Raw genomic sequence first — 52,670 nt, 5'->3', positions numbered from 1 at the left:
GTCTCTGACCACGGCACCGAGTTCACCTCGAACGCGATCCTCGCCTGGTCGAAGGATCATCAGGTGGAATGGCACTTCATCGCGCCGGGCAAGCCGATGCAGAACGGCTTCTGCGAAAGCTTCAACGGGCGGATGCGGGACGAGTTGCTGAACGAAACCGTGTTCCTCGGCCTCGACCATGCCCGAACAACCATCGCCGAATGGGCAGACGACTACAACCGATCGCGCCCACATTCGGCGCTCGGATACCTCACGCCTGCGGCCTATGCCGCCAATCTCACCGCAACGGACGATCGGCTGCGCAACCCGACCAGTTCCGCCGATCACCCGTTGCTCAACCCGCGCCATACGGCGTAAAACCCGCCGAGGCTCTAACTGCAGGCGGATGAAAATTCAGTGGCAGGTCAGAAGCAACCCCGACCAAGAGTTCGCTCGGCGGACCGGGAACAAAGAAAAGCCGAAAGCAGCCAAGGGTAGAAGAAAAGGTCGGCGCCACGTTAACCACGTTATCGCCTTACATCGAACCTAGAGGTGGCTTTCTCGTTAGTCGTCTATGGAAGACGATCAATCTAGATTCCGTTGTCACCCCGAGCCGTCCGGCACGTGGATGGTGTGGGATGAGGTCGACAATGCCCCGGCAAGCTTAGGAGGCTGCTCACTTGTCGGTCGGACATGGCAGCGCGCCAAAGTGGCCTGCGATTTGCTGAAGCGCATTTATGACAACCGGCTGGAGGCTCGATCGCATGCGAGAAAGCCGGTGGCCGAGCCGGTGGACCGAGTCGACGACCTCATATCATCCATCCGCAAGAGCCGCAGTTTTGCAAGTTTGTCTCAAGGCGGGCGGGGAGTTCCATTGAATTCCGGGCAGTCGATCTCGCGACCCGGGTTGGGTCAAAGGGAAACATAACCGAAGACTGCCCCGGATTGCGCGGCAACTTTGCCGAGGGCGTACACCTGTCTCAGGGGCGAGGAGGACCTTTGGCACGCCTCGCTGCAGGATTTTCGGGAAGAAGGAACTTAATCCCATTCGCCAGCTTATGGCTGGATGAGCACACGCGGCATCAACTTCTTCGACAAATGGATGGCAGAGCATCTGCCTAACGCAAGGTCAAACGATCCGTTCGCCATTAGGGATCTTGCCGACCAGGCTCTCAAAGCGGCTGAGGAGAGCGGCATCAAGGCACATGAGATCGAAGAGGAGGTCGGGAACGTTTTCGACGTCATTTTCGACGCCATGCTGCATCGTGAAGGCGGCATGGTGGAAATGATCTGAAGCGACTAGCATCCGGCCGACAGACCGGACAGTGAAATTCGGTGCGGCGACACCTTCAACAGATCGCCATGCATGCCTCAGAAAACACTTGCCGACACTCTGGCCGCCCGCGAGACGGCCTATGTCAATTGCGGCCATCCGATGTGCTGCAAATCGACGAGGCTCGATATCCGGCGCTGAGTGACAGGCTCGGCCGTGACCACGGCTCAATGCATAACGACCTAGTCGGGCTTTTGTTTGCTCAGATTGCAGGGCTGCCGGCCGTGACCGCCGGCCGGTGTTCTTCACATGCATTCCTGACTACGAAGGCCAGCAGCGTGCGCGCAATCGCGGCTGGAAGCCAACTTTTGAACGAGGGGGCTGAAAGTGGCCGGCGCCAAAGCCTACGCGCTGCCGTCGCGGCACAGGAGCGGTGCCTCATGTTTGCTGCGAGAGCAAAGGCCCGTTTCCATACTAGTCCACCATGTCCCGCAGGGGCTTCTTGCGCTTGGGTGCATCTGTTCTCATCCAGGACGCCAGGCGACCAAAGCCGACTGAATCGGCGGCGCTCCTGCGACGCGCAAGCCCCCGACCTGGGCGCGTTGAGCCTGCTCCGAGTCAGCGCGCGCGCCGGTAATGCATGGCGACCGCGCCGCTGCGGAGCGGCTTGGCCGAGATCAGCTCGAGCCGTCGCGTGCTGGGCAGCCCGCTTTGGTAGAGGGTCGGGCCGTGGCCCGCGATTCTCGGGTGCACGAGGAGCTTGTACTCGTCGATTAGATCCAGCCGGTCCAGCTCGGTCGCGAGCTTGCCGCTACCGAGGAGCACGCCGGCCGGGGTCGCGTCCTTGAGCCTCTGCACGCCCTTGCGCAGTTCGCCGCCGATGTGGTGGCTGTTGGTCCACGGGAAGGCCTTTCGCGTCGATGACACTACGTACTTCGGCTTGGCCTCCAGCTTGACCGCCCACTCGCGTATCGCCGGCGGCGCCTCCTCGTCGCCGCGGGCGACTGCCGGCCAGTAGCTCTCCATCATCTCGTAGGTGACGCGACCCCACAGCATTGCTCCGCCCTCATCCATAAGGCGGGTGAAGAAGGCGTGCGTCTCGTCGTCGGCAATTCCCTCCTGGTGGTCGACGCAGCCGTCCAGGGTGACGTTGATGCTGAAAGTCAATAGTCCCATGCGGCGAGTCTAAGCCATACAATGGAGAACATGAAGGCCGATTGCTCGCGGTTGATGTTCAACTTGCGCCCCCCGTGCCCCCTTCGTTTCCTTCACGTCCTGCTGCTCGGGTCGCCTTCCGTCCCATAATCATAGCTCCGCGCGTATACGTAGGGGGTGCCAGTGGCGGTGGCGGGCATTTCGTGGGATTGATGCACTGAATCTGGGCCGCGCCGGCCCGGGGGGAAAGACCGTGAAAACCGCCATCACAGTACTCATTGTTCTGCAAGTCGCCAATTTGGTGGCGACGCTTGGGGCCGATTACTTTGGTCGTCGCCGCGCCACGCTATTCGCTGCCTGATCTATGCCACGCACGCCATGGGCGAGCCAAAGGCTTGCAAGGAGGCATTTCCACGCCGAGCTGCCATAGGACGCGCGTGCCTAGGCGCGACCCATCCCGAGGGAAACAGGCCACAAATGAGCCCGCGCGCATGGTTTCCCCTCAGTGGGACGATAGTCACCAGAGCGCGTTCATGCCAGCCGGCATAACCGCACGGGCAGCCCTTCGGCGGCTGCCACTATATCCACCCGCACTCCCTTGACCGTGTACCTAATTCTCAGGGGAGAGGTACATTTTGGCCTCCTTAGCGGCAGCCTCAAATGCCTTTCGTATCACGTGAGGGTCAATCGGATCGCCCTCCACAGCCGACAGGCAGAGGGTCACAGCCTTGTGCCAGCGAGGTCCTCGCCGGGTCCACGTCTTGAGCTGCTCAAGGGCTGCCCTCGCATTGTTGCAGCTACGCCGATCACCGGCTTCAGTCCTTACGAACACCGGAGGGACGAACCAATGGGTTGGCATGATGGGAATGTAGGGCGGGACGAGCCTGCCGACCACCCAGTGGTAGTCCGCGATAATGGAACAACGCAGGTCCTCGGTAGTTTAGAAATCGCAGCGGTCAATTCTTCGTGGATGCAGCCGCTGTTGGGTCCGCCGGCTTTCTCACGAGTGGCGGGCCCGCCTTATGGAGGGACTAATATCCCCTGCTCCTTGGCGGCAGCCAGGAATGCCTTGCGGGCCTCCTCAGGCTCCATCTCGTCGGCAAGCACAGCGACGCAGACGTGCACCGCGAGATTCCACTGAGGGCCACGTTTGGTCCACTTCAGGAGTTCCTTAGCCGCTGCATCGGCGTTGTTGACGTGGTTCGTCATACTTGGAGACTCAGTCCCGACAGGGACCGGAGGGGAGAACCAGTGATTTGGCATAAGGGTCACTCCTTGCCGCCCTTGCCGCCTCTTAAGCCCCCTAAGCAACTTTTGCTCATCCGTCAGCGTTCGTTTTAATGATAGACTAAGCAGCTTTCGAAGGTAGCTGCAGGCCGCATCTGACCTCTGCTTTGTTCTCTCGACGATTTCGTCTGGAATGGTAGACCAGAATGCTTGATAGAAATTTCTGAGCGGGTGATCGGACAAGTGGCTCGAGTGACCAAGGTGAAGACGATCAGGTTCCCATCGATTCATTGTCTGATGCGGACTATGCGGTTCAGTTCGAATTTGACCACGATCTGGGCTAGCTGGTTGCCTGCTTCATCGCCGACTTGAATGCCAGCCTCGTGATAGGTGCCATCGGGCAGCTTTTCTCTTGCGATTTCAAGCAGCGTTTTTGCTGCCTCGTCCTCCGCAGATTCCAGGTTCGGAAGCTCTGAACCTTCAGGGTCTGGGAGGGTCTCTCCATTGCTGGACAAGTCGAAGAAATAGCGCGGCATCAATCCTAACCAGGATTGCCGGAAAATGTTCAATGTCTCTTTTTTACATACAAAGAGCTAATCCTGCATGGCCCGCAGGGGCTTTTTGCGCTTCGGCGCCCTGTACTTCTCGACCAGCCTGACCTGGTCGATATCAATCGTCATAAGCGTTCCAAGGTCGATTGTCACCTTGCCGCCTTCCTCGGCCATGCGCGTGAGCCGTTCCTTAGTTTCTTCAACAAAGGCTTTCACACGAGATGCCGTCACTGGCACGAGTTGCTGGCCACAGCGATCCGGGATGACCGATCCGTCGGTGGCCGAATTTCGTTCCAACCGTCGGTTGGTGGACGCATTGCAGCTGATGCGCCTAAAGTCCCTGACGGTCCGCGTGCACCGGGCAGGCCCATCCCGCATCCCCAGCGTGGTGCAAGCCACTTGATCGGATCCCGCCGTCCTGGCATGTGCGCCGGGACTTTTTATCCAATTCGCGGAAAACCGAGTCGGCTTCGACCTCCGTCACCTATCCATCGCGAACGGCTCATGCTCGGGAAGGTGATGATGCAGCACTTCGACAAGGTTTCGCTTGTCGAATGTCTGGCCGCAAATTGGGCAGAACTCCAAACCATAGGTGGTCGCCCCTTTTGGCTCGAAGCAAACAATCGCAGATGAAGCCGCGCATAACCGCTTGGCGCCTAAAGTCGGACATTTAAGCGCAATTAGGGACTGCCAGAAAGCAGACGTTGCGCACGAATCCGGCTATCAAATTGCGTAACAATGGAAAGAGCGTCCACAACGCCGAGCGCGAAGGCGCTGTTCAGCCTTGCAGCAAGGAGTGCGATCCATCGCGTTTCGGCAGCATTGTCCAGTGCGGGAAGCCGATCAGTCCTGAGAGCCTTAGCCGTGTGATCATGGCCATCATTGACAAGCCGTCCCTGAACAGCCGAGACCTGTCCAGTCATGGCGCGAGTCGCGGCGTGTTACCTCGCAGCGGGCACAGTGTATTTACCTGCGAAGACCTCTTCTCCGAGATACACCCCGCCGAAAGGGACCGGTCCGGTCTGCCTTTACGGAGACGACGTGGGCGGCAGGCCCAGCCCGGCACAGAGAATGCGATCCGCTAGCGGCACCGCCCGGCCCAGCAAGCTAAGAACCGCTGGCGGGTCTGAGTGGGGCGATCAATCGTCTTCAGCAAAGTCCGTCAATTTCCAGCTGGCTCCATCTTTGCCAAAGACATAGATAAGCGAGCCGCAGAAAGCGGAATACGTGACATTACCTTCATTGGTGTCTTTGACGGGCTTCTCCTTGGCAAGACAATTCCGCTGCGCTATTGTGAAAGCACCCTTCCAGATCAAAGGGAAGTCATCTACTTGCCGTTGGTCATTGTAATAGATGGGATATTTGATCATCTGCGATACGGCTTTTTGGTCGCTCTTGCTGACGGCAGCCTTGAATTTTGTCCAGAAGGCTGCGAATCCGTCATCGCTCTTCGCCGCCAGCGCTGATCCCGCCGATATGAACAGACCAGCCAAAAACAGTCCCTTTGCGATCGCCGACCCGATCGAATTCATGATTGCCCCCAATGAATAATTTTATTGCCTGTCGTTTGTAAGTTAGCCGACCTTACGAGCATGCTCAATCGGTTATGACTGCCTGTTGTCAGAACGGTCGATATCCGGGAGGCGGACTCACAGTCGCCGTCACGCACCCCTTCGTCGATCAATTTAAGTGCCAACGCGACGGCAGTCGGCTGCGCTGTCATTATGCTATCCGTCGAGCGCGACTGAAACCCGACAGTAAGCAATCGGCCCATTACTCGCCCCTGAGTTGCCGCTATTAAGCGCAGAATGGGTGGCTCGCGGCAAGCTGGCAACCTCCATGTTACGGCGGCGGGTGTAACTCGCGCGCGTCACCTGACGGTGTACCAAACGTGACGGTGGCGGTTGACCGTGACGAAGTCACAGAACATGCCTGCAATTCGGTCGTGCGTCGTAGCCCGATGCCCAACTAAGAAATGGACAGGATCTCGAGTTCGCGCTGCCCTAGCTGGACAACGTCGCCAACGGTTTTGCCAATCAATGCGATGGCAACCGATGAACCGTGCGATATGGAAGCTTGAGACGGGTTGGCCTCATCCTCACCGACGATGCGGAAGGTCTGAGTGCGGCCATCATCACGCTCGAAGGTAACGGTGTGGCCGAAGGCGATCACTTCATTAGACGTCGGCACCGACATAAGCTGAGCCGTACGGACGCGTTCGGCATAATAGCGCATATCTCGAACCGGAACCGCCGACTGCCGTCGCCTCTCGTTGACATCTTCCAGCGCGTTAGCGGCCTCGAGGGCCTGCTGAGCGCGAGCCAATTCATCCTGCAGCATCTTGAGGCCCGCGTCCGTGACGAGGTTGATCCGACCGGAGATAGGGCGAGCCGGCAGGATGGTTTCCGATGCTGTCTCGGCGCTTTCCTCCTTGGCAAATGCTACGCTCAATTGGTCGGGACTCCGTGTCGAACACCGTCGCCGGGGTGGATTCCGGCTCGTCCGCTTTTGATCAAAGACGGCAGAAATCTGTCGTCGGTGGCGGAACGCGACATGACCATGAGCAGACGCATCTTGTAGCTACAACAGTCAACCCGCGCAAAGGTTTCCCTGTCGGTGGAGCCGAGTGCAGAAGCGGGCTGACTGGATGTCAGCCGAAGTAGTCGGATGAGGGTTTTTGGACATAGGTCGTATTTCGGCGGTGTGTATGACACTCTATACGATCCACATTGGGTCGGCAGCGTAATGGCTGCTTCTGACAAGCCAGTACCAAAAGCAGACCGTCAACTTCCGGCCCCATTCCTGACATAGTCGCTACTGCTCAGAAAATCACTTGCTCAGCCGGCTTCCACCGTAGGAATACTCACTTGAGCGTTTGACCCTGAGTTCTTCGTTCGCTACGGGAGCCTCGCGCGGCGTCACAACCATACGCGTCATCGCCGCGCTCATAACACGGATGGGCAAGCGCGTGACTGATCGCCGTCCCCGCGTTCACTCCTGTCTGTTCATCCTAAGCCCAAGGCGTCCTCGAATGGATTGGGTCTGACCGAAGACCGTCTTCGCTTCGCTCAGGCTCGATCGTCTTCCCGCAACGGCGGCGCTCTCGTTTTCTTCCCCTGGCCGTACCACCCCACCACGCACGCATGGCGGGGACCCCGGTTTGCGTCCATTCCTCGCGGCCCAAGAAAGCCTCGCGCCGCCGTCTTCCACTTCGTTTCAGCCACTTTGGGGTGCGGCCGGATCGTCCCCGGTCTCACGACCACCATCGAGGCCGCGATAGGCGCGGCCCGAGATAACAGAAGGAACGACCACAATGGCTACGATCGGCACTTTCTCCCGCACCGCGAACGGCTTCTCCGGCTCGGTCAAGACCCTGAACCTCAACGTCAAGACGGTGACCTTGACACCGGCCGAAGGCGACAACGAAAAAGGTCCGGATTTCCGCATCTTTGCCGGAGCCACCGAATTCGGAGCGGCATGGAAGAAGACCTCGCGTGAGGGCCGCGACCACCACTCCGTCAAGCTCGACGATCCAAGTTTTCCCGCTCCGATCTATGCAAGCCTGGTTGAGACCGACACCGGGGGCGAGTTCTCGCTGATCTGGTCTCGCCGCGCCGCAGAATGATCCGAGCTAACACGAAGCCCCGCCGCTCGGCGGGGCTTCGCCAAGTTCGGGTCCGCCACTCGTTGGCACTCCTGTTAGGTGCAGCACGCTACGCTTTGACGAGTGCCTTGCGCGCCTTCCTAGTCGGCGACTTGATTGCCGTTGCGGTTGCTGTCGCTGCTGCCGCACGGGCAGCCCGTTTTGGTTTTTCCGCCGCGGCAGGAGTGGGCGCCACCGCCTTGCGTCCGAGGCCGATTGATTTTGCCAGAGCCGAGCGGGTAGCTGCGTAGTTCGGCGCCACCATCGGGTAATCCGAGGGCAGGCTCCATTTCTGCCGGTATTGGTCAGGGCTCAGATTGTAATGCGTCCCGATATGTCGCTTCAAGGATTTGAATTTCTTTCCATCTTCCAGGCAGATGATGAAATCAGGTGTCACTGATTTCTTGATCGACACCGCCGGCTCCAGCTTGACTGCGGCCGGAGCCACAGGTGTGCCGATCCCTTGCAAAGCGACATAGGTATCCCCAATCAGCTTCGACACCTCGCCGACCGGCAGCGGATTGTTCGACACGTAGGCGGAAACGATGTCGGCGGTAATTGCTACGAGATCATCGTTGTAGTTTCGGTCTGCAGGAACGGTCATCGAGTTTTCCTCTTGTCTAATGGCGCGCGTTGAAACGGATGAGCTGTTTATTGCCAATCAGGCAAACAATTCGTTATTTCCGCCAACAAACCTCATTCGTTGCAAATATCAAGCGGGCATGCTTCGCTTCCATCGTTCGGCCCGGCTGCAGTCAATGTTACTGATCGCGTCGGAGAAGCGAATCTTTCCGCTCGCCTTCTGCGCGGGAGGGGGCCCACACCCTATGGCTCCAGCAAGCGGCGAGAACGATATCTCCCTTGCTGGTGAGTTGCTCGAAGCCGGCATAGCCATCGACGTGCAGCACGCCCTTGAAGTGCTCGAGATGCGAGGCCGGGCGTTCGGCCTTGCGGTCTGGTTCAAACAGATAGATTGCCGCGGCGGCTCCGGTCCGCCCCAGGGGTGTTGCTCGCGGGCTTACACCCACAGCGGTCCCGTCTTGGTGCGGCCACGGCCTGGATCGAGCACCGGAACCGGTGTGTCATAGGCAAAAAGATGATCGGAGGCGAAGACGTTTTTCGCCAGTCGCTCGTGCGGGGCTTCCAGCCACCAGCAGGAGCCGCCAACCCAGCCGGCGAGCGTCGAACGTGGAAGATCAACACCGTTCCTGCGAAGATCTGCGACTGCCAATAGAGCGGCGTGTGATCGGAATATTTGCTGACCAGAACCTGCGCGAGCAACGCCGGCGTCGCCAACCCGCCGCTCCGCAGCCGGCGCCTGCACCACCTTCTCGCAGGTCCGGCAGGCGTATTTGGGGCGCGTGGTGCGGATCACGCGCAGCTGCGCTGGCACCCAGTCCAGCATCTCGCTCACGCTTTCGCGGATAAGATTCAGCGCGCCACCGCAGCCGGCGCAGACGGTCCCGTCGACATCGACCAGGACCTCCTCGCGCGGCAGATGATGGGGCAGCGGCTTGCGGCGGGACGGCTGTTCGATCTGCTGTCTCGCGACACGCGGACGGCGCTCCTCTTCGCGGGCGAGATCACCGTCGGGCTCTTCCAGTCCGAGCGCCAGTTGATCAGGATCGAGCCGCTCGAACGGCGGCCGAACTGCGCGCGCTGCAGCTGCTTTATGATGGATTTAAGGCGCTCGATCTCACCCTCGCGGTGCTCGACAACCGTCGCTATGTCACGCACAAGATGCTGCAGAAGAGCCGGTTCGCTGGGCAGATTGTCGAGGTCGACCAGCATGTCCGAATCTACCCGAATCGGCTGATTCGAAGAAGCAACTTCGCTCGATTTGGTGCGATTTTGCTACGCTTTTCAGCCGGCCAAAAGCGTCGCCAGAAGCGTTCCGGCGTGCGTCTATTCCTTCGATGAGCATCGCGAGTTGTGCTGGCGACAGCATCACCGACCCACCTGGCTCGGCCAGACGCCGCCACCAAAAGTTGCCGCGGTCGATGCACTTAGTGAACAGACAAAGCCCGTTCCGTCCCAGAACAGGATCTTCAGGAGCGACGCATTCCTGCCGCGGAACACGAACAGATGTCCCGAGAACGGGTCCTTCTTCGGATGTTCCTGGATCAGCGTGGCGAGGCCATCGAGCCCCTTTCGCATGTCGGTGTGACCGAGCGCCAGGTGCACTTTCACGCCGGCCGGAACGACGATCATGACGCCTTCTCCTTCCCAGTGAGCTGCCGCTTTACCGCAGCCGGAGTACTGCCGGCCGGTGCAAACACGCGCCGTCCATCAGCCAGCTCAATCGCCACCATGCCGTCGGGCGGCTGCACCAGATCGCGCAAGGCGCCGAGCGCGGGCAGCTCTTTTGCTGCGCCATCGGCAAGCACCACCGTTGCCAGTTGCGGCGCCTTGCGAGCGGTCAGGCCGAACTCGACCCGCCAGCGGAACACCATGCTGGTGGCGACGCCATGGCGGCGACAGACCTGCGCCACGGCGACGCCGGGCTTCTCCGTCTCCTGCACGATCGCCCGCTTCTGGTTGTCGCTGAAGCGGCGCCGGTTCGATCGCCCGTCGACCGCGTCCGGCGTCAAGCGGTATTTGCGTCGCGCGCAATTAGCAGCGCTGCTTGATTGGGCTCGGGCACTCGGGTGAAGCAGGGATCGCCACTCGGTTTCGTCGCCGGATTCTTCCAGGCGATTGCGCCAGATCCGCAACGCATGCGGCGACAGACCAAGTGCAGCGGCATACTCCGCGTGCCCCATGCCGCTCCAGTTCATCGCCTTGACATGCATGCTCCAGAATGCCCGCAGAGCGATCGGGCCGCTGTCCGTACGCCTGCCGTAGCGATAGCGCGGAGGCCTTTTGGGCCGCTTCGGCGGCACCTCCTTGCGCGAACGTGCTGCCTTCTTCCGGTGCAAGTTCTGCAGCCTTTCCGCACGCTTGCGCAGATCATCCGCGCTCACCAGATGGCGCATCCACAGCTCGAATGTGGTGATCGAGAGATCGCGTCGGCGACAGTATTCCAGTGCATCCTGGTTGCCGCGATACCAGCTCGCAACATGCGACGACCAGTAAGGACTGTTGGCCTTGGCCCAGGAGCGGCGAGCCGCCATCGGAGATCCTCCATATGACGAAGGAACCCCACATGAAGCTCAATTGCACTAGCCGAATAGGTGCAGGGACCGGACGCTTACCGAGGGTGGATTAGGACAGCGAGGGTGGATTAGGACGGCCGCCCGTAATCGGGGCGGGCGCGTGGCGGGACGGCAAAGCTGTGCGTCGGCCGCGGCGCGACTGGTGGTGGCTGGCGACTCGGCGGCAAGATCTGCGCCTGTGAAGCAACGCAGGAGGCGAACAATGGAATTCTTTTGTGGACTGGATGTTGCGATGGATGAGACGGCGGTGTGCGTCGTCGACGATCGCGGCGCGGTGCATCTGCAGGCGACGGCTCTGACCGATCCCGACGCGCTGCTGGCCGCGTTGAAGCCTTTCCTGCCGCGGCTGAGAAGGGTCCGTCACGAGGCCGGTTCGCTGTCGCCCTGGCTGCATCCGGAACTGCTGAAGCTCGGGTTTCCGGCGGTCTGTCTGGAGACGCAGCACGTGCGCGCGGCGATGTCGGCGCAACGCAACAAGACCGACGCGGCCGATGCGCTGGGCATTGCCCACATCATGCGCACCGGCTGGTTCCGGCACGCGCACGTCAAGTCGCAAGCCTGTTATCGGATGCGGTTGCTGCTGACGCACAGGCGCAATCTGAAGCGCAAGTTCCTCGATCTGGACGCCATCCGCCATTCGCTCAAGAGCTTCGGCATTCGCCTGAGCAAGGCCGGGCGGAAGGCTTTCGATCAGGCTGTGCGCGATGTGACGACTGGCGATGCGCTGACGTCAGAGCTGATGGACGCCATGCTGACGGCACGCGCCGCGCTGTGGAAGCAGTACTGCCGGCTGCACGAGCTGGTCGTGAGGTTCGTCGCCCGCGAGACCTATGCCGCCGCTTCATGGCGATCCCCGGCGTCGGCCCGGTGACCGCTGAGCTTCATGACGGCGGTCGAGGACCCGTCCCGCTTCCGCCGCTCGCGCGACGTGGCAGCCTATTTTGGCCTGACGTCGCGGCGTTGGCAGTCGGGCACCTCGATCGACTCGCAGGGACGTATATCGAAGGCCGGCGACGCGGACGTGCGGCGCGCCCTCTATGAGGCGGCGTCGGCGCTGATGACGCGCTTCCGCGGCAAGGACAAGCTCAGGAGCTGGGGAACGATGCTCGCGAAGCGGGGCAATCACCGCAAGGCGACGGTGGCGGTGGCGCGCAAGCTGGCGGTGATCATGCATGCCATGTGGACGGACGGGACGTGCTATGTCGGCGACCCGGCGGCGCGCGAAACCGACCTTGTTGCGCGCGCCCGGGTCAAGGCCTGGAAAACGCTTGGCGCAGCCCGATGAACGGCGCGACGACGCTTGACGTGCGACGACTGCGCAGCATGACAGACGCAAACTGAACACACGAGCTCCGCTGTGAACCGGATGAGGACCGGTGCAGACCAGGAACGACGGGACGCACGCTATCTTGCTTGCGGCCGACCGATCGAAAGACGGCCGGACCGGGTTGGACTGCCTGTGATGATGCCCCGTGAATCCGATGGAAAGTTGCACCCCGACGGCAAAAGCGCTGCCAGCATGCAGCCCGAAAACGCCCTCGGCGAGTGCGGAGGACTGCACGGCGCACCGGATCTCCGCCGCTTGGCGGACAAGCATGTTGCGGAAAGCCGCAAAGTGTTTTTGAGTAGAAAAGAGGAGAGACGACGATGGTGAAAAGAGTACCGGAAGCACAACCGATTAGGACTGCACGGCGCACCGGATCTCCGCTTCGCGGATAAGCATGTTGCGGAAAGCCGAAAAGTGTTTTTGAGTAGAAAAGAGGAGAGACGACGATGGTGAAAAGAGTACCGGAAGCACAACCGATTAGGACAGCAAGATAAAGCGAGCTGGCGCTCGCCCTCGCTTCGCTCTAAGTGCTTGTCTGCACATTGTTTTTTGTGCTCGTGCCGACCCATCGCAAAATGACGCGAGGTGCGGGGCTGACGGTCTATGGCTATATTGTTGATCTCAAAAGCAAAACTGTCGTGCCCTAGCGATGTGCAATCCGCCGGTCTACGCCCCAGCAAGTCTTTGCGCGCCGTAGCACGCTCTGCGCGCCGGCCATCTTGAAGCGCGGAATCTGAGTCTCGATGCTGTCCGTCATGGCAGATCGTGACAGCAACAGGTTCCAGGTTCGCACCGGCCGGATGCGGAGCAGCAGCACGCCGGTCAATTCGCGCACGCTGCCTTTCGTGCGCCAGGTCGAGATCGCCATCCGCAAGCAGGGCGGCAACCCCAATCGCCTCGGCGCAAGCAGGAACGCCGGGAAGGGGAGCGGCCGCTTCAATGCCCGCGGCCGCGGCGGCAAGGTGGTGTCAGCGTTGCCAAAGGACGGCGGCGGTTGGAAGCAGGATGGCAATCGCGTGCGCTTTCGTTCCCGCCGCGTCGTGGTGAAGGCGCGTGTCGTCAAGCTGCCGGGACGAGGCAAGGAGACCGCTGGGCGCGCCCAAAAATTCGTGACGACGAGCAAGGCCGTCGATGCGCATCTGCGCTATCTCCAGCGCGATGGCGTCACCAGGGACGGCGAGAAGGGCAGGGTGTACTCGGCCGTCGAGGACGAGGCCGACGGCAAGGCCTTCGTCGAGCGTGGCCGCGGCGACCGGCATCAGTTCCGCTTCATCGTCGCGCCCGAGGATGCCGCCGAGATGGAAGACCTGCGCTCCTTCACCCGCGATCTCATGCGGCAGATGGAGACCGACCTCAACACGCGCCTCGACTGGATTGCTGTCGACCACCACAACACCGGTCATCCGCACACCCACATCCTGGTGCGCGGCGTTACCGATGACGGCAAGATCCTGAACATCGCCGGCGACTACATCGCCCACGGCATCCGCCACCGGGCAGGCGAGCTGGTGGAACGGGAACTCGGGCTGCAAAGCGAGATCGAGGTCGCCCGCAAGCTGGCCAACGAGGTGGACGCCGAACGGCTGACCCGGCTCGACCGCATGCTGATCGCCGAACAGCAGGCGCACGATCTGGTCGACCTCCGTCCCAATGCCAGCGACAGCTACACCATTTCCAGCAACCGCTATCTGCTGATCGATCGGGCAAAGAGACTGCAGCACTTCGGCCTGGCGAGCGAGATCGAGCCCGGCCGATGGGTCATCTCCGACAGAGCCGAAAGCACGCTACGGGCACTTGGCGAGCGCAACGACATCATCAAGACCATGCACAGGGCGCTGGAGGAACACGGGCTCGCCCACGAGCGGGGGGCCGCGCAATATGTCATGCATCGGCGAACCATCACCGAACCGATCCTCGGCCGTGTGCTCGCCAAGGGCCTTGCCGGCGACGAGATGAGCGACCGGCTGTCGCTCGTCATCGACGGCGTCGACGGGCGCACCCACTATGTCGAGACTGCCGATGCGGCAAAATTAGACGACGTTCAGCGCGGCCATATCGTGGCGCTCGATCCGATCCTGCCGAAGCAGGAGCCGCGTGCGGCCGACCGCAACATCAGCGTCGTAGCCGGCGAGGGTGGCATCTATCGCCCGAGCCAGCACCTGGAGGCGATCCGCGAGACATTTTTGGGGCAGGGCAAGGACCCGGATGCCTTCGTCCGTTTCCATGTCCGCCGTCTCGAAGCGCTGCGCCGGGCAGGCCATGTCGAACGCCTCGACGAAGACCACTGGCGCATTCCAAAAGACCTGTCCGAGCGCGGCATCGCCTATGATGGCCGCAACGCCGGGAAGGACTTCTCCCTGCGTGTGCTCTCGACGTTCGATCTTGACGCGCAGGTCGGCAGCGATGGCGCCACCTGGCTCGATCGGGAGCTCACGGCCAAAAACCCCGTGCCGCTGGTCCAGTCAGGCTTTGGTCTCGACGTTGACAACGCGCTCGACAGACGCGCTGCCCAGCTCGTCACGATGGGCCATGCCGAACGCGACTTGACGAGGGGGACCATCACCTTCTCGCGCGATCTTGTTGCTACGCTGGAGGGCCAGGAAGTCGCGCGCGTCGGCAAGCAAATGGCCGCTGCGCGCGGCCTCATCTTCGCGCCCGTCCAGCCCGGCAACCATGTCGGCGGCACGCTGCTTGGCTCAGTCCGCCTTGCCAGCGGGCGCTTCGCCATGCTGGACGATGGTCTCGGGTTTCAACTGGTGCCGTGGCAGCCAATGCTCGACAAGCGCATCGGCCAGCACATCAGCGGGGTCGTGCAAAGCAGCGGCGGTATCGACTGGAGCTTCGGCAGAAGGCGGGGACTGGGGCTGTGAGCGCTCATCGGCGCGGCAGTTTTGGCTCGTAACTATCGCCGGCATATTGCTGCGCCTTTCTGGCTAACGAGTACGGATCGCCGGGCTGAACTGATAGCTTTGCCGACCACAACAGGTTGCATTAATCAGGGCGCTCCGTTCTGCCTTGCACCTGGGATCCACTGCTGCTCGGGCGTCAGCAGTAAAGATCGTAAGTCCCACTAGCATCGCAAGTAAAGAACGCTTCATTGTAGCCCCTAAGGAGCGACAGAAGCCGAAATTTCTCTACCTTTCAAGCTTGGCATTTCGGGGGCTAAATGCAGCAAGCCCATACGGCCCTGCTGCTGCTCAGGGGTTTCGACCGACGGGCGGCCTCGTTCCGCTGCTCGCGGTGCGTCGAAGCTCAAGTTGGCATGAGGAACATTCGATAGCGCCAGGGATTCCTTACCGCTCTACCGCTGGCGAGAACTATCACGAGAGTGTCGGCCCTTGATCGTTCCACAAAACACGCATGTGGGCACTTAGCCTGCAGGAATAAACGTTTTCGACAGCGCCACACGCCGTCGTTGCGAAACTAGACAAACATCATAACGAGGATCGCGCCGAGGACTATCAGGACAAGCCCACCGATAAGCATTGGCATCAGACTGTTGTCAGGGTCGATACCAGAATCAATCTCCTTCGTTAGCGGCTTGTCGTTCTTCTTTGATTCGGCCATGACTCATCTCCATCCGAGTAAAGCAGCAAGCCTCTAAACCACGTAATATTACGCCCCGTTGCGTGCCACCCCTGTGCGCACCGATAGTATTGGGCTGCCAATGAAGTCTTTCGGCATCAGCGTGATGTCGGCCAGCGTATAGCGGTCAAGAGTGTTCTGGAAGGATGCTATCGCTTCGCCAAACATGCTTGAAAGCTTGCAAGAGCCGGTCAATACGCACTGGTTTGCGGTGGAGAAACACTCAACCAGTGCGAAATCCGGCTCGGTCAATCGCACGACATCGCCGATCCGGATCAACTCGGGCCGGCGCCCCAGAACGAGACCACCGGAACGGCCACGGATCGCCTTCAGATAACCGCTGCGGGTCAGCGTGTTGGCGACCTTGTTGAGATGCGTCTTCGACACGGTAAAGCTACGCGCAGCTTCCTCGATCGTTATGACCCGGCCACCGGCAGAGGCCGTGTACATCAGCAGCCGCAATGCATAGTCCGAGAAAGCTGTAAGCCGCATGGATATCTCCTTGATCGCTGCGCGTTTGTGGAAACCCTCACAAACCAATCATCACAGGTCCTTCTCAACGATGGGTTCGATGCCGATCGTGGTCTCGCCGCGATTGAAGGCGATCGCGAGACGGAAACTGTGAGCGATGCGCAGCGCGCGCTCCATAAAAAGCGCTGCCACCTCGGGCGGGCAGATGCGGCGCACCGTTGTGCGAAACAACTGCAGCCAGCGACGGAAATGCGCTGAGCCGAGGCCGGCTATGGCCAGATGTGGTGGCAGTGGCCGGCCTTCATATCGGGACGTTCGAAGTAACGTCGCAGACCAGAAGTCGCACATCTTCGCAAGATGTTGTGGCCATCGGTCCGGCTCGATCTGATCGTGGAAAATGGGGCCGAGAAGGTCATCGCGACGAATTTCATCATAAAAACCATGCACCACGCCGCGGATCATTGTCTCGTCGAGCAGGTCCGGCAGCGGAACGCCATCGACTACGATCGTTCTCGTGCTTCGACCATCCTCGCTCATCTGCAGCTCCTGCTTTTTCTCCCATGCAAGCCGGTTCAAGCCGTTGGGTTCGCTCCTTGAGGCATCCTCTATAAAAGATAGATTGTCAATCTATGTTATTCTCCGACGGAGGGTTCGGACCAAAGGTAGGCCTGTCCGACCTGGGCATTGCTGAACTGCGTGGACATCATCACGCTAGCCCCGACCCGGGCAGTAGGCAAATTGGCGGAAATTCTCCGATGTGACCCATTTTCGAGAAAGGCCAACGCCTCATCGGATGAGCGTGCCGATCGGAGTCGCTCCCGAACCTGAGATGCCTGGAGGAGACGACAAATTTGCGAAAGGGCAGGGAGGAAGGCGGAAGTGGCAGAGCGCGGCCAGAGTACCGTGTAAATGAGATCAACAGGATCGTCGTCGGGGCCGTCGAAATCGATGGGCTTGGCCAGACGTGTCAAAGACGCGGCAGGCGAAGAGATTGTGCCAAGTAGAGCGTGAGGGATCGCGACCCCACGACCTAAGCCCGTCGAGCCGCGATACTCGCGGTCGAAAAGGCCACGAAGAACCATCTGCTCGTCCAGCCCGGTCCTTCGCGCAATCCTGATCGCAATTTTTGACAGGGCTGATTGCTTTCCCTTTGTCACAAGATCAAGGGAAATGTCTTCTTCTGACAAGATGGGGCAGATCATCGGGGTCAACCTCAATGTCGATCCCAACCGGAATCGCAAAATGGGAGTGCAGCCGCACTGCTTAGGCAGGCAGAATGCACCGTGGGATAAGTGGAAATCCTGGCTACCCCCGGACGCGAAGCCAGGGCCTTCTCGCGTCCGGGCTAAAGGCCCGTTTTTAAGCGCTTCGGCTCCCGCCGGAAATCGAGGCTGAAAATATTCATGGCAATTCAGAGGTAGTGAAGGTTTTTTTGAAATCAAGCAAACAGTGCGCACCCGAGCAGCAGAAATAATGCATTGAAATGCCAGTTAATTTCGTTTGACGAGCGAAACAGTCTGCTGCTTGCTGGGCGGACGCGAACAGGTCGTGTCGAAAATGGAAATCGCTTTGTCAAACAGCCTTCCAGATCTTCGGCCAGCGCGGCTTTATTTCAACAAGGAGATCCGTGATGAAGAAACTCGTCCTCGCAGTTGCCCTGACGACGGGGAGTTCGCTTTGCGCCATGGCGGCGGGTGAGGTTACCAAATCTCCGCCAGCCGCGCCTTACCAGCAGGTCAGCAAGCTTGTGAAGCTGCCCGACTTTCTGCCGGGCATGGGCCAACTCTTCGTCGATCCGACGACATTGCCGGCCGGACCATTCCTTGCCTATGACCACGACGGCAAGCTTGTCAGCACGATTTATATGCTGCCGACCAAGGACCTCAATCCAGACAAGCGTTTTGACGATCTCGCTTCACCCGGAGGCAATGTCGACCATGTCGACGTCTACTACAATGCCGGCCATCCGGGAGTCGAAGAGCCGCATGTCCACGTCGTGCTGTGGCATGTCTCGGCCGCTGACGAGGCCCAGGTCGCCAAATGACACTCACGCGTCGTGAGATACTAAGCGCGGGGGGGGGCCCTGGCGCCCCCCGCTCGCTCTCTTGTGTGGCAGTATGGGCCGGCGAGGCGATCCAAATCGGGATGCAAGGGCGCGACGACGGTTCGCAAGTCTGGTTCGACCCGATCGGCATTCTGATCAAGCCAGGGCAGACGGTCCGATGGACCAACCTCAATCCTGGCAATTCGCACACGACGACGGCTTACAATCCGGCAAACTTCGGGCGACCGCTTCGCATGCCCAAGACGGCAAAATCGTGGGATTCCGACTACCTCCTGCCCAAGGAAAGCTTTTCGGTTACCTTCACCGAGCGGGGGGTCTACGACTATTACTGTATCCCGCATGAGCATGCTGGAATGGTCGGCCGTGTTATCGTCGGCGAACCAGAGGCACATGGCTGGGCTGAAATGGTCGGAGCAAATGGCGACCTACCGGAGGAGGCCCTAAAGGCATTCCCGACTGTCGAAGACATCATGACGAAAAGGGTCGTCCGGCGCGTTTAGATCATGCGCATGAAAGGCGCGGCCCTCCGCAACAAAAGCGACCGAAGATGCCAAACGGGGCGAGAGCTCCTTTGGTGTCGTGAGTGAGGGGACTTTCATGACAGGCTGCGTGTTTCCGTGTGAAACTCAACCATCATCTCAGGCCGGACGCGACGCGCGCACCCAAGTGCCGGACGCGCCTCTCGATGCCCGAACTGCTGCCGAGCAACGCGGGCGTGCAACGCACCGGCTTGCCGCCTTGGGCGAGATGACTGGCGGTATTGCCCATGACTTCAGAAACCTCTTGGCAGTAATAGAATCCGGGCTCGGGCTCGCTGAGCGAAGAGCCGACGAGCCCGAAAGGGTTCGTGCCTACATTGCGGCAGCGCGGGAAGGAATCGATCGAGGGATCGAGCTAACGTCACAGCTATTGACCTTCGCGAAGCATCAAGAACTCGATATCCACGCTGGCAATTTGAATGAGTTCCTCACGTCTTTCGAGCCTTTCCTGAGGTATGGCGCGGGAGCCGATGTCCGCGTCAGGCTGGAGCTTGGTTCCGGTGTCCCAGACTGTTTGATCGATCACGCACTTTTCGACAGCACAGTGCTTAATCTCGTCATGAACGCACGAGATGCGATGCCAAGTGGCGGGGAGATCCGCGTCATCACCGAGCGATTGGTGCAGACAACCGCGACACCTGACCCGCCCGGTCCTGGAACCTACGCATGCGTTCGCGTCAAAGACCACGGTTGCGGTATGGCTCCTGAAGTCTTGCGGAAGGTGTTTGATCCATTCTTCACGACGAAGGGTGAGAAGGGTACCGGGATAGGGATGCCACAGGTGCAGGCACTGACCCAGATGGTTGGTGGTCGGATCCGGATAAAGAGTGAACCAGGCATTGGAACGACGGTCGACCTTCTGTTCCCGTCAGTCCCGTCGGACATTTAGACGCCCAACTAGAACTCTCACAATTTGATGTCGCCGCTTGCGACGGAATGCAATCCCGTCAGCGCTGGACCAACTACGCTCTCGTCCGCACTTGCGGATTGCACCGCATAGACCGGATAGGAGAACTGCGGCATCTCAGGCACAAGATGCAGCCGGCCGGCTTCTATGTGAGGCTGCACAGAACTCATCCTGAAATATCCGGAACCGCCGGTTGCTAGAACATAGTTCAGTGCGAGCGGACCGAGATCGAAAGAAAGATCCGGCGCAGCGCTTGGGAAATTCATCCCGTGGTGAAGCCCAAAATCCGGCCCCCAATCCATGTAAACATAGTCGGATTCGTCCAGGAGGCGTGCTTCGGAATTCGTAGTCACGAGAACAAGTTTTTCTTCCAGAAGCAGATCGATCTTCAAACCCGGTCTGTGCGGGGGCGCGTACATGATGGCTAAGTCGACCATTCCCGACGCGACCTGATTGATCAAATCCTGCGGCACATCAACGTGCACTCGAAGCGCAATATCCTGAAGCGAGCCGCGCATCCATCGGACCCAATCAAGCAGCAGAGGTTGCGCAAGGCTGACTTCGCTGCCCACCGTCAGAACAGCCCGGCGTCCCGGCGGCACGGCAACCTGGTGAAGTGTACGTTGCCATAGTTGGACGAACATGGGGGCGTGGCGCAGAAATTGCTCGCCGGCCGGGGTCAGCGAAGCTCCGCCTTTGTGGCGGACAAAAAGGGCCCGGCCCAGTTGCTGCTCGAGGTTGCGGATTCGTGCGCTTACCGTCGTCTGCGCAACATTCAAGCGCTCGGAGGCCCGAATGAAACTGCCGGTCGATACGATCTCGATAAAGGTGCGGGCGAGTTCGATGTCCATCACGGATATAGCATAAAATTTGCGTTTAAATGTCAATCAATTTCGTTTGCCACATAGTTAGTGTGAGTATTACGCTCGAAGAGTTCCACCAAGCCTAGCGCTGGATGCTGCCCAGCGCCGGTTGGAGCGGGCGCAAGCTCTCTCCATCCTCACCCATCGTTTTGCCAGCAGCGTCACAGGAGAAATCATGTCGACGAAAGACAAGAACCAAGAAGACGTGGGGCGTCGCGACTTTCTGAAGCTCTTCGGTGCGGCAGGAGCGGCGGCGAGTACCCTGCCGCTGGGTGGGTCCGCATCGGCGACCGAAATGATGGCCGCGGCGACCGGACAGCCGCATCATCACACAAGCGACGCCTCGAAATCCGATGCAGGCGGCTCGGCTTATGAATTCTTCAATGTCGACGAGTCCGCCTTCATCGAGGCCGCGGTCGACACACTGATTCCGAGCGATTCAACCGGCCCCGGCGCCAAGGAACTCGGCGTTGCGATCTACATCGATAGACAGATGGCCGGCGGGTACGGCAAGGGCGACCGGCTGTATCTGGAAGGGCCATTTGGGGAAGGTACGCGCGAGCAAGGTTATCAATTGCCGATGACGCCATCGGAACTGATCCGGGCCGGCATCGCCGACGTCAGCGCCTACGTGCAGAAAAACCACAAGAGCGCTTTCGAGATCCTTTCGGCAAAAGATCGAGTCGCGGTGATGAGCCAACTCGAGGGCAAGAACGTCGAGCTTCCAACAGTGCCAACCGAAACCTTCTTCGGGCTTCTGCTCCAGCTCACGATCGAGGGTTACTTCGCTGACCCGATGTATGGGGGAAACAAGGACAGGGCGGCCTGGAAGATGATCGGTTTCCCAGGCGCCGACGCCATGTACATGGACAAGATAGAACCATTTCGGAACAAGGGCTATGCGGCTGAACCTAAGGGAATTCAGGATCTCGTTTAATCGACGAAAGAAGACGAAGGAGACTGTAGCATGGCTACCAAACTCAACGCAGTCGATGTCCTGATTGTCGGTCTTGGCTGGACGGGCGGCATCATTGCCAAGGAGCTTGCATCGACCAAGCTGAAAATCGTCTCTCTAGAAAGGGGAGGCCCGCGTGACACCAATCCGGACTTCATCGACCCGCAGATCCATGACGAACTGCGCTACGCCGCTCGACACGACCTCATGCAGAACGTGCGGCGGGAAACCATCACCTTCCGCAACAGTGAAGCGCAAACGGCGCTGCCGATGCGCCAGCTCGGCTCGTTCCTGCCCGGCCAGGGCGTTGGCGGCGCCGGCGTGCACTGGAACGGCGTCACCTGGCGCTGGCTCGAATGGGATCATCAGGCGCGCGCCCGCACGATCGAAAAATACGGCGAAAAGATCATCTCTTCAGATATGCAGCTGCAGGACTGGCCGATCACCTATGACGATCTCGAGCCCTATTACGACAAGTTCGAAAAGACCTGCGGCACCTCCGGCAAGGCCGGCAATATCAACGGCCGGAAGATCGACGGGGGCAACATCTTCGAGGGATCGCGCAAGCACGAGTACCCCAATCCGCCTATGATTGCGGCGCAAAGCATGGTGATGTTCGAGAAAGCGGCCCGCAATCTTGGCTATCACCCTTTCCCCAATCCTTCCTCAAACGCGTCGCGGGACTATGTCAATCCCGATGGCGTGGCCTTCGGCCAGTGTCACTATTGTGGCTTCTGCGAGCGCTTCGGCTGCGAGGCGAATGCCAAGGCGAGCCCGCATTTCACCGTCATTCCACTGGCGCTGGAGAACCCCAATTTCGAGTTGCGCACCAACTCGATCGTGCTGAAGGTCAATCTCGACTCGACCCGCAAGAAGGCAGTCAGCGTCACCTATCTCGACGCACGAGGGCGGGAGTTCGAACAGCCTGCCGACCTCATCATCCTGTCGGCCTATGCGCTCGGCAACGTCAACCTGCTGCTGCAATCGGGCATTGGCGTGCCTTATGATCCGGCAACGGGCAAGGGCGTGGTCGGCCGCAACTATGCCTATCAGTGCGGTGGCGGGGCTACCGCCTTCTTCGACAAAAAAACCATCCTGAATCGCTTCATGGGGGCCGGCGCGCTCGGCACCTGCATGGATGATTTCAACGGCGACAACTACGATTTCGAGAAGGCCGGCTACATCGGTGGCGGCGGCATCAGCTGCAGCAACTCGGGCGCCAGGCCGATCCAGTCGCATCCCACGCCGCGGGGCACGCCGCGCTGGGGCTCCGACTGGAAGGAGGCAGTGGTCGACAATTATGACCACGCGGCCAGCATTGGCAACCAAGGCGCGGTAATGGCGTACCGGCAGAACTATTTGAGCCTCGATCCGACCTACACCGACGTTTTCGGACGTCCGCTGATGAGGATGACGTTCGATTTCCAGGACAACGAGGTAAAGCAGATGAACGCTCAGGCCGACATCTGCGTGACGATCGCCAAGGAGATGGGTGCGACCAAGGTCGATCGGAGCATTCCCCCGGTGCCTTATTCGATCGTGCCTTACCAGAGCACACACAACACAGGCGGGGCAGTCTTCGGAGCCGACCCGAGCACCAGTGTTCTGAACAAATACCTTCAGGTCTGGGATGTCCCGAACGTGTTCGTCACCGGCGCTTGCGTGTTTCCCCAGAACGCGGGGAAGAACCCGACCGGACCCGTAGGCGCTCTTGCCTACTGGGCGGTGGATGCGATCAAGAACCAGTATCTGAAGAGTCCCGGCCCACTTGTTCCCTCCTGAGGCGACATCAATCGGATGCGGATCCGGCGGTTTGGGTCCGGATCCGGGACTCCAGGGATGTTTCGTACCATATTGCCCCGGCCAGTTCGGCCAGAACCAACCCGTGCTCGTTGAAAGCAGCAAACATGAAATGGACCATGCCTGGATTGGCAACCGCGATTCTCACTGCAGTCGGCTCGGCCCATGCGCAGGACACATCTTCCGGCAATGCCGAAGCCGGCGCCGTCGTCTTCAAGAGATGCATGGCCTGCCACAAGGTCGGCCTTGAGGCAAAGAACGGAGTGGGCCCGGTCTTGAATGGCGTCGTCGGCCGAACGGCCGGTGAGTATCCCGATTACAGCTATTCCTCGGCGAACAAGAATTCGGGTCTGACCTGGGATGAACCGACGCTAACGACCTATCTCAGGGCGCCGCGCAAACTGGTGCCCGGCACAAAGATGGCGTTTGCCGGTCTCAGCAAGGACCAGGAGATCGCCGACGTCATCGCCTATCTGAAACAGTTCAACGCTCGGGGCCAGAAGGTCGGCCCCTGACCAGACGGGAAGCTGTCCCTGGGCAAAGTGCAACCTTGATGAAATTTCTCCTGCACAAGGGTCTGGGGGATTCCACGATCCAACAGATCGGCAGCTACCTGCGTAGCCGCGGCGCCGGCCATCACTGGATCGAGCGATATCGCGGCGACATCTTCGTATTCGTGTCGGATGCGGTCGACGAAGAAATCCTGAGGAGCAAATTCGCCAGCCTTCTCGATGCCGTCAACGACACAGACATGGACGGGACAGGATCTCGATGAGCGAAGAAATCTTCAACGAGAGAGTAAGATTGAAGAGGGCATATGAGAGGCCTGCTGCCGGCGATGGCAAGCGCGTATTGATTGACCGGCTTTGGCCGCGTGGGGTCAAGAAGACCGAAGCGGCCATCGACCATTGGGTGAAGGACCTCGCGCCAAGCACCGAGCTTCGGAAATGGTTCGGACACGATCCAGCCCGCTGGTCGGAATTCCGCCGGCGGTATGCGGCGGAAATCCAGGAGCATCGCGGTGAGCTTGACCGGCTGCGCGAGATGATACGGGAGGGCACCGTCACACTCGTCTACTCGGCTCATGACGAGACCCACAACGATGCCGTCGTCCTTAGAGAGCTTTTGCTGAGACAGCGATGAAGACGCCGCATCGCTCCTCCGTTGCCAAAGACGTAGGCGTGCGGTCTCGACAGCGACAACAAACCCGTCTCCCGGAACCAAACCAAGGAAAATTCATCCAATCATCGATGGGCGGGCTCAGTTGAGGAGAAAGACAATGAAATTCTTTGTCGATACCGCCGATATATCTGAAATTCGAGAGCTTGCTGCCGCTGGAATTCTCGACGGGGTAACCACAAACCCGTCCCTTATCGCAAAGACTGGCCGACCGATCAGAGATGTGATCCAGGAGATTGGCCAGACGATCGAGGGCCCGGTTTCAGCGGAAGTCACGGCCATCGACTTTGACGGTATGGTCGCCGAGGGACAGCGCTTGGCCGGCATTGCGACCAATGTGGCTGTCAAGGTGCCGTCCACCTGGGATGGATTCAGGGCTTGCCGGGCGCTCAGTCAGCTCGGACACAAGGTCAATGTCACCCTGTGCTTTTCGGCCAACCAGGCACTGCTCGCGGCAAAGGCAGGCGCGACCTTCATTTCACCATTCGTCGGCAGACTTGACGATCTCGGTCTGGATGGCATGGAGGTGATCCGAGAAATCCGCACGATCTATGACAACGATCAAGCGTTCACGACGGAAATCCTGGCGTCCTCTATTCGCACGCCTCTGCATGTCAAACTGGCGGCAATGGCGGGCGCCGATATCGCAACCGTACCGCCCGCAGTACTCAGAAACCTCGCCAAACACCCGCTCACCGACAAGGGCCTCGAGTCCTTTCTTGCCGACTGGGAGAAGGCGGGGCAAACGATCCTGTAATTGCCCGGGCGAGGGGTTGCAGAGAGCTATCATAAAACTTGCACTCAATTGCCGATTAAATTCGTTTGCATGATGCCGGGAATGGCGGGAAATTGAGCCGTGGGGCGCGAGTTTCGCTCTAGTCGGGCGAAACCGAAATCGAGAATTCGAAGACGCGCTGGCTTTGTGCGCTGAGAGGCTGATGTGCCTGTCGCCGCTCCCCTGGATGCGATTTTGTCGAAATCGCCAAGGAGAAGAAAATGGCTGTGCACCCTACCGAAGTGATCGGGCCAGACCTGGTCCAGGGCATCGCGTTCGCCGATCTTCCCGACGGTGGAAAGCTGGTCGGCCATTGCGGCAATGAGCAGGTGCTGCTGGTGCGCCGCGGGGCCGAGATCTTCGCCGTCGGGGCGACTTGCACACATTACGGCGGGCCGCTCGTCGACGGTCTTGTGGTGGAAGACACGGTCCGGTGTCCGTGGCATCACGCGTGCTTTGATTTGCGTACAGGCGAAGCCTTGCGAACGCCTGCCTTCAGGCCACTCGCGTGCTGGTCGGTGGAACAACGCGATGATCGGATATTCGTGGGCGAAAAGCGCAAACGGACCGCACCCAAGCCGCGCGATGGAGGCTCCGGCCCCGTTCCGGAGAAGATCGTCATCGTCGGCGGCGGCGCAGCCGGTTTCGCGGCGGTCGAAAAATTGCGGCGCGAACACTATCAAGGCAGTATCGCCATGCTCAGCAATGATGAAGCACCGCCGGTTGATCGCCCCAACCTTTCCAAGGACTACCTCGCCGGCAAGGCACCGCAGGACTGGATTCCGTTGCGTGGCGAAAGCTTCTACGCAAAGAATAATATCGACCTGCGTCTTAATGCGAATGTCGCTCGGATCGACGTACGTTCTCGCGAGGTTGTGCTCGCGGACGGGACCTCGACTCCTTACGACAAGCTGCTTCTTGCGACCGGGGCCGAACCGATTCGCTTGACCATACCCGGGGCAGACCAGCCGCATGTTCACGCTCTGCGCTCGTTCGCAGATTGCAAGGCGATCATTGAGCGAGCCACCACGGCGCATATCGCTGTCGTGATTGGTGCCAGTTTCATTGGGCTGGAAGTAGCTGCGGCCCTGCGCTCGCGCAAGATCGAAGTTCATGTCGTGGCGCCGGATAAGCGGCCCATGGAGCGGGTCCTAGGTCCGCAAATGGGCGACTCCATCCGCACCATCCATGAGCAGAACGGCGTTGTTTTCCACCTTCAGGACACGGCGAGCAGCATCGACGGCAATAAGGTGAAGCTCAGCAGCGGTGGCACGTTAGCAGCCGACTTCGTCGTCGCCGGCATAGGCGTGCGACCGCGGATCGGCCTCGCGGAAAAGGCCGGGCTCATCCTTGACCGCGGGGTTCTCGTGAACGCCTTTCTGGAGACGAGCGCACCAGACATATTCGCCGCCGGCGACATTGCGCGGTGGCCAGATCCTCACAGTGGCGAGAACATTCGGGTCGAGCATTGGGTGGTTGCAGAGAGGCAGGGGCAAGCAGCCGCGCTCAACATGCTCGGCCATCGTGAGAAATTCGAGGCCGTGCCATTCTTCTGGAGCCAGCACTACGATGTTCCCATCAACTATGTCGGCCACGCCGAGCGATGGGAGGAGATCGCGGTGGACGGTGACATTGCCGCAAAAGATTGCCTGCTCCGCTTCAAACGAGAAGGGCGCACGCTGGCTGTCGCCTCAATCTTTCGCGACGTTGAAAGTCTGGAGGCCGAGGTGGAAATGGAGCGCCAAATGGCAAGCTAGCTTCGGCTTCCGAAAAGCGGAAGTCAGAGTCAGAATGGCGAAGCGGAATGTGGTTGTGACTGAAAGGAGTTCGACTATGTCCACAGAGCAGCAGGAACTAGGTGTCACCAGTGGCTTGGATACGGGTGCGCCCGTCCAGCGTTATTCGAAGATCGTGAAATTCGTCGACGAGGTCGCCAAGCAGGCGGCTAACGATGCACCGACCCTGGTTGAAATCTTCTCGGACAGCGGCCGCTGGTATTGCCGTGTTCGTCGCGGCGATGAAAAGACCCGGCCGATGGGTCCATATACCAAACAACAGGCTCAGCGGATCCAGGAAGCTCGGAGAATGTTGCTCGCCAAAAGAGGTGCCGCTCGGATCATGTTCGAGTAGGAGAAGGAACCCTTGCGATCGTACCGGCCGGCGGACTCCTGCTACAATCATGAGTTTTCGACAATGCAGAGCAGGCCTCCGGCGTCTAGCCGAGCCGGAGGCAAGGACGTCTCAGGCTGGATAGATATTGCGGCATCGTCAACAGACCAGACGGACCTTGTGAGAGAAATTCTCGAGCTTCTCTAGCTTGCGCGTATGCAAGTGTGGTTTTGCCCTGACCGCGTCAAATTATAAGATGCGATGTAAAGGGCCGTTGCCGTTCTCCGAGGAAAGATAGGAGCGCGAATCCCGCGAACGCTTAGCGTGCAGGGTTGGGGTTGCTCATCCTCTATTGATTTTGTACCAAGTAACGATCGACAAACCTGGGATCTGATTATGGACGACTACGATAACCAGAAAGGCGCTGAGCCTGAGGACGTGCGCGCCGCATTGAAGGGGTGGGCATGGTTTGGTGTTCTAATGAGCATTGTCTTTGGTGTCGCCTACGTCCTGATTGAGATGTAGTGGCCCACGAAGCAGCTAGCCCTTGCGGACTGCCCGAGAAGATCGGCAACGTCATTGGCGCGTTTGCAGTGACTTGGGCTGTGCTCGGTGCTGGTATATTTAGGCTGCGGACTAATAAAAGCGAAGTGACGATCTGATGACCGCCAAAGCCATGCTCGACAAGAAGGCGCCGCTGGCACTTTCATCGGTATAACGGGCTTTGGCGCCAGCGGCCCGGCGGAGAAACTCTAAAAACTTTTCAATATGCCGCAAAGCCGGTACGACATATTGACCGGCGGTCTGTATGCCCATTTCAGGAACACCGGCTCGATGATTCCCAGCACGCTCCAAGCACCCGACTTCCCGGCAAACGTTCGCGAGCTCGACGATGAAGCGCTGCTGGATATCGTGCAACGGCAAACGGCCCGGTACTTCTGGGAAGGCGCACATCCCGTCAGTGGTCTTGCCCGAGATCGCCAGAAGACCACCGGTGCTCCGGCCAACGATCTCGCAGCCATTGGCGGCTCTGGCTTCGGCATCATGGCAATCATCGTTGCTGTTGAACGCGGTTGGATCGATAGCACGGCCGCATTATGCCGATTGCAGCGAATGCTGGATTTCCTGGAAAGCTCGCCGCGCTACCATGGCGTGTTCCCGCATTTCATCAATGGCCGTACCGGTGCGACAATTCCATTCCGTCGCAAGGATGACGGCGCTGATCTGGTCGAAACCACTTTCCTGTTCAAGGTCTGATCTGCGCCCGCGAGTATTTCGCCGGGATGGCAACCGAGGAGGCACGCCTTCGCCATAGCGTGAACGCGCTGTTGTCACAGGCCGAGTGGAATTGGTTCGCACGCGGGGCCCGGCAACTGATGTGGCACTGGAGCCCGAACCACGGCTGGGCGATGGACAGCCCGATCAGGGGTTGGAACGAATGCATGCTCACCTTCGTGCTGGCGGCGGGATCAACTCGCCACCCCATTGATCCGGGCATCTATCACGAAGGCTTTGCTGGTGGATCCGACTTTCGAAACGGGCGCGATCATTGCGGGATCGTCCTGCCATTGGGAATGGATTCTGGTGGTCCGCTCTTCTTCTCGCAATATTCCTTCTGCGGGCTCGATCCACGAGGCCTGAGCGACCGATACGCCGACTACTGGCAACAGAACCTCCGTCATACGCAGATCAATTATCGGCATTGCGTCCGCAATCCCCATAGCCATCTGGGATACGGCCCTGACTGCTGGGGTCTGACCGCGAGCCATGGGCCGCGAGGATACGTCGCAAGTGCACCTGACAGGGACTTTGGCGTAATCACCCCGTCCGCTGCCCTGTCGAGTTTCCCTTATGCTCCGGGGGAAGCGATGCGCGCACTGCGCGGTTTCCTGACCAAGCCTCGAAACCGCATATGGGGCCGCTTCGGCTTTGTCGACGCGTTTTGCGAAAGCCGCAACTGGTACTCCCGAACCTATCTGGCCATCAATCAGGGGCCAATCATCGCGATGATCGAGAACCATCGTACAGGGCTGTTGTGGAGACTGTTCATGGGCGCGCCGGAAGTGCGCAGGGGCTTGGCGAGGCTGGGCTTCACCAGCCAGCACCTCGACACATCAACGTCTGCTCAGGGGCCACGAGCTGCCGCGGGTATGGTTCCACTGGGTTGCACCTAGCGCCGCAGGGTGGTTTTGTCCCTGAGTGATCTGCTGGCAGGTCGGAGCAGTTCGCGAAGCGCGTCCCGCCGCGTCCTAGCTACTGCTCAGGATCGGGAAATGTCAGCGACTTGGTCTCGAGAAAGTCTAAGCGCGGGCTCCAAGCGCTATCATGTATTCCCGACAACGATGGAATAGATAGCGCCGCCAATAAATAACGCAGTCGACATTCTCATGAATAGCTGAAATGAAAAATACTCTCTCATCGCGGCCTCCTTTGTTTCTATTAATTTCTCTCAGCCAAGATTCGACCATATCACATAAGGATACGATCTGGTAATTTATTTCCAGGCCGTGCTACGCAGATCGCTGCTTGAAAATGGTCGACTGAAGCCGTGTCATGTCCAATTGATCGCGACAGGCAAATAGTCGGTGGGTGTTGTCAAAAACTGACAAATCCGCTCAGGCCACCCAACGCTCCGGGTTGACTGCCTTCAACGGTGACACGGGGAGGCAGGCTTCTCGGAGAGCACATACCTGTTAGTCGCCCTCGGTGGCGATCAAAACCCAGTCGCACTTCGTTGACCGTGTTTCGTGGGCGAACGTCCACGTATCGATCACCTCAACAATCAGCGTGGGATCGCCAGCCACGACCCAGTCGTTGGCTGAAAGGGTGACACTGACCACCTCGGAAACGAAACGAACGCCGATCTCTGCGGTCCCATTCTCCTCGAGAGCCTCGATGACTTTTGCTTCACTCACGCCGATGAGGGTCAGCTGCAGCGTCTCTTCCCGATCCCGGCGCCCGGCAATAGCTCGTTCGAAGGTCTCAAGCACTTCCGGCCCGACAAGGCGTTTCAGCGTTTGGATGTCGCCATCTGCATAGGCCCGCAGGATAACTTCATAGGCCGTTTTCGCGCCGATCAGAAACGCGGCGAGGTCAAAATTCGGATCGATGTCGCGGATCACATCCAAGGGCTGGCCCGCCGATGAAGTGTAATCGGCAACGCCGCTTCGTTGCTCAGTCACCGCATCGCCCCGCTTGGTCTTGTCGTCATCCGAGCGCGGCAGCAGCTGGTCCCAGCCTGCCAGCAATGCCCAATAAAACGCGACAATTGCCACGAGCAAGATCTGGTTGTTTGGATCTGTGGTCTCGTTCATGACAGTCTCCCCAACAATAACAGACCCCGATTGAGCTGGAGGCGAGTGTTAGAGAATGCGCGGCAGCTTTTCCCATTGGTGGAAGGGTGGCGGCGACGGCAGCAGCCATTCGAGGGTGGCCGCCCCTTCGCCCCATGGGTTGGCGCCAGCCTGGCGTTTGCGGCTGAAGGCTTCCACTACCGTGATGAAGAAGACGACAAGTCCGGCCGTTGAAATGTAGGACCCGATCGACGAGACGAAATTCCAGCCGGCGAAAGCGTCGGGGTAGTCGGCATAGCGTCGCGGCATGCCGGCCATGCCGAGAAAATGCTGCGGGAAAAAGACCAGGTTGACGCCAATGAACATCACCCAGAAATGCAGCTTGCCCATCGTTTCGTTGTACATATAGCCGGTCATCTTCGGGAACCAGTAATAGAAGCCGGCGAAGATGGCGAAGACCGCGCCCAAAGACAGCACATAATGAAAGTGGGCGACCACAAAATAGGTATCGTGATACACGCGGTCGATACCGGGGTTTGCAACCATGATGCCGGTGACGCCGCCGATGGTGAACAGCAGGACGAAACCGAGAGCCCACTGCATCGGTGTCTTGAAGTCTATCGATCCTCCCCACATAGTCGCCAGCCAGGAAAACACCTTCACGCCGGTTGGAACGGCGATGACCATCGAGGCGAAGGCGAAGTAACGCTGGGTGTCCACGGACAGGCCGGTCGTATACATATGATGCGCCCACACGACGAAGCCGATCGCGGCGATCGCCACCATCGCATAGGCCATGCCGAGATAGCCGAAGATCGGCTTCCTGGCGAAGGTCGAGATGACATGGCTGATGATGCCGAAGCCGGGTAGAATCATGATGTAGACTTCGGGATGGCCGAAGAACCAGAACAGATGCTGGTAAAGGACTGGATCACCGCCGCCGGCGGGCGCGAAGAAGGTTGTCCCGAAATTGCGATCGGTCAAAAGCATGGTGATGGCGCCGGCGAGTACCGGCAGCGACATCAGCAGCATGAAGGCAGTAACCAGCATCGACCAGGCGAACAGAGGCATCTTGTGCATCGTCATGCCAGGCGCGCGCATATTGAAGATGGTGGTGATGAAGTTGATAGCGCCAAGGATCGAAGAGGCACCCGACAGGTGGATTGACAGAATCACGAGGTCGACCGCGGGGCCTGGCTGGCCATTAGTCGACAAGGGCGGGTAGAGCGTCCAGCCGCCGCCATGGCCAAGCGTGCCGGGCGCTCCTGGAACGAACATTGAGGTGATGAAGAGGGTAAATGACATCACCAGCAGCCAGAACGAGATGTTGTTCAAGCGCGGAAAGGCCATGTCGGGGGCGCCAATCATGATCGGTACCATCCAGTTGCCGAAGCCACCAATCAGTGCCGGCATTAGGACGAAAAAGATCATGACCAGCCCGTGGGCACTGACGACGACGTTGTAGACCCCCGGATCGCCAAATATCTGCAGGCCCGGCTCCTGCAACTCCATGCGGATCAACACGGAAAGCGCTGTACCGAAGACTCCGGCCATGATCGAGAACAGCAGGTAAAGCGTCCCGATATCCTTGTGGTTGGTGGAGAACAGCCACCTGACGACAAACCGTGGCTTATGATCATCCAAGGCCGTGGTGGCTGGATTGGACATGATTTGCTTCCTGCTCTTCACTGGAGGCGCGGCGGACTCAAAGATGGACCCGGCCGTCGGCGATCCGCCGTCACAGGAGGATCAGGTCTCGCCTGCACTCATTCATTCATCGGTGACGATCACATCCATCGGAATGTCGTGTGGCTGCGGATAGATGGTCTGGATCCTGCTGCCGGCGTAACCGACGCCGACGACGAGAGGCCGCTTCGGCACGGCCGCCAGGGTCCGGTCAAAAAAGCCCCCGCCATAGCCCAGGCGGTAGTTAGCCTGGTCGAAACCGACAACCGGCGCGATGACGACATCCGGCTGGACCGATGGCCCATTTGACGGAACAAGAATGTTCCAGATGCCGCGTTCGAGCGGGTCTCCTGGTCCCCAGATCCGAAACTCCAGAGGCCAACCTTTTTTGATGACGACCGGCAGCGCGATCCGCCCGCCGCGCTCGATCACCCGTATCGCCCAGTTGCGAAGGTCCGGCTCGCCGCGAAAAGGCCAGTAGCCGCTGACGACGCGCCCGCTGACCCGGCCGACAGCCCGGTCGAGCGCGGAGGCGATACGTCTAGACCTCGCCACGCGTTCCTCGGCGTCGACGGCAAGACGCTCATCGATCAAGCGCTTGCGCTCCGCCTTGCGCCATCGAAAGACATCCGTCCATACGTCTTGCACAATCGGCCCGGTGCCATATCCGGGAACGAGTTCGTGCATGAAGCACGGCGGGGAGGCGTACTCTCGCGTTTCCAAGAGAACATCGTCCTGATCAGACATTGTGCGCTCCATCAACTCTGCGGCGGAAAATCATCTTGACCTTCTGGACGTTGCGCTGCGTAAAACAGGAAGGCAAACGGAATTAAATGCTGTATTGATGCAAAATTATTGCACTGACTGGAGCCAGAAGGGATATCGACCGCGCTCGAACTTTTTTGGAAATCGTCCATTCCGGCAGCTTTCTGAAAGCCGCCGACCGGCTCCACGTCACGCAGACAACTGTCAGCGCGCGGATACGCACTCTGGAAGAAGAACTCGGCCGTCAGCTCTTTATCCGCAACCGCAATGGCGCGCAGCTGACTCCGGCGGGCCGGGAATTCGAGCGGTTCGCCCAATCATTCGTACAAATCTGGGAACGTGCGCGCCATCAGCTCGCCATCCCATCGGGACGGACAAGCGTGATTGCCTTGGGCGGAGAGCTCAGTCTGTGGAATCCGCTGCTGCTCGACTGGCTGGTCTGGATGAAGAACGCCAGGCCGGAAATCGCCATCCAGGCCCAGGTCGGCGTTCCGGACCAACTCCTCGAGCAGCTGAGGACCGGCGTTCTGGACATTGCCGTGCTCTATGCGCCGAAGCTGCTGCCGAGTTTCAAGGTAGAGCTTCTCGTCGAGGAGCAACTCGTCCTGGTTCGGACCACGGACAGAGACCGGGGAACGGTCGGGTCCAACGATTATGTCTATGTCGATTGGGGACCGCTGTTTGCGGCCCAGCATGATGCCAGCTCCTCAGCCTTCGGCGAGCCAGGATTGATGGTCGGCCTTGGTCCGCTCGGGCTGAGCTACATCCTGCGCGCCGGCGGAATGGGTTATTTCCGCAGGGGCGCCGCAGCTCCCCATATCGAGGCGGGACAGCTGGAGGTGGTGGAAGGCGCCCCGGAATTCACCTATCCAGCCTATGCAGTCTATCCGGAAGCAAGCGAGGTGCGTGCCGACGTGCAGGAGGCGTTACGTGGTCTGAAGCAGGTGGTGAAATGACAGCGTTGTTTCAGTTCCAAATCATCGGTCATCAAGCCGGAAAGAAATCCGTTGCCATGGGTTGACCGTACATGCCTTATCCATTCCACACCATCGGTCACTCGACGCGGTCGATCGCCGAATTCGTCGCCCTGCTACGGATCGCAGAGATCACCCTGGTTATCGACATCAGGACTGTCAGACGCTCGCGGGCGAACCCGCAGTTCAACAGCGAGGTGCTTCCCGAAGCGCTGGCAGCGTTCGGGATCGGATATGAATACATTGCCGAGCTTGGCGGCCTGCGCGGCAAGGCGCACGACGTTCCACCTGTGCTCAACGCATTCTGGATCAACCAGAGTTTTCACAATTACGCCGACCACGCGCTGTCGGCGGAGTTTCTTGACGGCCTGAATCGGCTTCTGTCCCTCGGCAGGCAGCGGCGAAGCGCCATCATGTGCTCGGAAACGCTCTGGTGGCGCTGTCACAGAAGAATCGTCGCCGATTATCTCCTTAGCCGCGGCGAGGCTGTCTTTCATTTAATGGGCAAGGATAAGATCGAGCCGGCGAAACTCACCGACGCCGCGAAGGCAAGGGCCGACGGAACGCTTGTCTACCCGTCTTCACATCCTTCGGGATAGTCGAGCTCTCAGGCCGCCGACGGACCTGGGTCGTCGAACCCGGTGTCGAAGGCCGCGATGTTTTTGTCCGCCGCTTGGTCCTGCATCTCATCGGAACGATGAACGACGCGCAGAACCGGCCCGGCCGATCGCGACGAGCCCGGCGCGGCAGCTCCCGCCAGCTTCAATCTCTCGCGCCTTGCGGTTTCCGGCTGATAGACCACTTCATGCACACTCAGCGTTTCAAGGCCGCCGTCCGCAGTTGGAATGGACATCGACTCACCTTCGGCCAAGCCAAGCAGCGCCAGACCGCGCGGATTGGTGATAGGCAAAAGCATTCCAACCAGACCGCGCATCTCGTCATGTGCGACGATGCGGGTTTCGGCAGGGCCGTCGTTTACCCGATAAGCCACGCGGCTGCTGAGCGTCACGACGGTTGCCGGAACATCATCCCGAAACATTACAACGGCGCTCGAAATCTTCCGGTCAAGGATAGCCGAGAGGATTTCGCCGCGGCTCGGATGGCGTTCCCGCATTACTTCAAGAATTGCGTAGTCCTTGGTGGTCAGTTGACAGCTGTCGGTAGTGGGCATGGCGCGTCTCCAGCCGGTCCGCGGGGCGGAATCCGGCGTTAAGCAATTGATCGGGTGGGAAAACTTCCCCCTGTGCCGGACCATAATAGGCCGGCACAGGGGTCAGACTCCCGCGATCAAGCTGCCCGCGTGATTGAGGAGACGCACGGAAATGCCCATGTCTAGACGCTCGCCTCGATAGTCGAAGGCGCTGGCGGGCGCTGTTCGGTCACGCCTTCCGGAGCCGGTTGTTTCACCGCTAGCACCGAGAGTTCGTGCCGCCGCCCGTCTCGCGCAGTCCACATGATCGACTGTCCGGCCGAGAGGCCGATCAGGGCCGTGCCGATCGGCGTGAGGATTGAAACCTTGCCTTCGGTGATATCCGCATCGCCAGGAAAAACCAGCGTGACCGTTTTCGCGTCGCCGGTGTCTGGCTTGAACGTCACTGTCGAGCCCATCTGGACGGTACCTGTGGGAATCCAACCGTCGGGGACGATACGAGCCCGTTCCAGTTCGGCGAGCAGTTCATCGGAAGCCTCCGGATTTCGTGCGGCGACGGCGCCCGCGAGCGCCGACAGACGCGCATGGTCCGACTGCGAGATGCGGATGTTCGGCCTACGCCGGGTCTTCTTGTCTTGCATTTGAATACTCGTATCTCGTTGGGACGCCGCCGCGAAAGATGATGCGAGCGGCCAATTCAAGAATGTCCTGCTCACAGCCGAGCCGAGTCGATCGGCGGCCCGCGGACTTCCATGTCGATTTTTTAAGTGTTGCCCCTCGGCTCGGGGGCACATGCCAGCCGAGCCGGGGGTTACGATCCCGCGATGGGGCAAACCCGGAAAAGAAAGTCGTGACGGATTTTAACGGCGGCATTCATATCATGATAGTTGGTGAACAGATCCGGGAAGTCAAGGAAGCCGCCTCGGCGGGTATTAAAGTCGCGAGCTAGTCAACGCGAGCGCCAAGCAAGGTGTTTATCACCAGCTCTCTTCGAGAGTTTCTGCCTGTCCCGCTCGGTCTCTCTTCGGCAAGCCCGAGGAGATAAGGCGTTCGGCCAATACTTTCGACAGCGCCTGGCAGGTCCACGGTTCGTGCGTTTGAGCGCCGCTGCTCCTCCTCGGTGAGGTCGCTCCAGCCCAGAGCGCGGCCTAAACCGCTGCCCACGAACCTCAACGCTCAAGACGACACCAGAAATTCGGCTGAGCCCATGATCCGGGCTACATTTCGCGTGCGAAGAACGCGGCTGGCGAGATCGTGCCCGCGTTCATGCGCGCGAAGTTGTCCTCGGCTTGCCGGTTGCCAGCGATCGCCCCGAAGAGTTGCTGCATCTCCATTGGCGGCTCCTCGTTGCGAGTTGGCAGGTGAACTCATACATCGGCAGCGAGTGTTGGTCGCGCTGTCGCTGATAGTCCGCCATAGCCGCCTCGAAACTGCTGTCACCCTTGAAAGCCAGGCCAAGTGCTTTTGCGCAGAGCTCAGCATCCCGGAAGGCATCGCTGATACCCTGCGCAGTGTTTGCCTCCTTGTTATAGCCGGCATCGCCAACGAGCGCCCAGCTTTGCAGAGGAGAGTGCTTTGATCCGGCGTTGCGTACAGGACGCAGCCGGCCTATCTGGACAGCGGCGGCCGGCCGGGCGCATTGACAGGCGCGTGTCGCTCACGGACGAACGCTGATGATCGTCTTCCCCGAGCGTCGCTCGGTCGTTTTGAACGCGGAAACGGCATCGTCGAGGGTCGAGATGTTGCCGATGTTCGTCCGCAGCCGTCCGTCCCGCACGCGCTGGACGATTTCACTCAGTTGAGCACGATCGGACTCGACAACGAAGTCGACCGCCAGGCCATTGGCGGGCGGCGCGTCGGGCGGCCCGACGACGGTCACCAGTGTTCCTCCGGCTCGAACCGCAGGAGAGGGGCCAATCCGTGCTGCTTGTCGATGTCATGGGTTCACCGAAAGAAACTTTTGTCTCTTGGACGGCGAATGCCCGCTTCGCGCCTAATGTCGGTCGTTGCGATGATGTGCGAAAATCCCAAAAGCGGACACTCGCCCCGGCGGCTTACCTCTGCGCCACGAACAGTTTGATCAAGGCAGGCAGATGCCGGCAAGGGAAGCAACTGGCTTGATGATATGATATATAGGCAAAGTCATGCAGATCTGCCCGTCGGCGAATAGAATTCGCCGGAGAGCAAAAAGGGGAGAGCAAGCCGTCTGCGCGGGCTTGGCCATACGACAGCCACGGCCAGCGAAGCCGTTGAGAGTGAAGCTACGATAGGGTCTCGTCACGGCCGTCGACAGCAGGCGCAAATCTGGCTTTCGCCCGCCGCTTGAAAACAGTGTAGCATGCGAAAAACTGTGCGGACGTTCTTATGAGTTTTGATGATATCGACCTCAATTTGCTACGAGTATTCGACGTTATGATGCGTGAAAGGAGCGTAACGCGTGCAGCGACCGAATTGGGAAGAACACAATCCGCTGTAAGTCATTCCCTATCAAAGCTTCGGTATCTCTTGCAGGACGAATTGTTCACGAGAGACGGGGGGGAGATGCGGCCAACCCCACGGGCGGTGGAGTTGCTGTCAGATATTTCTGCTGCACTGGCAACGATCCGCGCGTCGATCGACCGGCATCAGGTGTTCAATCCGGCAACGACGCGACGCAACTTTCGCGTTGGACTTACCGATTACCACGCCATGATATTTATCCCTGGGCTCATTCGAGTATTTTCGAGGCAAGCTCCTGGCGCGACGCTGAACGTCATTCCCGCAAACGGACCCGAGATCGGTTCATCAGTCTATTTGAGACAAGTCGACTGTGCGCTGACGGGAGCCGCGATACGCGATGACCCGGGTCTCCTGAAGGTGGAACTTGGCCAGGATCAGCTATTTTGCGCGGTGTGGAGTGGAAGCAAGATAGCCAGGAACGCAATGACACTGGAAACGTATTTGGCCAGTTCTCACCTGCAGATTTCCGCAGATGGTCTGGCAGAAGGTCTTGCTGATGCCGCCCTCAAGCTAATGGGTCTACGGCGCAATGTCGTTGCGACCATCCCGAATTATCTGGTGCTGCCCTGGGCGCTTCGCGGCACTGAACTGATTACCCATTGCGGCGATGCCATCCTGCAAATGCTGGATGAGAGGAGCGAGGTGACGCTGGTCCCGCCGCCCCTTCCGATATCAAATGTGAATGCGTGGCTCATTGTTCACCGCCAGATGGCGAATGACCCGGGTACCAAATGGCTCCGGGAAATCATCATTAGCATCTACAACGAGTCGCGGACCAAGAGAGATCAAGGGCCAACCGTCGGAGCACCGGGGTTGGCTGCACAATAGATCGCGCGCACTGTCGCTCATTCGATCAGCCCGCTCAAGCAAACCGGCCCGATCACCACTCAAGTCCCTTTTCACCCGAGAGCGGGTGCCTCGTAAATTATGAGCAGCGCTCATTTTCGTAATGAGAACAATCAATTTGACGAATACTTATGCTTGAGAGCACAGTCTCTTCAAGAAAAACAGGGGAATACCGAAATGAGATCCACGTTCAAGGGCCTCCTTGCCCTCGCTATCGCGTGCACCGCCTCCTCGGTGTGGTCCGCAACCCTCGACAATGTCAAGAAAAATGGCGTGCTGACGTGTGGCACAAATTCGGCCACGGCTGGCTTCAGCCTTCCCGACAATGAAGGCAAATGGACCGGATTTGTGGTCGACTATTGTCGCGCCGTGGCCGCTGCCGTGCTCGGGGATGCGCAAAAGGTCAAGTTCATCCCATTGACGCCAAAAGATCGCTTCACCGCCTTGCAGTCGGGAGAGATCGACATTCTCGCACACAACGCAACCTGGACCTCCTCCCGCGATACATCCCTCGGCATACTGTTTGCCGGCACGTATTTTTATGACGGTCAGGGATTCATGGTGCGCAAGGCGGACAACATCACGTCAGCCAAGGGGCTCGAGGGCGCATCGATATGCGTCACCCAGGGCACCACGACCGAGTTGAACCTTGCCGACTATTTTCGCTCGCAGTCGATCAAGTATACGACGGTTGGTTTCGCCGACGAGGAAGCGGTCGTGAAGGCTTACGAGGAGGGTCGTTGCGACGTCTTGTCCGCGGACACCTCCACCTTGAACGCGTCGCGGCTTCGCATGGCCAAGCCGGACGACAGCATTGTTCTTCCCGAGCTGATCTCAAAGGAGCCGCTTGGCCCGGCGGTGCGGCAGGGTGACGACCAGTGGTTCAATGTGGCGAAGTGGACGCTCTACGTCATGATGGCCGCGGAAGAAAACGGGGTCACCTCCAAGAACGTCGATGCCATGAAGTCGTCGGACAATCCCAGCATCCGCCGTCTGCTTGGCGTGGACGGTAGCATAGGCAAGGACATCGGGCTCGGCGACGACTGGCCGGTCCAGGTGATCAAACAGGTAGGCAACTACGGTGAAGTCTTTGATCGCAATATCGGCAAGGATTCGCCGCTGAAAATGGAGCGTGGCATGAACGCGCTCTGGAACAAAGGCGGCGTTCAGTACGCTCCGCCGATCCGCTAGGCAAAGCATGGTTGCAAGGCGCTGGCGTGTTACCACCAGCGCCCTGCACGGATCCCGATAGGAACAGGCCATGTCCCATTTGTCGCTTCCCGCGCCGTCGCGCAGGAGCCTGTCGCTGCACGATACGAAAGTGCGAGGCGTTCTCTACCAGCTCTTGCTCGCTGGCTGTCTGCTGGCCTTGGCCCTGGGCATCGGGATGCAGACAGCATCGAATATGCGGGTCCGGGGGATTCCGCTCTCATTCGATTTTTGGAATGAGGCTGCCGGCTTCGACATCAGTCAGACCCTGATACCGTACGATGCGCTGTCCACCTATGGTCAGGCCTTCTGGGTCGGAGTGGTCAACACACTCTACGTCAGCGTACTCGCAATCCTGTTGGCGACCTTGCTTGGCTTCGTCATCGGCGTTGCCCGCCTGTCGCGGAACTGGATCGTTTCGAAGGTGGCGACCGCCTATGTCGAGCTTGTGCGCAATGTCCCGTTATTGCTGCAGCTGCTGTTCTGGTACAACGCCGTCCTCAAGCCGTTGCCCTCCCCGAAGGCGTCTATTGCCATCCCCGGCGGCATCTACCTAAACAATCGCGGCCTCATCATTCCGGAGATCCAGTTGCATCCGGGAGCGGGGTTGGTGAGCCTGGCATTCGTGACGGCCATTTCCTGCTGCGTTGCATTCTGGTTTCGCGCCAGGAGCGTCCAGAGACGGACGGGCAAGCAGCTGCCGGTGCTTTTGGTCAGTCTGGCGACGTTGATAGGATTTCCGCTGGTCGTGTTCCTGGCGGCTGGCGAGCCGGTCTCGTTCGTCGCGCCGCAGCTGCGCGGCTTCAATTTTCAAGGCGGGCATCAGCTCTATCCGGAGTTTGCCGCTCTCCTGATCGGTCTGTCGGTCTACACCGGTTCATACATCGCCGAGATCGTTCGAGGTGGAATCCAGGCAGTGCCAAAGGGCCAGACGGAGGCTGCGTATGCGCTGGGGCTGGCGCCGGGCAAGACGCTTCGTCTGGTCGTCGTTCCCCAGGCGCTGCGGATCATCATACCGCCTTTGACAAGCCAGTATCTCAATCTCATCAAGAACTCGTCGCTGGCGGTGTTCATCGGCTATCCCGACCTCGTGCAGATCTTTGCAGGGACGGTGCTCAACCAGACCGGCGCGGCCGTCCAGGTCATGGCGATCACCTTGTCTGTCTATCTCGTTATCTCCCTCGCCACGTCGTTGGCCATGAACGCGTGTAACCGACATTTTGCGATCGTCGAGAGGTGACGCGTGAGCGATCAGTCCATGCATTCGCCTTTTGTCAGCGGTGCGCTCATACCAGCGATGGCGCCCCCCGCCGACGTTCGGCCAGGTCCAGTGACCTGGATGAAAAAGAATCTGTTTTCGACGCCGGCTTCAGGCGCGCTGACAATCTGCTTTGTCGTCCTCGCCGTGTGGCTGCTGCATCACTTTTTGAGCTTTGCGATCTTCGACGCGGTCTGGAGCGGCGGTCGCGAAGCATGCCGTGCGAACAGCCAAGGAGCTTGCTGGCCTTTCATTGCCGAGAAGTTCGACTACCTGCGATACGGCGCGTACCCGGTTTCCGAGCGGTGGCGCGTGGACCTTGCGCAGGCGATCGGCGCCATCCTCATCGTTTGGCTCCTGTGGACGAAGGCTCCGCGGCGCGAAGTGGCGGCGTTGCTATTCTTCCTCGTCTACCCCATTGCCGCGTTCGTTCTGGTGCGCGGCGTCGCCTGGCTCCATTTGCCTGTCATCGACACGACGCTCTGGGGCGGTCTCTTGATCACGCTGCTGATGTCGATTGTGGGCATCGTCTTCTCGCTTCCGATCGGAGTTATCCTGGCGCTTGGACGCCGGTCGGAACTCCCTTTCGTCAAGACGGTTTGCGTCACATTCATCGAAGTCGTCCGGGGCGTGCCGTTTATCACGGTGTTGTTCATGGCGAACTTCATGATGCCGCTTTTCGTCCCCGACTATCTGACGCCTGATCGTCTGCTGCGCCCGCTCATCGCGATAGCGTTGTTCTCATCCGCCTATATGGCCGAGGTTGTGAGGGCCGGCCTTCAGGCGATCCCGAAGGGCCAATACGAAGCGGCGAAAGCGCTCGGGATCAACTACTTCGACATGATGCGCCTGATCGTCCTCCCCCAGGCGTTGACGATCGTTATCCCGAGCATCGTGTCGACCTTCATCGGCCTGTTCAAGGACACGACGCTGGTCGCCATCGTCGGCATAGCAGATTTCCTGAAGGCCGTCGAAACGGCGCGAGTCGATCCGAACTGGGCAGGCCCGACGATCTCCTCAACCGGCTACCTCTTTGCCGGACTGGTCTACTGGGGCTTTTGCTTCGGCATGTCCCGCTACTCGCAATCGATGGAGCGCCAATTGGCGCGTGGCCACAAATCCTAGGACGAGATGATGATGCCACAAGCAATGCACGCAGCGACGAAGGCAACGCCCTACGGCAAGGCGATGGCCATCGAACTGCGTGGCGTCAATAAATGGTTCGGTTCGTACCATGCGCTCAAGAACATCAACCTCTCGGTGACGCGGGGGCAGCGCATTGTGATCTGTGGCCCCTCCGGGTCGGGCAAGTCGACGATGATCCGCTGCATCAACCATCTCGAGGAGCATCAGTCGGGCGACATCATCGTCAACGGCAAGTTGGTAACCGAGGATCTGCGCAAGATCGACGCAGTGCGCAGCAACGTCGGGATGGTGTTTCAGCACTTCAATCTGTTTCCCCACCTTACGGTGCTTGAGAATTGCACGCTTGCGCCGTTTTGGGTGAGAAAGATGCCGCGGTCGGCCGCTGAGGAATTGGCGCGCCATTATCTCGATCGCGTCAGAATTGCGGAGAAGGCGGAGAGCTACCCAGGGCAGTTGTCGGGTGGCCAGCAGCAACGCGCTGCAATTGCCCGGGCTCTCTGCATGAACCCAAAGATCATGCTTTTCGACGAGCCGACCTCTGCCCTCGATCCGGAGATGGTCAAGGAGGTGCTCGACACGATGGTGTCGCTTGCGAGTGAAGGCATGACGATGCTGTGCGTGACGCATGAGATGGGCTTCGCGCGGGAGGTGGCCGATCGCGTGGTGTTCATGGACCGCGGGGAGATCGTCGAAACCAACACGCCCCATCAGTTCTTCACCAACTCCCGATCGGAACGGGCACGGCAGTTTCTGGCGCAAATCCTCAAATAGGGACGTCCGCAGAAGCAAAGCGGCTGTAACCGTAGCAACAGATTTTCTAGGTGACTATCAAATGGCTTGTGCAGACACGCCCGCATCGGCGCTTGGGCAACGAAATATCGCGGGAATAGATTTCGACCAAATCCACGACCGCCAGCAATTCGGATCCGCCAAATGGGCCAACCAGTGGGATGAGTTCTCTCCGCAGGTCGAGGGCCAGAACCTGCTGTCCCTATGGACAGCGGATATGGATTTCCGCGCTCCGGAAACCGTCATCGCGCGGCTGCGCGAGGCCGCGGACCATGGCATTTACGGCTACACACGCCGCGATCCGCGCCACTATGAGATCGTGCAATCGTGGTTCGCGCGCCGGCACAACTGGTCGCCGAAAGTGGAGACCTTGCTTCCCGCCCCGGCGATCATGCCTTCGGTCGCTGCGATACTGCGAACCTTCACGAAGCCCGGTGACGGCGTCATTGTGCAGTCGCCCGTGTACTCGCCCTATTTCGAAGTGGTTCAGGGAAACGGGCGGGTTCTGCTTACGAACCGGCTGAGATTGCACAACAACAGATATGAGCTCGATCTGGAGGATTTCGAGAGACTGGCGGCTGGCGGTGCCAAGGCATTCCTGCTGTGCAATCCTCACAACCCTGCCGGAATGGCCTGGACACTCGAAGAATTGGCGGCGCTTAACGACATTTGTGAGCGCCATGGGATCCTGGTCATATCCGACGATATTCACTGCGACATAAGGTTGTCGGATCGCCCCCACATCGTCTTCTCCTCCATCTCGGAAGATGCCGCGGAGAAATCGTTCATCTGCACCGCGCCAACGAAGACTTTCAATCTTGCCGGGGTTCCTTCGGCAACCATTTCAGTTGCCAGCAAAAAGCGCCGCGAGACGCTTCTTGCCGCAATGCAGGCGTCATTCATGGTAAATGCAAACTTTTTCGGCCGCTTGGCCCTGGAGGTTGCCTACAGCAGCGGCGCGCCATGGCTCGACCAACTCACGCGTTACATCGCCAGCAACATTGATCTGGTTTGCGAGTTCGCCGGTGAACACCTTCCAGGCATCACGCCCATGCGGCCCGACGCATCGTTTCTGGTGTGGTTGGACGCGTGCGCGCTCGATCGCAGAGTGGGTGGAATTCAGAAGTTCTTTGTCGATCAGGCCGGGGTCAATCTCTACGACGGCCGCGTCTATGGGCCTGGCGGCGAAGGCTTCATCCGTCTGAATGTCGGCTGCCCGCGTCCTCTGTTGCGCCAAGGGCTGGAGCGCATGTCCAGCGCGCTGGCATCTTTGTGATTGAGCGCAACCAAGCCGGAATGCTGCGAATGCGAATTGCCGTCATCAATCCCAACACGACCGCTTCGTCGCAGCCGCCATGGCGGTGGCGGGCCGGGACCGAGATATTGGGCATGCAGTCCATGGCTGGACCTGAAGCGATCGAAGGGCCATTTGACGGTGAACTCTCCGTACCGGGCCTGCTCAAGCAGGTGGTCGCGGCGGAAATGGACAATGTCGACGCCCATATTATTGCGTGCTTCGAGGCACCATTGCTGATCGACGCCCGCAAGCAGGGGGAAGCCTCAAGGTGATCCACCGGGTGTCTACTCGCAAATTGGCGACCCGCCCGCCGCCTAATTTACGCGGCGCGTCGTTGAGCGAGGACCGAACGGGCCCGACGAGGGTCGACAGCGGTTACGATGCCGTGGTGGTGATCGCAGTAGACGCGGTCCGGCGAAGTTGACCCAGCACAAAAACGGTAACCGCCGGGTACCGACGGGTCTTCGCTTACCGGGAAGCGGCACTGATAGAGGCCTAGCTGAATGAGGGGGACGTCTCTCGAAATTACTCTGATATTTTCAGGCATGGTTTTCAGGTTCCTAGTTCATAGCCATTGCCGGTTGAGGGCCGCAGTGCGACCGCGGCAGGCCAGCTTCTCTCGTTTTGGAGGGCAATGGATCACCATATGGTGTTGGTTGCAGCGTCAATGAAGCCCGACGGCCTGGTTTCTGAAGCCAATAGTTTGCGACTTAAGGCCACAGTTGCCGCTGGGTAGCGTGCGGTTGACAGCGCGAAGGCGGCCCGGCCGCCCATGTTGCCGTACCTCTGATCGTGGCGGTCACTGCCCCCTGGGTTCGTCGGCAGACCGGGCAGGGGTGCCCTTGTGGGCCCCTATCAGGCGCGCCCGACCGACACCTCCTTCTCAGTCCGGGGCCTCCTCATGGCCGGCCGCTCTCGCCCCAACCCAAATCACTCTGAACGACGGAGTTCGACCCTTTTGCTGTCATTCGGTTGCGAGCGTTGTATGGCGCGATGCGCCCCAAGACGCTTTCCGTAGGCTGAACCTTGGATGGCCGCTTCGCGCGCAATGTCCGCCCTTGAGGCGATTTTTGCGATTGCCGGATAGCGGACGCTGCAGGCGATTACCCTGGACATCCTAGTTGCGCCATAAGGCGACCTTCATGCCGCTCAAAGCTGCCCTTCGCGCAACGGCTCGAGTCGGACCTATGCCTGAACTTCAGTCGCAGTCCGAAGATCATGAGCAAACTGCCGGCGATCCTATCCAGCCACTTGCGGATCCGCCGTAGAAAGAACTGATCGCAGCGATGGAGAAAACGTCGGCATCGGCCTGACACTTGGCGCGGTCATTTGGGCGGCGGCGGCACCAGCGGCATCATCAGCCTCAGGCCGGCGAAACCGATGCGTGGGGAACAAGGGTGACAAACAGAGCTGGAGGGCGTATGTTGACATAAAGATGTCTTTATGTGACTTGAGTGCGACTGTCGTCTCGAGGATGAAAAATGTCGCAAAGTTCCTCATCGCTGGATGACCTGTTCGGCCCCGCCACAGCAAAGCCCAACGGTTCCGAAGTGCTTGCTGCGCTGACCGCAGCGGTGCACGAACGCATCCTCATCCTTGACGGCGCCATGGGCACGCAGATCCAGGGCCTCGGGTTTGACGAAGACCATTTTCGGGGTGAGGCCTTCGCCGGCTGTGCCTGCCACCAGCAGGGCAACAACGATCTGCTGATCCTGACGCAGCCGAGGGCGATCGAGGAGATCCACTATCAGTACGCCATCGCCGGCGCAGATATCCTTGAAACCAACACCTTCTCCTCGACCTCAATCGCCCAGGCCGATTACCGCATGGAGGATGCGGTCTACGCGTTGAACCGCGATGGCGTGCGACTGGTGCGCCGCGCCGCTGTTCGTGCCGAGCAGGAGGACGGCAAGCGCCGTTTCGTCGCCGGCGCGGTCGGGCCGACCAACCGCACCGCCTCGATGTCGCCAGACGTGAACAATCCCGGCTATCGCGCCGTAACCTTCGACGACCTGCGCCTTGCTTATGGCGAGCAGCTGCGCGGCCTGATCGACGGCGGCGCCGACATCATCCTGCTCGAGACGATCTTCGACACGCTGAACGCCAAGGCGGCGATCTTCGCCTGCAACGAGATCTTCATCGAGAAGGGCGTGTACCTGCCGGTGATGATCTCCGGCACCATCACCGACCTGTCCGGCCGCACGCTGTCCGGGCAGACGCCGACCGCCTTCTGGCATTCGGTGCGCCATGCCAGCCCCTTCACCATCGGCCTGAATTGCGCGCTCGGCGCCAACGCCATGCGCGCGCATCTGGCAGAGATATCCGGTGTCGCCGATACGTTCACTTGCGCCTATCCGAATGCCGGCCTGCCCAGTGAATTCGGCGGGTATGACGAGAGTCCGGAATTCATGGCCGCGCAGATCGAGGATTTCGCGCGCGAGGGATTGGTCAATGTCGTCGGCGGCTGCTGCGGCTCGACGCCCGACCACATCCGCGCCATCGCAGCGGCGGTGAAGAAATATCCGCCGCGAGCTGTTCCCGACATCGAACCGAAGATGCGCCTGTCGGGGCTCGAGCCGTTCACGCTGACCGACGAGATTCCATTCGTCAATGTCGGCGAGCGCACCAATGTCACCGGGTCGGCAAAATTCAGGAAGCTGATCACGGCGGCCGACTATGTCGCCGCGCTCGATATCGCCCGCGACCAGGTCGCCAATGGCGCCCAGATCATCGACATCAACATGGACGAGGGCCTGATCGATTCGAAGAGGGCGATGATCGAGTATCTCAACCTGATCGCGGCCGAACCTGATATCGCCCGTGTTCCCGTGATGATCGACAGTTCCAAATGGGAGATCATCGAAGCTGGCCTGAAATGCGTGCAGGGCAAACCGCTGGTCAACTCGATCTCGATGAAGGAGGGCGAAGAAGCCTTCCTGCATCATGCCCGACTGGTCCGTGCCTATGGCGCGGCGGTGGTCGTCATGGCCTTCGACGAGGACGGCCAGGCCGACACCAAGGCGCGCAAGGTCGCAATCTGCACCCGCGCCTACAAGCTGTTGACCGAGCAGGCCGGATTCCCGCCGGAGGACATCGTTTTCGATCCGAACGTCTTTGCCATCGCCACCGGCATCGAGGAGCACAACAATTACGGCGTCGACTTCATCGAAGCAGCGCGCGAGATCACCACGACGCTTCCCTATGTTCATATTTCGGGCGGCGTGTCGAACCTCTCCTTCTCGTTCCGCGGCAACGAGCCGGTGCGCGAGGCCATGCATGCGGTGTTCCTCTACCACGCCATCCAGGCGGGCATGGACATGGGCATCGTCAATGCCGGACAGCTTGCCGTCTACGACACCATCGATCCGGACCTGCGCGACGCCTGCGAGGATGTCGTCAACAACCGTGAGCCGAAAGGTGGTAGCACGGCGACCGAGCGCATGCTGGAACGTGCCGAGCGCTTCAAAGGCACGGCTGGCAAGGAGGCGCAGGAGCGCGATCTCGCCTGGCGCGACTGGCCGGTCGAACAGCGCATTTCGCATGCGCTGGTCAACGGCATCACCGAATTCATCGACGCGGACACGGACGAGGCGCGGGGTGCGGCCGAGCGTCCACTGCATGTCATCGAAGGTCCGCTGATGGCGGGCATGAATGTCGTCGGCGACCTGTTCGGCTCCGGCAAGATGTTCCTGCCGCAAGTGGTGAAGTCCGCCCGCGTCATGAAGCAGGCCGTTGCCGGCCTGCTCCCCTACATGGAGGCGGAGAAGCTGGCGAACGCCGCCAACGGCATCGACAATGGCGAGCGCCAGACCGCAGGAAAGATCCTGATGGCGACGGTGAAGGGGGATGTCCACGACATCGGCAAGAACATCGTCGGCGTGGTTCTGGCGTGCAACAATTATGAGATCATCGACCTCGGCGTCATGGTGCCGGCGACGAAGATCCTGCAGACGGCGCGCGAGCAGCAGGTCGACATCATCGGCCTGTCCGGCCTGATCACGCCGTCGCTAGACGAGATGGCGCATATGGCGGCCGAGATGGAACGCGAAGGCTTCGACATTCCGCTGCTGATTGGCGGCGCGACCACCAGCCGCGTGCACACGGCGGTCAAGATCCATCCACGCTACACCAGCGGCCAGACGGTCTACGTCGCCGATGCCAGCCGCGCGGTCGGCGTTGTTTCGGCGCTGCTGTCGAACGAGGCCAAGGCCGGCTACGTCGACAACGTCCGCGCCGAATACAAGAAGGTTGCCGATGCGCATGCGCGCAGCGAAGCCGACAAGCAGCGCCTGCCGCTGGCGCGGGCGCGGGCCAACGCGCACAAGGTCGACTGGTCGGCCTATGTGCCGCCGAAGCCGTCCTTCCTTGGCGTCAAAGTCTTCGAAGGCTGGGATCTGGCCGAGCTCGCTCGCTATATCGACTGGACGCCGTTCTTCCAGACCTGGGAGTTGAAGGGTCGTTATCCCAAGATCCTCGAGGACGAGGCGCAAGGGCCGGCGGCACGCCAGCTTTTCGAGGACGCCCAGGCGATGCTGAAGAAGGTCATTGCCGAAAAATGGTTCGCGCCCAAGGGCGTGATTGGCTTCTGGCCGGCGAATACCGTCGGCGACGACATCAGGCTGTTCACGGACGATAAGCGCTCGCAGGAACTGGCGACCTTCTTCACCTTGCGCCAGCAACTGGCCAAGCGAGACGGCAGGGCCAATGTCGCGCTGTCGGATTTCGTCGCGCCCGCCGACAGCGGTAAAGCCGACTATCTCGGCGGCTTCATCGTCACCGCCGGCATCGAGGAAGTGGCGATCGCCGAGCGCTTCGAGCGGGCGAACGACGATTATTCCTCGATCATGGTCAAGGCGCTGGCCGACCGTTTCGCCGAAGCCTTCGCCGAGCGCATGCATGAGAAGGTGCGCAAGGAGTTCTGGGGTTACGCGCCCGACGAGAACCTGGCACCGGACGACCTGATCGGCGAACCTTATCGCGGCATCCGCCCGGCGCCCGGCTATCCAGCGCAGCCCGACCACACCGAGAAGGCGACGCTGTTTCGCCTGCTCGACGGCGAGCGCAATGCGGGCGTCAGCCTGACCGAAAGCTATGCGATGTGGCCGGGCTCTTCCGTGTCGGGCATTTATCTCGCCCATCCCGAAAGCTATTATTTCGGCGTCGCCAAGATCGAACGCGACCAGGTCGAGGATTATGCTAGCCGTAAGGCGATGCCAATCGCCGATGTCGAGCGCTGGCTGGGCCCCGTTCTCAACTATGTGCCGGCACACTATGCCGAGGCGGCTGAATAGTGGGAACGGCGGCATCGTAAATTCGTGCCTTCTAAATCTCCGCTGCCTTTTCGACCGGATGGCTTTCGACAGTTTCTTGTGCTCCTTCCTTGCCAAGCGTTTGAGGTAGGCAAAAGACTCTTGAAGCGGGCGGGTTTCGGCCTTCGTAAGAAGGGCTACTTAGCTGGTGCCGGGTCCGCATCGTGCGATACGGACTGAGATACAAACTGTGATACAAATCGCTACGGAATTCTACCAAAAACCCCTTTAAAATCAACGCGGGAGGCGGTGCAGCGTTGCATCTCGACCGCACCAATCAAATTCGAAAGCGGAACCTCACCCGTTGAATTCGAGCACGGCAGTGACCTTGTCAGGGCACGTGCTTTTTGCCTGATTGCGGTCGCGAGTTTGGCCGATGCGAAGAAGCAATCAGCGCGCGTAGCCATATATGCGGTTGGCGCACCTGATTATTCGCGCACCAGGCGTCCGGTCGCCCACCAGATCACCGACACAACAACGATCGATGCGTAGCCGTCCACGGCATAGTGCCAGCCAGTGAACACCGATCCGTACAGGATCAGGTCTGCGTTGTAGCCTGTCTGTTCATTTTCCCGGACATCTGAGTTCACCATTGGTGATGAACATCGCAGCGAAAGTAAGCACCTTTGCGCTTGCCTTGAAGGCATCCTACTCTGGAGGATAATAGCCGCTCGTGAGCATAGAATGTCGGTACTGCCTTTCTTAAGAATCTACGCACCGCTCAACGCGCTGCTGGCTGCGACTGGGCTTGTGGCGGTGGCTGCGCTCACGACACCGGATATGTCCGCACGAAGCAGACTGGCTCTGGCTACCGTGCTCGCGGTCATTTGGGGCGTCTATCTCCTGCAACTGGCTGAGACGGTCCTCAAGCGCCGGGCGGGAGACGTTCGGGTCAGGACGCCGGCAATTGCCATTGATATGCTCGCGGTTTTGGTTCCACTCGCCGCATTTCTGCTCGTCGGTACGCCTGACCGGAGCCTCTACTGTGCTGTCTGGCTGCTGAAACCGCTGCGCGACTCGACTTTCTTCCCGCTGCTGGGCAGGATCCTGACCAACGAAGCGCGCAACCTGATCGGCGTCACCACGGTCTTCTGCATCGTTCTGTTCGGTGTTTCGCTCGCGGCCTATGTCATCGAGCGCGACGTCCAACCGGAAAAGTTCGGCAGCATCCCCCAGGCAATGTGGTGGGCGGTGGTCACGCTGTCCACCACGGGCTATGGCGACGCTATTCCGGAAAGCTTCGCCGGCCGCGTCCTTGCCGGGGCGGTCATGATGAGTGGCATCGGCATCTTCGCGCTCTGGGCTGGCATTCTTGCCACCGGCTTTTATCAAGAAGTCCGTCGCGAGGATTTCGTCCGCAATTGGCAATTGATCGCCGCCGTGCCGTTGTTTCAGAAGCTCGGCCCGGCCACACTAGTCGAGATCGTGCGCGCATTACGACCTCGCATCGTGCCGGCGGGCGCTGTGATCTGCCGCAATGGCGAGACCGGTGATCAGATGTTCTTCGTCGTGGAGGGGCGCGTCAGCGTCGCGACGCCGACCCCGGTGGAGCTTGGCCCTGGCGCCTTCTTCGGCGAGATGGCGCTGATCAGCGGCGAACCGCGCTCGGCGACCGTCAGCGCCACAACGGTGGTCTCACTCCTGTCGCTACACTCGGCGGATTTCCAGCTGCTGTGCAGCAGCAGCCCGGAGATCGCGGAAATCATCCGCAAGACCGCGCTCGATCGGCGCGGCGCGGCGCCTAAGGGTTGACCGTGATTAGGTGTTCGTCAGGAGGAGGATGCGACCGATGCAAAATATCGCTCGGTGCGGGTCCCCAGGTGGGAACACACCAGCTGAAACATCAGGACCCGTGCCTTATCCACCTTGGCCAAGTCTATTGCAATGACCCGCGAAACGTCTCCTTTTGCATATTTACCAGCCGCTACCCTACTCGGCGGCCGTCTCCGATGCCGCATCTGCCGGCCCCGAAGGCTCGGCCTCGGTACGGGGCTTGCGCCGTGAAAACAGCGACCTGAGCGTGACGTAGAACACCGGCGTCAGGAACAGGCCGACGAAGGTGACGCCGAGCATGCCGGAGAACACCGCGGTGCCAAGCGACTGGCGCATTTCTGCGCCCGGGCCCGTTGCGATCACCAGCGGCACGACGCCGAGGATGAACGAGAAAGCGGTCATCAGGATCGGCCGCAGCCTGAGCCGGCAGGCTTCGACGGCAGCCTCGGCGGCCGACAGGCCGCGTTCCTGCGCCTGGCGCGCGAATTCGACGATCAGGATCGCGTTCTTGGCGGCAAGCCCGATCAGCACGATGAGCCCGATCTGCACGAGGATGTTGTTGTCCAGCCCTCGGAAAGACACGCCGAGCAACGCCGCGAGCACGCCGAGCGGCACCACCAGCACAATGGCGAACGGCAGCACCCAGCTTTCATATTGCGCCGCCAGCGCCAGGAACACGAACAGCACCGACAGTCCGAAGATATAGACAGCGGCATTGCCGGTGTTGCGCTCCTGATAGGCGAGCTCGGTCCATTCATAGGAGGTACCGGCCGGCAGCGTCTTTGCCGTGATCCCTTCCATCAATGCCAGCGCGTCGCCCGTGGAAACGCCGGGCGCGGCGTTGCCCTGCAGCGGCACCGAGACGTACATGTTGTAGCGCTGGACCAGCGCCGGGCCGGTGACGTCGCGGATCTCGATCAACGTGCCGAGCGGAACCAGCGCGCCGGTCGCCGAGCGCACCTTCAGTTTCAAGATGTCGGCGCGATCGAGGCGGAATGCCTGGTCGGCCTGCGCCCGCACCTGGTAGACGCGCCCGAAAGCGTTGAAGTCGTTGACGTAGGCGGTGCCTAAATTGATCGACAGCGTCTCGAAGATGTTGGGGATCGGCACGTTCAGGA

General features: G+C 59.9%; 50 protein-coding genes and 7 pseudogenes (1 of these 57 running past the window's edge). 31 read left to right on the top strand and 26 right to left on the bottom strand.

Annotated elements, in window-relative coordinates:
• A pseudogene (locus tag NKI19_RS22555) lies at positions 1–389 on the top strand (integrase core domain-containing protein); the annotation flags it as partial.
• A 656-nt stretch (positions 390–1,045) separates the two neighbouring features.
• Positions 1,046–1,273 carry a DUF768 domain-containing protein gene (locus tag NKI19_RS22550; RefSeq protein WP_352566306.1) on the top strand — a complete coding sequence of 76 codons (228 nt, stop codon included), beginning with the start codon at positions 1,046–1,048 and terminating at the stop codon, positions 1,271–1,273.
• Between the two features lie 597 nt (positions 1,274–1,870).
• Here the strand turns inward: NKI19_RS22550 and NKI19_RS22545 are convergent.
• The 7 genes from NKI19_RS22545 to greA form a co-directional block, all read right to left on the bottom strand.
• A complete protein-coding gene (locus tag NKI19_RS22545) occupies positions 1,871–2,428 on the bottom strand; it encodes a dihydrofolate reductase family protein (protein ID WP_352566308.1) in 558 nt (185 codons plus the stop codon).
• 589 nt (positions 2,429–3,017) lie between these two features.
• On the bottom strand, positions 3,018–3,266 hold the full coding sequence (locus NKI19_RS22540) for a DUF982 domain-containing protein (protein ID WP_352566403.1): 249 nt from the start codon (positions 3,264–3,266) through the stop codon (positions 3,018–3,020).
• 161 nt (positions 3,267–3,427) lie between these two features.
• The gene (locus NKI19_RS22535; RefSeq protein WP_352711718.1) at positions 3,428–3,670 is read right to left on the bottom strand and encodes a DUF982 domain-containing protein; all 243 of its coding nucleotides are present in this window, start codon (positions 3,668–3,670) and stop codon (positions 3,428–3,430) included.
• 251 nt (positions 3,671–3,921) lie between these two features.
• Positions 3,922–4,170, bottom strand: coding sequence for a DUF6894 family protein (locus NKI19_RS22530; RefSeq protein WP_352566312.1), 249 nt, complete (start codon positions 4,168–4,170; stop codon positions 3,922–3,924).
• A gap of 57 nt (positions 4,171–4,227) precedes the next feature.
• Positions 4,228–4,359: a hypothetical protein gene (locus tag NKI19_RS22525; protein ID WP_352566314.1), complete on the bottom strand. Its 132-nt coding sequence runs from the start codon at positions 4,357–4,359 to the stop codon at positions 4,228–4,230.
• A gap of 965 nt (positions 4,360–5,324) precedes the next feature.
• Positions 5,325–5,717 carry a hypothetical protein gene (locus NKI19_RS22520; RefSeq protein WP_352566315.1) on the bottom strand — a complete coding sequence of 131 codons (393 nt, stop codon included), beginning with the start codon at positions 5,715–5,717 and terminating at the stop codon, positions 5,325–5,327.
• A gap of 436 nt (positions 5,718–6,153) precedes the next feature.
• Positions 6,154–6,636: a transcription elongation factor GreA gene (gene greA, locus NKI19_RS22515; RefSeq protein ID WP_352566317.1), complete on the bottom strand. Its 483-nt coding sequence runs from the start codon at positions 6,634–6,636 to the stop codon at positions 6,154–6,156.
• Between the two features lie 862 nt (positions 6,637–7,498).
• Between greA and NKI19_RS22510 the strand changes: the two genes are divergently transcribed.
• Positions 7,499–7,810, top strand: coding sequence for a DUF736 domain-containing protein (locus NKI19_RS22510; protein ID WP_352566319.1), 312 nt, complete (start codon positions 7,499–7,501; stop codon positions 7,808–7,810).
• A gap of 88 nt (positions 7,811–7,898) precedes the next feature.
• Here the strand turns inward: NKI19_RS22510 and NKI19_RS22505 are convergent, their stop codons facing one another.
• The 4 genes and pseudogenes from NKI19_RS22505 to tnpA form a co-directional block, all read right to left on the bottom strand.
• Positions 7,899–8,432: a Ros/MucR family transcriptional regulator gene (locus NKI19_RS22505; RefSeq protein ID WP_352566321.1), complete on the bottom strand. Its 534-nt coding sequence runs from the start codon at positions 8,430–8,432 to the stop codon at positions 7,899–7,901.
• A gap of 223 nt (positions 8,433–8,655) precedes the next feature.
• A pseudogene (gene tnpC / locus NKI19_RS32890) lies at positions 8,656–9,619 on the bottom strand (IS66 family transposase); the annotation flags it as partial.
• Positions 9,558–9,985: pseudogene (gene tnpB, locus NKI19_RS22485) on the bottom strand (IS66 family insertion sequence element accessory protein TnpB). The pseudogenes tnpC and tnpB, both read right to left, overlap by 62 nt.
• Positions 9,986–10,035: 50 nt before the next feature.
• On the bottom strand, positions 10,036–10,941 hold the full coding sequence (gene tnpA / locus NKI19_RS22480) for an IS66-like element accessory protein TnpA (RefSeq protein ID WP_352566325.1): 906 nt from the start codon (positions 10,939–10,941) through the stop codon (positions 10,036–10,038).
• A 244-nt stretch (positions 10,942–11,185) separates the two neighbouring features.
• Here tnpA and NKI19_RS22475 point away from each other — a divergent pair.
• Together NKI19_RS22475 and NKI19_RS22470 are read left to right on the top strand one after the other, a co-directional pair.
• Positions 11,186–12,268, top strand: a pseudogene (locus tag NKI19_RS22475) (IS110 family RNA-guided transposase).
• A gap of 797 nt (positions 12,269–13,065) precedes the next feature.
• Entirely contained in the window at positions 13,066–15,180 is a 2,115-nt protein-coding gene (locus tag NKI19_RS22470; protein WP_352566326.1) for a DUF3363 domain-containing protein, read from the top strand.
• A gap of 553 nt (positions 15,181–15,733) precedes the next feature.
• Here NKI19_RS22470 and NKI19_RS22465 read toward each other — a convergent pair.
• Genes NKI19_RS22465 through NKI19_RS22450 form a run of 4 tightly spaced genes read right to left on the bottom strand, consistent with a single transcriptional unit; the run spans position 15,734 to position 17,568 of the window.
• Positions 15,734–15,877 carry a hypothetical protein gene (locus NKI19_RS22465; protein WP_352566328.1) on the bottom strand — a complete coding sequence of 48 codons (144 nt, stop codon included), beginning with the start codon at positions 15,875–15,877 and terminating at the stop codon, positions 15,734–15,736.
• 48 nt (positions 15,878–15,925) lie between these two features.
• A complete protein-coding gene (locus NKI19_RS22460; protein WP_352566330.1) occupies positions 15,926–16,387 on the bottom strand; it encodes an RrF2 family transcriptional regulator in 462 nt (153 codons plus the stop codon).
• A 51-nt stretch (positions 16,388–16,438) separates the two neighbouring features.
• Entirely contained in the window at positions 16,439–16,942 is a 504-nt protein-coding gene (locus tag NKI19_RS22455) for a group III truncated hemoglobin (RefSeq protein WP_352566332.1), read from the bottom strand.
• 56 nt (positions 16,943–16,998) lie between these two features.
• Entirely contained in the window at positions 16,999–17,568 is a 570-nt protein-coding gene (locus tag NKI19_RS22450) for a PTS sugar transporter subunit IIA (RefSeq protein ID WP_352566334.1), read from the bottom strand.
• 428 nt (positions 17,569–17,996) lie between these two features.
• Here NKI19_RS22450 and NKI19_RS22445 point away from each other — a divergent pair, with 428 nt between their 5' ends.
• From NKI19_RS22445 to NKI19_RS22435, 3 genes are all read left to right on the top strand, one after another.
• Positions 17,997–18,410 carry a DUF5602 domain-containing protein gene (locus NKI19_RS22445; RefSeq protein ID WP_352566336.1) on the top strand — a complete coding sequence of 138 codons (414 nt, stop codon included), beginning with the start codon at positions 17,997–17,999 and terminating at the stop codon, positions 18,408–18,410.
• A 101-nt stretch (positions 18,411–18,511) separates the two neighbouring features.
• Positions 18,512–18,931, top strand: a complete 420-nt coding sequence (locus NKI19_RS22440) for a plastocyanin/azurin family copper-binding protein (RefSeq protein ID WP_352951238.1) — start codon at positions 18,512–18,514, stop codon at positions 18,929–18,931.
• Positions 18,932–19,028: 97 nt separating this feature from the next.
• Positions 19,029–19,859, top strand: a complete 831-nt coding sequence (locus NKI19_RS22435) for a two-component system sensor histidine kinase NtrB (protein WP_352566340.1) — start codon at positions 19,029–19,031, stop codon at positions 19,857–19,859.
• Positions 19,860–19,876: 17 nt separating this feature from the next.
• On the opposite strand, the gene NKI19_RS22430 is transcribed toward NKI19_RS22435, so the two are convergent.
• Positions 19,877–20,728: a LysR family transcriptional regulator gene (locus NKI19_RS22430; RefSeq protein WP_352566342.1), complete on the bottom strand. Its 852-nt coding sequence runs from the start codon at positions 20,726–20,728 to the stop codon at positions 19,877–19,879.
• 187 nt (positions 20,729–20,915) lie between these two features.
• Between NKI19_RS22430 and NKI19_RS22425 the strand changes: the two genes are divergently transcribed.
• From NKI19_RS22425 to NKI19_RS22385, 9 genes are all read left to right on the top strand, one after another.
• Positions 20,916–21,677 (top strand): gluconate 2-dehydrogenase subunit 3 family protein, encoded by a 762-nt coding sequence (locus tag NKI19_RS22425; protein WP_352566344.1) that lies wholly within the window; start codon positions 20,916–20,918, stop codon positions 21,675–21,677.
• A 30-nt stretch (positions 21,678–21,707) separates the two neighbouring features.
• Positions 21,708–23,477 (top strand): GMC family oxidoreductase, encoded by a 1,770-nt coding sequence (locus NKI19_RS22420; RefSeq protein ID WP_352566346.1) that lies wholly within the window; start codon positions 21,708–21,710, stop codon positions 23,475–23,477.
• A 137-nt stretch (positions 23,478–23,614) separates the two neighbouring features.
• The gene (locus NKI19_RS22415) at positions 23,615–24,010 is read left to right on the top strand and encodes a c-type cytochrome (protein ID WP_352566347.1); all 396 of its coding nucleotides are present in this window, start codon (positions 23,615–23,617) and stop codon (positions 24,008–24,010) included.
• Positions 24,011–24,048: 38 nt separating this feature from the next.
• Entirely contained in the window at positions 24,049–24,270 is a 222-nt protein-coding gene (locus NKI19_RS22410; RefSeq protein ID WP_352566349.1) for a hypothetical protein, read from the top strand.
• On the top strand, positions 24,267–24,638 hold the full coding sequence (locus tag NKI19_RS22405) for a DUF488 domain-containing protein (RefSeq protein WP_352566350.1): 372 nt from the start codon (positions 24,267–24,269) through the stop codon (positions 24,636–24,638). The genes NKI19_RS22410 and NKI19_RS22405 overlap by 4 nt, the downstream gene beginning before the upstream one ends.
• A 136-nt stretch (positions 24,639–24,774) precedes the next feature.
• A complete protein-coding gene (gene fsa, locus NKI19_RS22400; RefSeq protein ID WP_352566352.1) occupies positions 24,775–25,431 on the top strand; it encodes a fructose-6-phosphate aldolase in 657 nt (218 codons plus the stop codon).
• A 239-nt stretch (positions 25,432–25,670) separates the two neighbouring features.
• Positions 25,671–27,206 (top strand): FAD-dependent oxidoreductase, encoded by a 1,536-nt coding sequence (locus tag NKI19_RS22395; protein ID WP_352566354.1) that lies wholly within the window; start codon positions 25,671–25,673, stop codon positions 27,204–27,206.
• A gap of 76 nt (positions 27,207–27,282) precedes the next feature.
• Positions 27,283–27,579: a hypothetical protein gene (locus tag NKI19_RS22390; RefSeq protein ID WP_352566356.1), complete on the top strand. Its 297-nt coding sequence runs from the start codon at positions 27,283–27,285 to the stop codon at positions 27,577–27,579.
• Between the two features lie 375 nt (positions 27,580–27,954).
• The gene (locus tag NKI19_RS22385) at positions 27,955–28,083 is read left to right on the top strand and encodes a hypothetical protein (RefSeq protein WP_352566357.1); all 129 of its coding nucleotides are present in this window, start codon (positions 27,955–27,957) and stop codon (positions 28,081–28,083) included.
• A 111-nt stretch (positions 28,084–28,194) separates the two neighbouring features.
• Here the strand turns inward: NKI19_RS22385 and NKI19_RS22380 are convergent, their stop codons facing one another.
• Positions 28,195–28,374, bottom strand: a complete 180-nt coding sequence (locus tag NKI19_RS22380) for a hypothetical protein (RefSeq protein WP_352566359.1) — start codon at positions 28,372–28,374, stop codon at positions 28,195–28,197.
• Positions 28,375–28,392: 18 nt separating this feature from the next.
• Here NKI19_RS22380 and NKI19_RS22375 point away from each other — a divergent pair, with 18 nt between their 5' ends.
• Both NKI19_RS22375 and NKI19_RS22370 read left to right on the top strand, forming a co-directional pair.
• Positions 28,393–28,815, top strand: a complete 423-nt coding sequence (locus tag NKI19_RS22375; RefSeq protein ID WP_352566361.1) for a hypothetical protein — start codon at positions 28,393–28,395, stop codon at positions 28,813–28,815.
• Between the two features lie 26 nt (positions 28,816–28,841).
• Positions 28,842–29,732, top strand: coding sequence for a glucoamylase family protein (locus NKI19_RS22370; RefSeq protein ID WP_352566363.1), 891 nt, complete (start codon positions 28,842–28,844; stop codon positions 29,730–29,732).
• A 519-nt stretch (positions 29,733–30,251) separates the two neighbouring features.
• Here the strand turns inward: NKI19_RS22370 and NKI19_RS22365 are convergent.
• The 3 genes and pseudogenes from NKI19_RS22365 to NKI19_RS22355 all read right to left on the bottom strand — a co-directional run bounded on the left by NKI19_RS22365 (position 30,252) and on the right by NKI19_RS22355 (position 33,284).
• Positions 30,252–30,872 carry a Tim44/TimA family putative adaptor protein gene (locus tag NKI19_RS22365; protein WP_352566365.1) on the bottom strand — a complete coding sequence of 207 codons (621 nt, stop codon included), beginning with the start codon at positions 30,870–30,872 and terminating at the stop codon, positions 30,252–30,254.
• A 48-nt stretch (positions 30,873–30,920) separates the two neighbouring features.
• A pseudogene (gene ctaD, locus NKI19_RS22360) lies at positions 30,921–32,486 on the bottom strand (cytochrome c oxidase subunit I); the annotation flags it as partial.
• 135 nt (positions 32,487–32,621) lie between these two features.
• Complete coding sequence (locus tag NKI19_RS22355; RefSeq protein ID WP_352566368.1) at positions 32,622–33,284, bottom strand: 5-formyltetrahydrofolate cyclo-ligase; 663 nt, start codon at positions 33,282–33,284, stop codon at positions 32,622–32,624.
• A gap of 155 nt (positions 33,285–33,439) precedes the next feature.
• Between NKI19_RS22355 and NKI19_RS22350 the strand changes: the two are divergent.
• From NKI19_RS22350 to NKI19_RS22340, 3 genes and pseudogenes are all read left to right on the top strand, one after another.
• A pseudogene (locus tag NKI19_RS22350) lies at positions 33,440–33,538 on the top strand (LysR family transcriptional regulator); the annotation flags it as partial.
• A gap of 144 nt (positions 33,539–33,682) precedes the next feature.
• Entirely contained in the window at positions 33,683–34,258 is a 576-nt protein-coding gene (locus NKI19_RS22345; RefSeq protein ID WP_352566405.1) for a LysR substrate-binding domain-containing protein, read from the top strand.
• 71 nt (positions 34,259–34,329) lie between these two features.
• Positions 34,330–34,875, top strand: a complete 546-nt coding sequence (locus NKI19_RS22340; protein WP_352566370.1) for a DUF488 domain-containing protein — start codon at positions 34,330–34,332, stop codon at positions 34,873–34,875.
• An 8-nt stretch (positions 34,876–34,883) separates the two neighbouring features.
• On the opposite strand, the gene NKI19_RS22335 is transcribed toward NKI19_RS22340, so the two are convergent.
• From NKI19_RS22335 to NKI19_RS22325, 3 genes and pseudogenes are all read right to left on the bottom strand, one after another.
• Positions 34,884–35,447 (bottom strand): GreA/GreB family elongation factor, encoded by a 564-nt coding sequence (locus tag NKI19_RS22335; protein WP_352566371.1) that lies wholly within the window; start codon positions 35,445–35,447, stop codon positions 34,884–34,886.
• 161 nt (positions 35,448–35,608) lie between these two features.
• Positions 35,609–36,067 carry a nucleoside diphosphate kinase regulator gene (gene rnk / locus NKI19_RS22330; RefSeq protein WP_352566373.1) on the bottom strand — a complete coding sequence of 153 codons (459 nt, stop codon included), beginning with the start codon at positions 36,065–36,067 and terminating at the stop codon, positions 35,609–35,611.
• 1,016 nt (positions 36,068–37,083) lie between these two features.
• Positions 37,084–37,326 (bottom strand): annotated as a pseudogene (locus tag NKI19_RS22325) (NADP-dependent oxidoreductase); the annotation flags it as partial.
• 464 nt (positions 37,327–37,790) lie between these two features.
• Between NKI19_RS22325 and NKI19_RS22320 the strand changes: the two are divergent.
• The 7 genes from NKI19_RS22320 (at position 37,791) to NKI19_RS22290 (ending at position 44,742) form a co-directional block, all read left to right on the top strand.
• Positions 37,791–38,753, top strand: coding sequence for a LysR family transcriptional regulator (locus NKI19_RS22320; protein WP_352566375.1), 963 nt, complete (start codon positions 37,791–37,793; stop codon positions 38,751–38,753).
• Between the two features lie 195 nt (positions 38,754–38,948).
• Positions 38,949–39,962, top strand: a complete 1,014-nt coding sequence (locus NKI19_RS22315) for an amino acid ABC transporter substrate-binding protein (protein ID WP_352566377.1) — start codon at positions 38,949–38,951, stop codon at positions 39,960–39,962.
• Positions 39,963–40,032: 70 nt separating this feature from the next.
• Positions 40,033–41,220 carry an amino acid ABC transporter permease gene (locus NKI19_RS22310; protein WP_352566379.1) on the top strand — a complete coding sequence of 396 codons (1,188 nt, stop codon included), beginning with the start codon at positions 40,033–40,035 and terminating at the stop codon, positions 41,218–41,220.
• An 18-nt stretch (positions 41,221–41,238) separates the two neighbouring features.
• The gene (locus tag NKI19_RS22305) at positions 41,239–42,363 is read left to right on the top strand and encodes an amino acid ABC transporter permease (protein ID WP_352566407.1); all 1,125 of its coding nucleotides are present in this window, start codon (positions 41,239–41,241) and stop codon (positions 42,361–42,363) included.
• 63 nt (positions 42,364–42,426) lie between these two features.
• On the top strand, positions 42,427–43,155 hold the full coding sequence (locus NKI19_RS22300; RefSeq protein WP_352566381.1) for an amino acid ABC transporter ATP-binding protein: 729 nt from the start codon (positions 42,427–42,429) through the stop codon (positions 43,153–43,155).
• 61 nt (positions 43,156–43,216) lie between these two features.
• A complete protein-coding gene (locus NKI19_RS22295; protein WP_352566382.1) occupies positions 43,217–44,449 on the top strand; it encodes a MalY/PatB family protein in 1,233 nt (410 codons plus the stop codon).
• A complete protein-coding gene (locus NKI19_RS22290; RefSeq protein ID WP_352566384.1) occupies positions 44,446–44,742 on the top strand; it encodes an aspartate/glutamate racemase family protein in 297 nt (98 codons plus the stop codon). The genes NKI19_RS22295 and NKI19_RS22290 overlap by 4 nt, the downstream gene beginning before the upstream one ends.
• 47 nt (positions 44,743–44,789) lie before the next feature.
• Here NKI19_RS22290 and NKI19_RS22285 read toward each other — a convergent pair whose 3' ends face one another.
• Positions 44,790–45,017 carry a GcrA family cell cycle regulator gene (locus NKI19_RS22285; protein WP_352566386.1) on the bottom strand — a complete coding sequence of 76 codons (228 nt, stop codon included), beginning with the start codon at positions 45,015–45,017 and terminating at the stop codon, positions 44,790–44,792.
• Positions 45,018–45,951: 934 nt separating this feature from the next.
• Here NKI19_RS22285 and metH point away from each other — a divergent pair.
• Complete coding sequence (gene metH / locus NKI19_RS22280; protein WP_352566388.1) at positions 45,952–49,761, top strand: methionine synthase; 3,810 nt, start codon at positions 45,952–45,954, stop codon at positions 49,759–49,761.
• A 446-nt stretch (positions 49,762–50,207) separates the two neighbouring features.
• Here metH and NKI19_RS22275 read toward each other — a convergent pair whose 3' ends face one another.
• Positions 50,208–50,372, bottom strand: a complete 165-nt coding sequence (locus NKI19_RS22275) for a hypothetical protein (RefSeq protein WP_352490233.1) — start codon at positions 50,370–50,372, stop codon at positions 50,208–50,210.
• 91 nt (positions 50,373–50,463) lie between these two features.
• On the opposite strand from NKI19_RS22275, the gene NKI19_RS22270 reads away from it, so the two are divergent.
• On the top strand, positions 50,464–51,531 hold the full coding sequence (locus tag NKI19_RS22270; RefSeq protein ID WP_352490232.1) for a cyclic nucleotide-gated potassium channel: 1,068 nt from the start codon (positions 50,464–50,466) through the stop codon (positions 51,529–51,531).
• Between the two features lie 177 nt (positions 51,532–51,708).
• Here NKI19_RS22270 and NKI19_RS22265 read toward each other — a convergent pair whose 3' ends face one another.
• Positions 51,709–52,670, bottom strand: partial view of an efflux RND transporter permease subunit gene (locus tag NKI19_RS22265; protein ID WP_352566390.1) — the 3' end only. The gene runs 2,242 nt beyond the window's last position; only the last 962 of its 3,204 coding nucleotides appear in the window; its start codon lies off the right edge, out of view; the stop codon is at positions 51,709–51,711.

Source organism: Mesorhizobium sp. M0751 (genome assembly GCF_040320265.1).
In the GTDB taxonomy this organism is placed as follows: domain Bacteria; phylum Pseudomonadota; class Alphaproteobacteria; order Rhizobiales; family Rhizobiaceae; genus Mesorhizobium.
Note: the sequence above shows the minus strand (reverse complement) of the source record. Positions and strands in the feature narration are given on the sequence as shown.

What these genes read in the sequence shown, in the direction of transcription:
- NKI19_RS22550 (WP_352566306.1), top strand. Translation starts at nt 1,046, where the DNA reads ATGAGCACACGCGGCATCAACTTCTTCGACAAATGGATGGCAGAGCAT.
- NKI19_RS22545 (WP_352566308.1), bottom strand. Translation starts at nt 2,428, where the DNA reads ATGGGACTATTGACTTTCAGCATCAACGTCACCCTGGACGGCTGCGTC.
- NKI19_RS22540 (WP_352566403.1), bottom strand. Translation starts at nt 3,266, where the DNA reads ATGCCAACCCATTGGTTCGTCCCTCCGGTGTTCGTAAGGACTGAAGCC.
- NKI19_RS22535 (WP_352711718.1), bottom strand. Translation starts at nt 3,670, where the DNA reads ATGCCAAATCACTGGTTCTCCCCTCCGGTCCCTGTCGGGACTGAGTCT.
- NKI19_RS22530 (WP_352566312.1), bottom strand. Translation starts at nt 4,170, where the DNA reads ATGCCGCGCTATTTCTTCGACTTGTCCAGCAATGGAGAGACCCTCCCA.
- NKI19_RS22525 (WP_352566314.1), bottom strand. Translation starts at nt 4,359, where the DNA reads ATGGCCGAGGAAGGCGGCAAGGTGACAATCGACCTTGGAACGCTTATG.
- NKI19_RS22520 (WP_352566315.1), bottom strand. Translation starts at nt 5,717, where the DNA reads ATGAATTCGATCGGGTCGGCGATCGCAAAGGGACTGTTTTTGGCTGGT.
- NKI19_RS22510 (WP_352566319.1), top strand. Translation starts at nt 7,499, where the DNA reads ATGGCTACGATCGGCACTTTCTCCCGCACCGCGAACGGCTTCTCCGGC.
- NKI19_RS22505 (WP_352566321.1), bottom strand. Translation starts at nt 8,432, where the DNA reads ATGACCGTTCCTGCAGACCGAAACTACAACGATGATCTCGTAGCAATT.
- tnpA (WP_352566325.1), bottom strand. Translation starts at nt 10,941, where the DNA reads ATGGCGGCTCGCCGCTCCTGGGCCAAGGCCAACAGTCCTTACTGGTCG.
- NKI19_RS22470 (WP_352566326.1), top strand. Translation starts at nt 13,066, where the DNA reads ATGGCAGATCGTGACAGCAACAGGTTCCAGGTTCGCACCGGCCGGATG.
- NKI19_RS22465 (WP_352566328.1), bottom strand. Translation starts at nt 15,877, where the DNA reads ATGGCCGAATCAAAGAAGAACGACAAGCCGCTAACGAAGGAGATTGAT.
- NKI19_RS22460 (WP_352566330.1), bottom strand. Translation starts at nt 16,387, where the DNA reads ATGCGGCTTACAGCTTTCTCGGACTATGCATTGCGGCTGCTGATGTAC.
- NKI19_RS22450 (WP_352566334.1), bottom strand. Translation starts at nt 17,568, where the DNA reads ATGATCTGCCCCATCTTGTCAGAAGAAGACATTTCCCTTGATCTTGTG.
- NKI19_RS22445 (WP_352566336.1), top strand. Translation starts at nt 17,997, where the DNA reads ATGAAGAAACTCGTCCTCGCAGTTGCCCTGACGACGGGGAGTTCGCTT.
- NKI19_RS22440 (WP_352951238.1), top strand. Translation starts at nt 18,512, where the DNA reads ATGCAAGGGCGCGACGACGGTTCGCAAGTCTGGTTCGACCCGATCGGC.
- NKI19_RS22435 (WP_352566340.1), top strand. Translation starts at nt 19,029, where the DNA reads ATGACAGGCTGCGTGTTTCCGTGTGAAACTCAACCATCATCTCAGGCC.
- NKI19_RS22430 (WP_352566342.1), bottom strand. Translation starts at nt 20,728, where the DNA reads ATGGACATCGAACTCGCCCGCACCTTTATCGAGATCGTATCGACCGGC.
- NKI19_RS22425 (WP_352566344.1), top strand. Translation starts at nt 20,916, where the DNA reads ATGTCGACGAAAGACAAGAACCAAGAAGACGTGGGGCGTCGCGACTTT.
- NKI19_RS22420 (WP_352566346.1), top strand. Translation starts at nt 21,708, where the DNA reads ATGGCTACCAAACTCAACGCAGTCGATGTCCTGATTGTCGGTCTTGGC.
- NKI19_RS22415 (WP_352566347.1), top strand. Translation starts at nt 23,615, where the DNA reads ATGCCTGGATTGGCAACCGCGATTCTCACTGCAGTCGGCTCGGCCCAT.
- NKI19_RS22410 (WP_352566349.1), top strand. Translation starts at nt 24,049, where the DNA reads ATGAAATTTCTCCTGCACAAGGGTCTGGGGGATTCCACGATCCAACAG.
- NKI19_RS22405 (WP_352566350.1), top strand. Translation starts at nt 24,267, where the DNA reads ATGAGCGAAGAAATCTTCAACGAGAGAGTAAGATTGAAGAGGGCATAT.
- fsa (WP_352566352.1), top strand. Translation starts at nt 24,775, where the DNA reads ATGAAATTCTTTGTCGATACCGCCGATATATCTGAAATTCGAGAGCTT.
- NKI19_RS22395 (WP_352566354.1), top strand. Translation starts at nt 25,671, where the DNA reads ATGGCTGTGCACCCTACCGAAGTGATCGGGCCAGACCTGGTCCAGGGC.
- NKI19_RS22390 (WP_352566356.1), top strand. Translation starts at nt 27,283, where the DNA reads ATGTCCACAGAGCAGCAGGAACTAGGTGTCACCAGTGGCTTGGATACG.
- NKI19_RS22385 (WP_352566357.1), top strand. Translation starts at nt 27,955, where the DNA reads ATGGACGACTACGATAACCAGAAAGGCGCTGAGCCTGAGGACGTGCGC.
- NKI19_RS22380 (WP_352566359.1), bottom strand. Translation starts at nt 28,374, where the DNA reads ATGGGCATACAGACCGCCGGTCAATATGTCGTACCGGCTTTGCGGCAT.
- NKI19_RS22375 (WP_352566361.1), top strand. Translation starts at nt 28,393, where the DNA reads ATGATTCCCAGCACGCTCCAAGCACCCGACTTCCCGGCAAACGTTCGC.
- NKI19_RS22370 (WP_352566363.1), top strand. Translation starts at nt 28,842, where the DNA reads ATGGCAACCGAGGAGGCACGCCTTCGCCATAGCGTGAACGCGCTGTTG.
- NKI19_RS22365 (WP_352566365.1), bottom strand. Translation starts at nt 30,872, where the DNA reads ATGAACGAGACCACAGATCCAAACAACCAGATCTTGCTCGTGGCAATT.
- NKI19_RS22355 (WP_352566368.1), bottom strand. Translation starts at nt 33,284, where the DNA reads ATGTCTGATCAGGACGATGTTCTCTTGGAAACGCGAGAGTACGCCTCC.
- NKI19_RS22340 (WP_352566370.1), top strand. Translation starts at nt 34,330, where the DNA reads ATGCCTTATCCATTCCACACCATCGGTCACTCGACGCGGTCGATCGCC.
- NKI19_RS22335 (WP_352566371.1), bottom strand. Translation starts at nt 35,447, where the DNA reads ATGCCCACTACCGACAGCTGTCAACTGACCACCAAGGACTACGCAATT.
- rnk (WP_352566373.1), bottom strand. Translation starts at nt 36,067, where the DNA reads ATGCAAGACAAGAAGACCCGGCGTAGGCCGAACATCCGCATCTCGCAG.
- NKI19_RS22320 (WP_352566375.1), top strand. Translation starts at nt 37,791, where the DNA reads ATGAGTTTTGATGATATCGACCTCAATTTGCTACGAGTATTCGACGTT.
- NKI19_RS22315 (WP_352566377.1), top strand. Translation starts at nt 38,949, where the DNA reads ATGAGATCCACGTTCAAGGGCCTCCTTGCCCTCGCTATCGCGTGCACC.
- NKI19_RS22310 (WP_352566379.1), top strand. Translation starts at nt 40,033, where the DNA reads ATGTCCCATTTGTCGCTTCCCGCGCCGTCGCGCAGGAGCCTGTCGCTG.
- NKI19_RS22305 (WP_352566407.1), top strand. Translation starts at nt 41,239, where the DNA reads ATGCATTCGCCTTTTGTCAGCGGTGCGCTCATACCAGCGATGGCGCCC.
- NKI19_RS22300 (WP_352566381.1), top strand. Translation starts at nt 42,427, where the DNA reads ATGGCCATCGAACTGCGTGGCGTCAATAAATGGTTCGGTTCGTACCAT.
- NKI19_RS22295 (WP_352566382.1), top strand. Translation starts at nt 43,217, where the DNA reads ATGGCTTGTGCAGACACGCCCGCATCGGCGCTTGGGCAACGAAATATC.
- NKI19_RS22285 (WP_352566386.1), bottom strand. Translation starts at nt 45,017, where the DNA reads ATGCCTGAAAATATCAGAGTAATTTCGAGAGACGTCCCCCTCATTCAG.
- metH (WP_352566388.1), top strand. Translation starts at nt 45,952, where the DNA reads ATGTCGCAAAGTTCCTCATCGCTGGATGACCTGTTCGGCCCCGCCACA.
- NKI19_RS22275 (WP_352490233.1), bottom strand. Translation starts at nt 50,372, where the DNA reads ATGGTGAACTCAGATGTCCGGGAAAATGAACAGACAGGCTACAACGCA.
- NKI19_RS22270 (WP_352490232.1), top strand. Translation starts at nt 50,464, where the DNA reads ATGTCGGTACTGCCTTTCTTAAGAATCTACGCACCGCTCAACGCGCTG.